The 57,671-nt window shown below is 41.4% G+C and carries 30 protein-coding genes; 26 read left to right on the forward strand and 4 right to left on the reverse strand.

Annotated features, from left to right (window positions below; genetic code table 11):
* From J1N10_RS06510 to J1N10_RS06585, 16 genes are all read left to right on the forward strand, one after another.
* A partial coding sequence (locus J1N10_RS06510) for a TIM-barrel domain-containing protein (RefSeq protein WP_262325879.1) occupies positions 1 to 2,235 on the forward strand: 2,235 nt, incomplete at its 5' end.
* Between the two features lie 76 nt (positions 2,236 to 2,311).
* Positions 2,312 to 4,711, forward strand: coding sequence for a glycoside hydrolase family 95 protein (locus J1N10_RS06515; RefSeq protein ID WP_262325880.1), 2,400 nt, complete (start codon positions 2,312 to 2,314; stop codon positions 4,709 to 4,711).
* 5 nt (positions 4,712 to 4,716) lie between these two features.
* Positions 4,717 to 6,891 (forward strand): beta-glucosidase family protein, encoded by a 2,175-nt coding sequence (locus J1N10_RS06520; protein ID WP_262325881.1) that lies wholly within the window; start codon positions 4,717 to 4,719, stop codon positions 6,889 to 6,891.
* A 163-nt stretch (positions 6,892 to 7,054) separates the two neighbouring features.
* Positions 7,055 to 11,143 (forward strand): two-component regulator propeller domain-containing protein, encoded by a 4,089-nt coding sequence (locus J1N10_RS06525; protein ID WP_262325882.1) that lies wholly within the window; start codon positions 7,055 to 7,057, stop codon positions 11,141 to 11,143.
* A gap of 15 nt (positions 11,144 to 11,158) precedes the next feature.
* Entirely contained in the window at positions 11,159 to 11,893 is a 735-nt protein-coding gene (locus J1N10_RS06530; protein WP_262325883.1) for a family 43 glycosylhydrolase, read from the forward strand.
* Positions 11,808 to 12,662, forward strand: a complete 855-nt coding sequence (locus J1N10_RS06535; protein WP_262325884.1) for a family 43 glycosylhydrolase — start codon at positions 11,808 to 11,810, stop codon at positions 12,660 to 12,662. Before J1N10_RS06530 ends, J1N10_RS06535 begins: the two co-directional genes overlap by 86 nt.
* Positions 12,663 to 12,792: 130 nt before the next feature.
* Positions 12,793 to 14,211 (forward strand): sialate O-acetylesterase, encoded by a 1,419-nt coding sequence (locus J1N10_RS06540; protein WP_262325885.1) that lies wholly within the window; start codon positions 12,793 to 12,795, stop codon positions 14,209 to 14,211.
* 122 nt (positions 14,212 to 14,333) lie between these two features.
* Positions 14,334 to 17,147, forward strand: a complete 2,814-nt coding sequence (gene galA / locus J1N10_RS06545) for a beta-galactosidase GalA (protein WP_262325886.1) — start codon at positions 14,334 to 14,336, stop codon at positions 17,145 to 17,147.
* A 51-nt stretch (positions 17,148 to 17,198) separates the two neighbouring features.
* Positions 17,199 to 18,518: a BNR repeat-containing protein gene (locus J1N10_RS06550; RefSeq protein ID WP_262325887.1), complete on the forward strand. Its 1,320-nt coding sequence runs from the start codon at positions 17,199 to 17,201 to the stop codon at positions 18,516 to 18,518.
* Complete coding sequence (locus J1N10_RS06555) at positions 18,511 to 19,716, forward strand: glycoside hydrolase family 88 protein (RefSeq protein WP_262325888.1); 1,206 nt, start codon at positions 18,511 to 18,513, stop codon at positions 19,714 to 19,716. The genes J1N10_RS06550 and J1N10_RS06555 overlap by 8 nt, the downstream gene beginning before the upstream one ends.
* Positions 19,713 to 20,792 carry an SGNH/GDSL hydrolase family protein gene (locus J1N10_RS06560; RefSeq protein ID WP_262325889.1) on the forward strand — a complete coding sequence of 360 codons (1,080 nt, stop codon included), beginning with the start codon at positions 19,713 to 19,715 and terminating at the stop codon, positions 20,790 to 20,792. Before J1N10_RS06555 ends, J1N10_RS06560 begins: the two co-directional genes overlap by 4 nt.
* Positions 20,793 to 20,953: 161 nt before the next feature.
* Positions 20,954 to 21,550 carry a hypothetical protein gene (locus J1N10_RS06565; RefSeq protein ID WP_262325890.1) on the forward strand — a complete coding sequence of 199 codons (597 nt, stop codon included), beginning with the start codon at positions 20,954 to 20,956 and terminating at the stop codon, positions 21,548 to 21,550.
* 30 nt (positions 21,551 to 21,580) lie between these two features.
* The gene (locus tag J1N10_RS06570; RefSeq protein ID WP_262325891.1) at positions 21,581 to 23,947 is read left to right on the forward strand and encodes a glycoside hydrolase family 31 protein; all 2,367 of its coding nucleotides are present in this window, start codon (positions 21,581 to 21,583) and stop codon (positions 23,945 to 23,947) included.
* Positions 23,948 to 23,955: 8 nt separating this feature from the next.
* Positions 23,956 to 26,088, forward strand: a complete 2,133-nt coding sequence (locus J1N10_RS06575; protein WP_262325892.1) for a glycoside hydrolase family 3 C-terminal domain-containing protein — start codon at positions 23,956 to 23,958, stop codon at positions 26,086 to 26,088.
* 6 nt (positions 26,089 to 26,094) lie between these two features.
* A complete protein-coding gene (locus J1N10_RS06580; RefSeq protein ID WP_262325893.1) occupies positions 26,095 to 28,170 on the forward strand; it encodes a beta-galactosidase in 2,076 nt (691 codons plus the stop codon).
* Positions 28,171 to 28,299: 129 nt separating this feature from the next.
* Entirely contained in the window at positions 28,300 to 29,511 is a 1,212-nt protein-coding gene (locus J1N10_RS06585) for a glycoside hydrolase family 27 protein (protein WP_262325894.1), read from the forward strand.
* A 92-nt stretch (positions 29,512 to 29,603) separates the two neighbouring features.
* Here J1N10_RS06585 and J1N10_RS06590 read toward each other — a convergent pair whose 3' ends face one another.
* Positions 29,604 to 33,638, reverse strand: a complete 4,035-nt coding sequence (locus tag J1N10_RS06590; RefSeq protein ID WP_262325895.1) for a two-component regulator propeller domain-containing protein — start codon at positions 33,636 to 33,638, stop codon at positions 29,604 to 29,606.
* 268 nt (positions 33,639 to 33,906) lie between these two features.
* Between J1N10_RS06590 and J1N10_RS06595 the strand changes: the two genes are divergently transcribed.
* The 8 genes from J1N10_RS06595 to J1N10_RS06630 all read left to right on the forward strand — a co-directional run bounded on the left by J1N10_RS06595 (position 33,907) and on the right by J1N10_RS06630 (position 47,455).
* Entirely contained in the window at positions 33,907 to 36,897 is a 2,991-nt protein-coding gene (locus J1N10_RS06595) for a SusC/RagA family TonB-linked outer membrane protein (protein WP_262325896.1), read from the forward strand.
* A 39-nt stretch (positions 36,898 to 36,936) separates the two neighbouring features.
* Positions 36,937 to 38,502 (forward strand): RagB/SusD family nutrient uptake outer membrane protein, encoded by a 1,566-nt coding sequence (locus tag J1N10_RS06600; protein ID WP_262325897.1) that lies wholly within the window; start codon positions 36,937 to 36,939, stop codon positions 38,500 to 38,502.
* A 69-nt stretch (positions 38,503 to 38,571) separates the two neighbouring features.
* A complete protein-coding gene (locus J1N10_RS06605; RefSeq protein ID WP_262325898.1) occupies positions 38,572 to 39,549 on the forward strand; it encodes a glycoside hydrolase family 43 protein in 978 nt (325 codons plus the stop codon).
* 1 nt (position 39,550) lies between these two features.
* Positions 39,551 to 41,296 carry a sialidase family protein gene (locus tag J1N10_RS06610; RefSeq protein WP_262325899.1) on the forward strand — a complete coding sequence of 582 codons (1,746 nt, stop codon included), beginning with the start codon at positions 39,551 to 39,553 and terminating at the stop codon, positions 41,294 to 41,296.
* A gap of 41 nt (positions 41,297 to 41,337) precedes the next feature.
* Positions 41,338 to 43,380, forward strand: a complete 2,043-nt coding sequence (locus J1N10_RS06615; protein WP_262325900.1) for a hypothetical protein — start codon at positions 41,338 to 41,340, stop codon at positions 43,378 to 43,380.
* Between the two features lie 34 nt (positions 43,381 to 43,414).
* Positions 43,415 to 44,452 carry a family 43 glycosylhydrolase gene (locus J1N10_RS06620; RefSeq protein WP_262325901.1) on the forward strand — a complete coding sequence of 346 codons (1,038 nt, stop codon included), beginning with the start codon at positions 43,415 to 43,417 and terminating at the stop codon, positions 44,450 to 44,452.
* A gap of 30 nt (positions 44,453 to 44,482) precedes the next feature.
* Complete coding sequence (locus J1N10_RS06625; RefSeq protein ID WP_262325902.1) at positions 44,483 to 45,631, forward strand: aldose epimerase family protein; 1,149 nt, start codon at positions 44,483 to 44,485, stop codon at positions 45,629 to 45,631.
* 9 nt (positions 45,632 to 45,640) lie between these two features.
* Positions 45,641 to 47,455: a glycoside hydrolase family 2 protein gene (locus tag J1N10_RS06630; protein WP_262325903.1), complete on the forward strand. Its 1,815-nt coding sequence runs from the start codon at positions 45,641 to 45,643 to the stop codon at positions 47,453 to 47,455.
* A gap of 151 nt (positions 47,456 to 47,606) precedes the next feature.
* Here the strand turns inward: J1N10_RS06630 and J1N10_RS06635 are convergent, their stop codons facing one another.
* The 3 genes from J1N10_RS06635 to J1N10_RS06645 form a co-directional block, all read right to left on the reverse strand.
* Positions 47,607 to 48,752 carry a PepSY-associated TM helix domain-containing protein gene (locus J1N10_RS06635; protein ID WP_262325904.1) on the reverse strand — a complete coding sequence of 382 codons (1,146 nt, stop codon included), beginning with the start codon at positions 48,750 to 48,752 and terminating at the stop codon, positions 47,607 to 47,609.
* 92 nt (positions 48,753 to 48,844) lie between these two features.
* Complete coding sequence (locus J1N10_RS06640; RefSeq protein ID WP_262325905.1) at positions 48,845 to 50,065, reverse strand: DUF4374 domain-containing protein; 1,221 nt, start codon at positions 50,063 to 50,065, stop codon at positions 48,845 to 48,847.
* Positions 50,066 to 50,095: 30 nt separating this feature from the next.
* Positions 50,096 to 52,486 (reverse strand): TonB-dependent receptor, encoded by a 2,391-nt coding sequence (locus J1N10_RS06645; protein ID WP_262325906.1) that lies wholly within the window; start codon positions 52,484 to 52,486, stop codon positions 50,096 to 50,098.
* A gap of 367 nt (positions 52,487 to 52,853) precedes the next feature.
* Between J1N10_RS06645 and J1N10_RS06650 the strand changes: the two genes are divergently transcribed.
* Together J1N10_RS06650 and J1N10_RS06655 are read left to right on the forward strand one after the other, a co-directional pair.
* Positions 52,854 to 54,437, forward strand: coding sequence for a DUF6377 domain-containing protein (locus tag J1N10_RS06650; protein ID WP_262325907.1), 1,584 nt, complete (start codon positions 52,854 to 52,856; stop codon positions 54,435 to 54,437).
* Between the two features lie 230 nt (positions 54,438 to 54,667).
* Positions 54,668 to 57,667: a SusC/RagA family TonB-linked outer membrane protein gene (locus J1N10_RS06655; RefSeq protein ID WP_262325908.1), complete on the forward strand. Its 3,000-nt coding sequence runs from the start codon at positions 54,668 to 54,670 to the stop codon at positions 57,665 to 57,667.
* Positions 57,668 to 57,671 lie beyond the last annotated feature (4 nt).

The following is a 57,671-nucleotide window of genomic DNA, read 5'->3' on the forward strand; positions in this document are numbered from 1 at the left end:
AGTCGCTTTGGAAATTCAAACGACTATGGACAAATGTCACAATTTAAGCTATTCAATAAAGAAGGTAAAGAAGGCGGCCTGACTGCAACCTATACAACTGGAGAAGGTAAAGTTTTTGTGCAGCAGGATGAATCAGAAATTGACTATGAACACCTTGAAGCTGTGAAGAAGTTTCCGGCTGATTTCCCTTTTTATAATTCCGATATCATCTGGGAAGGTGAGATTGAGGCTCCTGAATCAGGAACTTATCATTTTAAACTGTACTATGCCGGTTATACCCGCGTGGAAATTGATGGCAAGGAAGTGGTGGAAGAGCGTTGGCGTACGGCGTGGAATCCCAATACGTATAAGTTTACTGTTCACCTGGAAAAGGGTAAGCGTGTGCCAATTAAATTAGATTGGAAGCCAGATGGAGGAATTTCATACATTGGATTAAAAGCTTTGAGTCCTAAAACGACTGAGGAGCAAGGAAAACTGGCTTTGTGGTCTGAAATGGGACAGGAGTTGGATTATTACTTCATCCACGGCGATAATATGGATAAAATCATCAGCGGTTATCGTCAGTTAACTGGTAAGGCAACCATTTTACCGCGTTGGGCTTACGGATTCTGGCAGAGTCGTGAGCGTTATAAAACGCAGGATGAAATTGTTGGTACACTAGCCGAATTTCGTAAACGACATATTCCAATCGACAACATTGTTCAAGACTGGTCGTATTGGGAAGAAGATCAATGGGGAAGCCACGAGTTTGATCCTGCACGTTTTCCAAATGTGCAGAAAATGATGGATGATATTCATGAGATGAATGCCCGCTGTATGATTTCTGTATGGCCTAAATTCTACAAAAATACCGACAACTACAAAGAACTGGATGCTAAAGGATATATCTACCAGAAAGCAATACAGGACAGTATTCGCGACTGGATTGGTCAAGGGTACATTGGTTCGTTTTACGACCCATACAGCCAGGGAGCCAAAGAATTATTCTGGGATCAGATGAAGGAAAACATCTACAAATATGGCATGGATGCTTGGTGGATGGATGCTTCGGAACCGGATATTTTATCGAATGCCAGTATTGAGTATCGTAAAGAGCTTTGCGGTCCAACAGCCGTTGGTTCTTCAACGGAGTTTTTTAATACCTACTCGTTGGCCAATGCCGATGCAATTTATAACGGACAAAGAAGTGTTGACCCTAATAAACGCGTGTTCTTATTAACACGATCGGGTTTTGCTGGATTACAGCGTTATGCAACAGCTACCTGGAGTGGTGATATTGGGACGCGCTGGGAAGATATGAAAGCACAGATTACCGCAGGTATGAACTTTGCGTTGTCGGGTATTCCATATTGGACCATGGATATCGGAGGTTTTTGTGTAGAGAAACGTTACGAAACAGCTAAAGAGGGCAGCGAAGATATGGAAGAGTGGCGCGAATTGAATACGCGCTGGTACCAGTTTGGAACATTTGTACCATTGTACCGTGCGCACGGTCAGTATCCTTATCGCGAGGTATTCCATATTGCACCTGAAAATCACAAAGCTTACAAAAGCATTGTGGCCTATAATAAACTGCGCTATCGACTAATGCCATATATCTATTCGTTGGCCGGTCATGTGTATTTCGATGACTACACCATGATGCGCGCCTTAGTCATGGATTTTGCCAATGATAAAAAGGTTGAAAATATTGACGATCAGTATTTGTTTGGCCCATCATTAATGGTTTGTCCGGTGTATGAATATAAGGCTCGTTCGCGAGAAGTGTATTTACCTAAAGGAAGCACCTGGTACAATGTTTATAATGGAGCGATGATTGAAGGCGGACAAACTATAAAAGCAGATGCACCCTATGAGCAAATGCCACTGTTTGTGAAAGCCGGTTCGATACTACCTGTAGGACCAGAGATTGAGCATACTGCGCAAAAACTGGATGCTCCTATCAAGCTGATTGTTTATACAGGAGCTGATGGCGAGTTCAAACTATATGAAGACGAAGGTTTGAACTATAATTATGAAAAAGGTCAGTATAGTACGATTCAATTGAGCTGGAGCGAGGCTAATAAAGTATTAACCATTGGTAATCGCGAAGGTGAATATGAAGGTATGGCAAAGGAAAGAGAGTTTGAAGTAGTATTTGCCTCAAAAGCTAACAAGGTAACATTCGATTTTGATAAATTCTCAGGAAAGAAAGTGACTTATAAAGGTGAAGCTATCCAGATTGACTTGAAGTAATGAATTGAAGGGGAACGAGGTAATCCCGGCAGGCTCTTGTTTGTCGGGATTTTTCATAAAACAGAAAAATAATACAATGCGACAATTTTATACATTATTGCTCCTTTTGTTGGCTTTTAACCTTGCGCTTAAGGCCAATGAGCCGCAAAAAGGCTTTGTGAGCTGGTTACCTGCCGCTAAATGGGAAGATGCGCTTTTAACCGGAAACGGAACCATGGGAGCTATGGTGATGGGTAACCCCTTCGAAGAAACGATTATTCTGAACCATGCCTTATTATACTTGCCTAACGAGAAGCCTGTCATTCCGCCCGATATGATACCTCATCTGGACGAAATTAAGCAGTTATCTTTAGAAGGGAAGTATCAGGAAGTAGCAGAATTGGGTTTTAAACTGTGGCAGGATGCTTATGGAGCCAAACGATGGACCGACCCGTTTGTGCCGGCAGCTAATCTGACGATTGATATGCCTGCCAGTAATGTGGATAGCTATCGACGATTGGTTAATTATGAAACAGCCGAAGCCATTGTTGAATGGACCGACCAAAATGGAAGCTATTCACGTAAAACTTTTGCATCAAGAGCTGATGGCGTGGTTGTAACCTATATTAAAGGAACAGCACCGGTTACGGCTGAAATTTCATTACACAAGCAACCGCATTCATGGGAGCAAAATGCTATGATGAATGAGTTGATCACCAGTTCTTCGACCAACATTGAAGAGGGGTTTATGCATTATCATTGCGAATATGGCAAAGCACACCAGTATTCGCCCGATGGATACGATGGCTTGCTTAAAGTGATTATAAAGGGTGGAAAGCTGACTGAATCAGGAAATCGTTACAAGGTGCAGAATGCAAGCGAAGTAATAATTCTCACTGCCATTGACCCTTACAAAGGAAGTAATAAAGGCGTAATTTCCAACCTGCGGAAGAAGCTCAATAATATTGATGTTGATTACTCGAAATTGCTAAAGAGGCAAAAAGACAGTCATGGCAAATTATATAATCGTGTTTCGTTATCTCTGGGAGCCTCTGATGAAGTAAATAATATGACGTCTGAAACATTGGTTTCAAATGTAAGAAGAGAATCATCAGCAGGGATGATTCAGCGTCAGTTTGAAGCCGCGCGCTATCATATTTTATGCTCTACAGGAATCAATCCGCCTAACCTTCAGGGGATATGGAGTGGTACATGGACGCCGCCATGGTGTTCTGATTTTACACACGATGGAAATGTGCAAGTGGCTATTTCGAACTTGTTAAACGGGAATATGCCGGAGCTGATGATGGCTTATTTCGATTACCATGAGCGCATGATGGACGATTACCGCACTAATGCTAAGCAGTTTTATGGCGCAAGAGGTATTCATGTTCCGTCTCACACCAGTTCTCATGGCTTGAATAACCATTACGATGAAACCTGGTGCATGGAATACTGGAACGGCGGTGCCGGATGGGCTGCATCGTATTTTTACGATTATTATTTGTACACGCAGGATAAAGCATTTTTAAAAGAACGGGCTTTCCTTTTTATGACAGAGGCATTACTCTTTTGGGAAGATTTTCTGACCATGGGAGAGGATGGCAAATACATAGTGGTACCTTCTTATTCACCTGAGAACAATCCATTGGAACATCGCTGGCAGAATTGCATCAATGCCACCATGGATGTGATGATTATAAAAGAGTTAACCCGCAATTGGATAAGTGCGGCAAAAGTTCTGGGAATAAGCAATAAAGAGATAAAAGCGAAACAGTTGTTCTTGAGTCAACTGCCCGATTATCAGATAAGTGAAGATGGTGTGTTAAGAGAATGGCTTTGGGATGGATTAACAGATAATCAGGGACATCGCCATGCATCGCACCTTTATGGAGTTTACGAAGTGCCAGATAAGGAAATATTAGAATCTAAAGAATTACAGGAAGCTGTAAAGCTTACCATCAATGAACGCATGAAAATACGTAAACTGCAGCAAGGTGGAGAAATGGCTTTTGGAATGTGTCATCTTGGGTTTGCGGCTGTTAATATGCAGGATGAGGCTACTGCCAGTGAAATATTAGAGTATTTGTCGAAATATTACTGGACCAATAGTATGGCCACAACTCATAATCCGGGAAACCTGTTTAACATGGACATTAGTGGTGGTATTCCATCCTTGGTAACCCGAATGATTGTTAACAGCCGTCCTGGTTATGTCAATGTATTTCCAACATTGCCAGCTGATTGGGAAAAAGGAGAGATAAATGGTGTTCTGGCAAGAGGTAATATTACTTTTGAAAGTATCAAGTGGGATGTTAACAGTGCTCATTTGAAGTTAGTTTCGGCGCTCAGTCAAAAAGTACAAATCGATTTTGGTGCTGACTATGCTTTGGGTGATTTAGCAGTAAGTGGCTGCAGGTATTCAGAAAAAAGTGGTGTATTATCTGTCTGGTTAAAAGCCGGGCAGAGAGTTGAAATTGAGGTTAATAAAAAATAATGGATATGAAGAGATTGGTGGTTTGCCTTATGTTAGGGATAGGAACTATGATATCGGTGTATGCACAGTCAAGTACAGATATGGAAAAGAAAATTACTGAGTTAATGAACCAAATGACCTTGGAAGAGAAAGTTGCCATGTGTCATGCTCAATCAAAGTTTAGCTCCCCCGGAGTGCCACGTTTAGGTATCCCGGAAATTTGGATGTCGGATGGTCCACATGGAGTAAGGGGAGAAATCAATTGGGATAACTGGGGTTATGCCGACTGGACGAATGATTACATAACCGCTTTTCCGGCACTAACCTGTTTAGCGGCTACGTTTAATCCAGAATTATCCTATGATTATGGTGTCGCTCTTGGTGAAGAAGCACGTTATCGGAAAAAGGATATACTATTGGGACCGGGAGTAAATATCTATCGAACGCCACTAAATGGGCGTAATTTCGAGTATATGGGCGAAGACCCTTATCTGGCATCTGTTATGGTGGTGCCTTACATAAAAGGTGTGCAAACCAATGGGGTAGCCGCTTGTGTGAAGCACTACGTATTAAACAATCAGGAGCAATGGCGTGGGCATATCAGCGTAAATGTTAGCGACAGAGCTTTGCACGAAATTTATCTGCCGGCCTTTAAATCTGCTGTTCAGGAAGCTGGGGTTTGGTCAATAATGGGGGCCTATAACAAATTTAGAGGTCAACACACCACGCATCATGAGTTACTTAATAAAATTTTGAAAGAAGACTGGGAATTTGATGGTGTTGTGGTGAGTGATTGGGGTAGCGCTCATGATACAAAAGAAGCGGCGATCTATGGACTGGATATTGAAATGGGTTCGTGGACCAATGGTTTGACATCGTCTATTGACCTGGCTTACGATAACTACTATTTGGCTACACCATTTTTGAAGATGTTAAAAGAGGGCGAAATTAGTGAAGATGTATTGGATGATAAAGTCAGACGTATTCTTCGCTTAATGCTTCGCACAAATATGAGTGAGAATCGTGCAATGGGACGAATGAATAATAGTAAGCATTCTGATGTAGCCAGAAGCGTAGCAGCAGATGGTATTGTATTGTTAAAGAATGAAAATGACTTTTTCCCGATTAAGCCCGATGCAGAATTAACGATTGCAGTGATTGGAGAGAATGCGACACGTTCAATGACCGTAGGAGGTGGTTCTTCCGAATTAAAAGCCAAATACGAAATATCGCCTTTGGAAGGCATTCAGAAAAGATATGCCAAAGCCAACATTCTTCACTCATTGGGTTATGCTTCAGGGCCGTCGGCTTATGGACGCGAAATACCATCTGAGTTAGATGCCGATTCGTTGGTTAATGAAGCTCTTGAACTCGCCGCGAAAGCTGATATCGTGTTATTTGTAGGAGGCCTAAATAAGAACCATTATCAGGATTGTGAAGGTGGTGATAGAAAACACTATAAATTACCTTTTGGACAGGATGAGTTAATCGAAAAGCTTGTGAAAGTGAATAGTAATCTTGGGGTTGTTCTGGTAAGTGGAAATGCCGTAGAAATGCCATGGCTCAGCCAGGTTGAAGGCCTTATTCAATCGTGGTACAACGGTAGTGAAGCCGGTAATGCCTTAGCCGATATCTTGTCGGGCGATGTTACGCCATCGGGCAAATTGCCTTACTCATACCCGGTTAAATTGAAAGATAACGGAGCGCATTACTATGGTGAACTATCGTATCCTGGCGATAGTATTGAGCAGTATTATAAGGAAGATTTGCTAGTGGGATATCGTTGGCACGACACAAAGAAATTTAAACCGCAATTTGCCTTTGGTTATGGCCTTTCATACACATCGTTTAAAATGAGTGATTTCAAACTCAATAACAAGCAATATAATCAGGATGAAATCATTAAGGTCACTTGTAAGGTTACAAACACAGGCGATGTTGCAGGTGCCGAAGTGGTACAGGTATATGTGGGTAAACCAAAATCAAAAATTAAACGATCTGTCAAAGAGTTAAAAGGCTTTAATAAAATATATCTCGAAGCCGGAGAAAGTAAAACTGTAACTATTGAAATTCCCGTTGAAAAGTTGAAGTTCTACGATGAAACAGTGTCAGACTGGTCGTTGGAGCAAGGAAACTATGTTATATATATTGGAAATGCATCAGATAATATCCTGAATAAGCAAAAAATCAATATAAAATAGTATTTTAAAGAGGGTGAAAACGAAGTTTGTTCATCAAGTGGAGTCGAGATGAAATGTAAAAGAAGTTGATTGTCAGTGTATAATCGCTTCTGTTCTGCTCGATGAACAGCTTCATTTGATGTTTTGTACACCCTCTTTTTTAGTTTCAATAACCAAGTTTCAAATGATAAAACAGCTTCTATTCTTTTTTGCATTCGTGTTAGTGACACAAGTTGTTGGTGCTCAAAAGCAATATTCTTTTCTTCAGGTTAATAATGCCAATGGTTTAGTCAATAATCAAATAACATGTATTCATAAAGATTCCAGGGGATTTATCTGGGTGGGTACAGTGGCTGGATTAAGCCGTTATGATGGTAGCTCTTTTGTCAATTACAAGCACATTCCAACAGATTCAACTACGCTGATTGATAATTATATCCTCACTATTCAGGAGGATTTTTCTGGTAGTTTGTGGATAAAAACGACCTGGGGATATACTGTATTTGACAATAAAAAAGAAACGTTTTATCGCAATATAAATGACTACCTGGGAGACATTGGACAAGAATTAAATATTGCTGAAGTATACTGTGATAAAGATAAACAACTTTGGTTGAAGCAATACAATCAGTTACACTTCCAGAAATGGGATGCTGAAAATAAGCGATTGTTATCAGTTTTTCCGGATAAGCAGAAGTCCGATGAGATTTTAATTGACTTCAAATATGCTAATAGTGAATATTACTGCCTGTTTAATGACGGTACTATTGAGTGTTATAACGATTCAACCTTTGAACTGACCCTTCAGAATCGCTTTTTGCATCATAAACTTGGGGCTGATAGTCTGAATGCAAAGATTTTTATTGACTATGAAAGTGATATCTGGTTTTATGGAAACAATAAAGGGGTTTACCACTTCGATACATCTGTCGGTGCGTGGAACCATTACTCGGTTGATAGCAAAAAAATAGAGTTAACAAGTAATATCATTCGCAAAATCATACAGGATGACAAAGGCTTAATTTGGGTGGGTACTGACCATGGAGGCGTCGATATTGTTAACAAATTCACGCAGGAGGTCACGCATATTTACCACCAGGAAGACAACGAGAAGAGCATTGCGCAAAATACCATAACTGATTTATATCTTGATAATAATAACATTGTATGGGTTGGAACCTACAAAAACGGTTTAAGTTATTATCACGAGAGTATTCATAAATTTCCTCATTTCAGGCATGTGTTAAGCGATGATACGAGCCTGCCTTTTAGTGATGTTAATTGCTTTGTAGAAGATAAGAAGGGAAACTTGTGGATAGGAACCAATGGTGGTGGATTGATTTATTTCGACAGGCACAATAATACGTTTAAAAGCTATCGCTACGAAAAGGGTAATCCGCAGTCCATAAGTAGCAATGTGGTTGTTAGCTTATATATCGATGCCTATAACGAATTGTGGATAGGAACCTACGCAGGAGGCTTAAACCGGTTTAATGGTAGAAGTTTTAAACGATATCAGGCAGGTACAAATTCAGCAAACGGACTACGTAATAATAATATTTGGTCGATATTGGAGGACGACGATCAACAGATATGGATAGGAACTTTGGGTGGTGGAATTGATGTTTATGATCGTATAAATGATACCTTTCTTCCGCTTCCTAACAATGGTGACAAACCCTTATTATCTGTTTTTATTAACCAGATTATTAGGCTTAAGAATGGCAATATGTTTATTGCAACAGCCGATGGAGTTACCTTCTATGATGTTAAAGAGAAACGTTATAAGAACCATCCGGTTAGTTATCAGGTTAAGGCGTTACCAATAGGGCACAAGACGGTTTATGATTTATTTGAGGACTCCAGAGGCCTTCTGTGGATTGCAACCAGAGAAGGTTTATACGTTTTCAACCCTAATACAGAATTCTTTAAGTATTTTACCGATAATGATGGCGTGCCACATGATATTATAAATTGTATTGAAGAGGATGCATCAGGTAAAATATGGATTAGTAAATCAACCGGTTTAAGTCAGATAATTGTCAATGAGCTAGCTCCCCAAAGTGTTTATTCATTTTCAGTTTATGACTATACTGAAGAAGATGGTCTGCAAGGAAAAGAGTTTAATCCCAATGCCAGTTATCGGACCTTCAACAACGAACTCATATTTGGCGGGCCAAATGGGTTTAATCTTTTCGATCCCCGCAATATTAAGTACAACTCGGTTTTACCAAAAGTTACCTTTACCGATTTTCAGATATATAACCAGAGTATCTCACCAGGTTCAGCAAGCAGAGATAATAAGCTTTTGGATACATCTATTGAATCAACTGAGAAAATAGTTATCAAACATTCAATGAATGTGTTCTCCATTGATTTTGCAGCCCTTGACTTTTTTATTCCCGAGAAAACAAGGTATCAATATAAACTTGAGGGGTTTAATGATGAATGGCTGCTTCTTGAAAATAATCAGCATAAAGTAACCTATACCAACCTAAATGCTGGCGATTATTACTTTAAAGTGAAGGCGGCCAATAATGATGGTGTGTGGAATGATGAATATGCACAGTTGCATATTAAAATATTGCCACCGTTTTATGCTACACCACTGGCATATATTCTTTATCTACTGACGATTATTATCATTATTGTATACTTCCGTTACTCCATGTTGCGAAAAGAGCGTATCAAGTTTGCCATCAAACAAGAGCGTCTTCAGGCTAAGCGTAATCACGAAATGGATGAAATGAAACTGCGCTTCCTGACCAATATCAGTCATGAGTTCCGAACGCCTTTAACATTGATATTGACACCACTTCATAGGTTATTGGAGAAGGAGAAAGAACAAGATGACCGAAAACTGTTAAAAGTGATAGACCGTAATGCCAAGCAACTGCTCGGTTTGGTTAATCAGCTGCTCGATTTTCGTAAGTTGGAGTTGCATGGGCTGAAATACAACCCCTCCTATGGAAATATTGTATTATTTCTAAATGAAGTAAACGAGGGCTTTGAAGAAGCTTTTACCAAAAAGAACATTGACTTTGGCTTTGAACATAAGGTTGATAAACTCATGCTCAATTTTGATAAGGATAAGCTTCAGAAGGTAGTCATGAACCTGCTTTCAAATGCCCTTAAATTTACACCTGAAAATGGTAAAGTGAGGATATCACTGAAGGTTGATGAGGATAAGCAAATTGTTCAAATCATAGTGGAAGATTCAGGTGTTGGTATCCGTGCCACTGAAAAAGACAAAGTCTTCACACGTTTTTATCAATCAGATAACAATAAAAAGTTGGGGCTTTCAGGTAGTGGTATTGGTTTGAACCTGGCGCGTGAAATGGTACAGCTACATAACGGGCGAATAAATTTTGAAAGTGAAGAAGGTAAAGGTGCTAAGTTTTTTGTTGAACTACCAATGAGTACAGAGGTAGATGAAAGTATAGCAGTTGCAGCAACTGAAACAATTGACGATGATATTATACGGGTCGAAAATCAGGCGGAAAAGAATAAACCTTCCATTATGCTGGTGGAGGACAACCTCGATTTCAGAACCTTTATGAAAGAGACGCTGGAAGACAAATTTAAAATCTACGAAGCTGCAGATGGGGAAATTGCCAGCAAGCTTGTTTTCAAAGCTATGCCCGACCTGATTATTAGTGATGTAATGATGCCAAATATTGATGGATTAGAACTTTGTAAATTATTACGGAACGATATCCGAACATCACATATTCCACTCATATTATTGACCGCCCGAACAGCCGATGAAGACAAAATTAAAGGGTTGGAGATAGGGGCAGATGACTACATCACCAAGCCTTTTAACATGGAGTTGTTGATGCTTCGTGTCAATAAATTACTTGAGAAACGTAGTAAACAGCACCAGCATTTTCAAAAAACAATTGAAGTGGAGCCCGGTGAAGTTAAAATCACTTCAATGGATGAAAAACTAATAAAAAAGGCAATTGACCTAGTTGAAAAGAACATTGCAGAAGCCAATTATTCCGTGGAAGATTTTAGTAGGGACCTGGGCATGAGTCGGGTGTATCTCTATAAAAAAATGACTTCATTAACCGGCAAGTCACCTATTGAGTTTATTCGCATTATCCGTCTGAAGAGAGCTGCTCAATTACTCGAAAAAAGTCAGAAAAACATTTCACAAGTCGCCTATGATGTTGGATTCAACAGTCCACGTTTGTTTAGCAAGTATTTCAAGAATGAATACGGCATGTTGCCGACTGAGTTTGTAAAAGCTAAGAATAAAAATAATTAAATAAATAGTTTGAAAATGAGATTATTAATTACACTGTTGTTAGCGGTGGTATGTTATACTCTATCCGCTCAGAAACAATCTATACCAAACAATAAAGAGTACACGAATCCGATATTTGCCGGAGATTATCCCGATCCAAGCATCTTACGCGATGGGGATGATTTTTATCTGGTTCACTCTTCATTTGAGTATTATCCCGGACTTTTAATATGGCACTCTAGCGATTTAATTAACTGGCAACCTGTTACCAATGCTTTAAACAAATACGTGGGGTCGGTGTGGGCGCCTGATTTGATTAAGCACGAAGGAAAGTATTATATCTATTTTCCGGCCAGTAACAAAAATTACGTTGTAACTGCCGATAACATTAATGGCCCCTGGAGCGACCCTGTTTTACTTGATATTAGCCTGATTGACCCAGGACATGTAAGTGACGAAGATGGCAATCGTTATCTCTATTTCAATAACGGTAGTTATGTGCCTTTGTCAAAAGATGGTTTGTCCATTGCCGGAGAGGTTACAAACAGTTACGAAGGTTGGGATATTCCACGTGACTGGTCTATTGAGTGTTTTTGCATGGAAGGACCAAAGCTATTTAAACGAGGCGAGTACTATTATCTAACAGTGGCTCAGGGGGGGTACCGCCGGACCGCCGACGGGACATATGGTGATTTCCGCACGTTCCAAATCGCCTTTGGGGCCATGGGAAAACTCGCCTTACAACCCAATTTTACGCACCCAATCGGTTGATGAACAATGGTGGTCAGTTGGGCATGCCACTATCTTCGATGATTGCAACGATGAGTGGTACATGCTGTTTCATGGCTACGAAAATGGTTTTTATCATATGGGACGACAAACCATGCTCACTCCGCTTGAATGGACTAAAGATGGATGGTATAGAATACCAGATGCCATTAAGATTGACCAACCTATCGCTTTACCAGATCTAGAGAACAAGCTTTCTGAAAAGTTTGATTTATCTGATCCGTTTAATACAACAGTATTAAGAAGTCATTGGAGGTTTTATAAAGAAAATGATGATGCCAGATATGCCTGTAATTCAAATGGTCTTGTTATAAATGGTAAAGGCAATGATGTGTCCAACTGTGCTCCTTTATTAACAATACCAGCAGATCATAGTTATACAATAGATGTTGAAATAGAAATAGAGGGTGATGCCATTGGGGGACTGATACTGTTTTATAACGAGCGTGCCTACTCTGGTATTCTGGCCGATAAGCATAATGTTTTAGCTAATTTGCGCGGATGGCAGTTCACTACCGAAAAGGAAGTCATTAAAAGACATGTTCATCTGCGATTAAAGAACACCAATAATATCGTAGACATGTATTACAGTCTTGATGGGAAAGAATGGATGAAGATTGAAAACTCCTTTGATTGTTCAGCCTACCATCATAATGTGCTAAGTGGTTTTATGAGCTTGCGCATAGGCTTGTGCTCTATTGGCAACGGAAAGGTAAGGTTTAAGAATTTTAGTTATCAATCAGGTAACTAGCTGTTTGTGTTTTAGTCCTTAGGGGATGACAATGAGTATTACTTATCATTTTAATACCTGATTGGCAACAAAATTACACCAGACATCTTAAAGGTCTGTATACCTTGCACTCATTATAAAATATAGAATAATGAGCGCAAGGTATTTTTATTTGAAAGCCGGGCTATTTTTTGCAGCCCTATTAATAACAATGAGTGTTGATGCCAATGTTTCGCTGCCAGCCATTTTTGGCAACCACATGGTGATGCAACAGAATTCAGAAGTGAAATTGTGGGGCTGGGGAAAACCCCTGGAAGATGTTTATGTGACCACAAGCTGGACTACTGATACACTTCACACCGTTGTTGATCAAAACGGAAACTGGGCAGTGTTTTTATATACACCTGCAGCTGGTCAAACGCATGAAGTCAGCATTCAAGGTTATAATAAGCTAACCCTTTCTGATATTTTAATGGGCGAAGTGTGGCTTTGTTCTGGTCAGTCTAACATGGAGTGGTCGGCCAATCATGGTTTTATCGACAGCGAAAAGTATGTTAAAGATGCTAAAAATGATGAAATCAGACTTTTTCACGTGGTTTGGAAAAGTTCACCATATCCTTGTATCGATTTAGATGGCGAATGGGTCAAATGTACTCCAGAAACCATGCGTCCGTTTAGCGCCATAGCTTACTTTTTTGGTAAAGAGCTGAATGAAAAAACGGGTTATCCGGTTGGTTTAATAAGTTCTAACTGGGGAGGTACGCCAGTCGAATCGTGGATTCCGGAATATGAAATTAAGTCGCGTAAAGAGTTGGATGCTGCAGCTAATAAACTCCCTCACTTTGCCTGGGCTCCCAACGACATAGCCTACACATACAATGCGATGATTGCTCCTCTGTTACCTTTTACCATCAAAGGAGCACTGTGGTACCAGGGAGAAGCCAACGTGGACAATGCCTGGGCATACACCGATATGCTGGCTTTGATGGTTAAGACCTGGCGCGAAAAATTTAATACTGATTTTGCATTTTACTACGCGCAAATTGCTCCTTATATGCATTACCAAAATGATGATGGCGTGAAAGTGCGGGATGCACAACGCAGGGCCCTGGAGGTAATTCCAAACTCAGGGATGGCACTGATGAGTGATATTGGCGACACGGCTGATATTCATCCGCGCAGGAAATTTGAAGCCGGGCATCGTTTTGCACAGCTGGCTTTAAACAAAACTTATGGATATACCGAATATCCGGCCTCTGGTCCTCTTTATCAGAGCCACAAAATAAAAGGCAACAAAGTAACGGTGTCGTTAAGTTCTGCTAAAGGCCTGCATAGTACTGATGCAACAGTAAGTGGATTCGAAGTAGCCGGAGAGGATTTACTGTGGCATCCTGCTACGGCCAACATTAAAAAAGACCAGGTAATTGTTCAATCGTGTGAAGTACAACAGCCCGTTTATGTCCGTTTCGAATGGAAAAACTCGGTGATTCCTACTTTGTTTAATGAGGCTGGCCTGCCGGCATCGAGTTTTACAACTTATGAATGGTGGCATGTAAAGCATTCATTGTAAGGGTTATTATCTGAACAAAGAAATTTGTATTTTTTTAGCAAAGTATTAGTTAAGCTATCTATAGCTCCTGATACTTTGTCCTTTTTTAGTCAGGTCATTATTAGTAGATAAAATAGAAACAGATGAAACATACAGGACTTTTATTAATCGCTTGTTTTCTTGTATCGTTGGTGCAAGCGCAAACGGTGCGAGAACGCATCAACTTTGACGATGACTGGTATTTTGCCTTTGGGCATCCCACAGATAAATCAAAGGATTTTAATACCGGCACCAGTTATTTTACCTATTTAGCCAAAGCGCGTTACGGGGGCGATGGAGCCACCACATTAGGGTTTGACCACCGACCCTGGCGCAAATTAAATGTGCCCCACGATTGGGCTGTTGAAATGCCGTTTGACGCCAAAGGAAGTCACAGTCACGGATACAAAGCTGTTGGTCCGGGTTTTCCTGATGTGTCAGTGGGCTGGTACCGCAAGGTTTTCCTTATTGACAGCCTCGATTTAGGCAAGCAAATTTTTCTTGATTTTGATGGGGTTTCGCGCGATTCAAAAGTGTGGGTTAATGGTCATTATTTGGGTAACGAGCCAAGTGGTTACCAAAGCTTCAGCTATAACATTAGCGATATTTTAAACTATGGCTCCGAAAATATTGTGGCTGTTCGGGCCGATGTCAGCATGGAAGAAGGCTGGTACTACGAAGGTGCCGGGATTTATCGTCATGTGTGGTTGCGCAAAACACCCAATGTACATATTCCTAAAGATGGTACGTTTGTTCATAGCCAGATAAGTGAAAACTCTGCTAATATTACTGTTGAGGCCGATATAGCCAATAACGACACTCAGGCCTTTGACATCGAAGTAAGACATCTGTTAAAAGATGCCAATGGAAATACTATTTCGACATCGGAAGGGAGTCATGTACAGCTAGAGCCGATGGGGCAAACTACCGTAAAAGCAAACCTTTCTGTAGAAAAGCCGCAATTGTGGTCGCTCGATAATCCATATATGCATAGCATGGTGACGCAACTGTTGGTGGATGGTAATATGGTAGATGAATACACAACGCCATTCGGAATCAGGAGCGTTCATTTTGATTCTGACAAAGGCTTCTTCTTAAATGGTGAACACATCAAATTAAAAGGGACGAATAATCACCAGGATCATGCCGGCGTAGGCTGTGCCATGCCCGATGATTTGATTCGCTGGCGCATTCAGCAACTCAAAAACTTTGGCAGCAATGCCATCCGTAGTTCTCACAATCCACCAACGCCTGAATTATTGCAGTTGTGCGATGAGATGGGGATGCTCGTTATTGATGAAAACCGCTTAATGGGAACGACCGAAAAGGCGTTGCATGAGCTGGAGCGTTTGATTCGACGCGATCGCAACCATCCTTCTGTTATTGTTTGGTCGATTGGTAACGAAGAGTGGGGTATTGAGTGGAATGATATTGGCGCTCGCATGACGCAGACCATGCAAAATTATGCCAAGCAGATCGATCCAACCCGTCCGATAAATGTGGCTGTTAGCGGTGGCTGGGGCGATGGCTCTTCTACAACGGTCGAAGTGATGGGCTTCAATTACCTGGTGCATGGCGATACTGATGAATACCATAAAAGATTCCCGAATACGCCTTGTATTGGTACTGAAGAAGGTTCAACCTATACCACACGTGGGGTTTACGAAGTGGATGATGAAAAACAGTACAAAACAGCTTATGATGTGATTCCGCTCGACGACTGGTTTACCATTCAGGAGTGCTGGAAACACTATTACGAGCGCGATTACCTGGCAGGTATGTTTATCTGGACAGGTTTTGATTATCGTGGAGAGTCAACACCATATACCTGGCCATCCGTAACTTCTTACTTTGGGATGATGGATTTGTGCGGATTCCCTAAAGACAATGTCTACTATTTAAAATCGTGGTGGCAGAATAAAGAAGATGTTTTGCACTTGTTGCCGCACTGGAACTGGCAAGGGCGCGAAGGCGATATCATTGATGTGTGGGCCTATAGTAATGCCGAAGAAGTGGAGTTGTGGCTCAACGGTCGTTCGTTGGGTAAGAAACAAATGGAGCTTAACGGACATTTGACCTGGGATGTGCCTTATGAAGCTGGAAGCATTAAAGCGGTGTCGTATAAAAACGGGCAGGAAGTAATGGTGGCAGAAAGAGTGACTACAGGAAGCCCAGCCTCTATTCAATTAAGCAATGACAAGTCAAAGCTGAATAATAAAGGAGTATCCATGGTAAGCGTGGAAGTGTTGGATGAAAACGGAAATGCGGTGCCAACAGCTGATAATCTGATTCACCTCGAGATTGAAGGACCCGGTCAGATAATTGGTGTAGGAAATGGTAACCCTACGTCGGTCGAAAAAGAAGTGTTTGTCGATGATTATCAACAGCTCGAATTGCCGGATGCTCAGGTGCTTGAATTAAACGCTGATGAGGCAGAAGCACTACTTGCTACATTGGGAAAGAAAGACCGCAAGCGTATATCTAAACTGTCGGTTGTCAGTGCCATGTCGGCCAGTTTTGAATTGAATCAGCTACCGGATGACAGCCAGACGATAACCTGGTTTTATCATCACGTGGGTGAATCGCAGCAAATCTATATTAATGGTCATCTGCTAAGTGCCGAAACATTGGTGAGTAATGGTTTGGCTTCTTTTGTTATCAATAACGAATGGCTGAGTAAAGGTAAGAATGATGTATTGATTATCACAAAACCATTTGAACCAAAGCACAAATGGGATAACCCCAATAAAAAGCCGGGCGTTATTCAGGTGATTACAAAGGCAGAGAATAATAAACGACGCTTGTTTAACGGTTTGGCACAGGTTATCATTCAGGCTTCGGGCGAAGCGGGTGAGATTACCTTGAAGGCAAAATCAGAAGGACTTGAAGCCGCCAGTTTAAAGATTAATGTAGAGTAATGACCTGCCAGAGTCAAATATGAATACGTAATTTCAAAACAGGTTGCTTGAATGAAGGATAAAAGATTTGTAGCTCCGGTAATGTCGGTACTAATCGTATTGATGTTGCTGGGGTGTGCTAAAAAGACTGAATACAACATTACTGACATAGCAAATGTACCCGGGAGTTTTCCTGTTAATTTTGCATTATACACCACTAAAACCTATCAGTTTGTAGCTTATTATGATACCAGTCACTGCATGACATTAGCTTCAAAAGGACTTGGAGAAGAGGATTGGAAGCATGTCAGGCTGGAATCAAAAGTTGGGTGGGACAGTCATAATTATTTAAGCCTGGCTGTTGATGAAAACAATATCATCCACCTGGTAGGTAACATGCATTCCAGTCCCCTGGTATATTTCAGAAGTACCAGGCCCTTGGACATCCATTCGATGCAGCCAATCCATTCGATGCTTGGTAAAGATGAGGATGTAACGACCTATCCCGAGTTTTTGCAAGGGGATGATGGCCAGTTACTTTTTCATTATCGCTACGGACGTAGTGGCGATGGATATGAAGTTTATAACCTTTGGGATGCGCAAAAGCAAACATGGTCGCGTTTGCTCGATAAGCCATTGATTGATGGGGAAGGAAAAATGAACGCCTATATGCAAGGGCCATTGCTCGGTCCCGATGGACGATATCATTTATTGTGGGTGTGGCGTGATACGCCCGATTGTGCGACCAATCATACCCTATCATATGCCCGAAGTCAAAACCTGCAGGATTGGGAGAGTATTCGTGGAGAAAAGATACAATTACCTATTACAATTAGTGATTCTGTTTTACAGGTTGATGCCATTCCAATACATGGAGGACTCTTAAATATTGGTATTAAAATCGGTTTTGATTGTAATAACAAGGTGATGGCTGGCTACCATAAATACGACAAAAAAGGGAATACACAATTGTATGTGGCAGGCTTTGATAGTGGAGTGTGGAACAGAACGCAGCTGACTAACTGGGACTACCGTTGGGATTTTAAAGGCTGGGGTACCATTCAAAACGATCTGTTGATTGGAGCACCCCGGTGTAAAAATGGGGTCATGTCCATGGATTATCATCATGTTAAATATGGCGATGGCAGTGTGCAATTTGATCCAGCCTTTAAGGTAATTGACATAGTGCCATATCTACCTGATTATCCTTTGTTTGTCGATTCGGTGGCAAGTGATAGTCCTGGTTATATAGCCAACAAGGTTTTTGATAATGGACATCCCACAGGTGGAAAGAAGTACCTGTTGAGATGGGAAACCAAACAGGCCAATGGAGATATGAAGCCAGATAAGAATGTGGAGTCATCTGTACTACAAATAGTGGAATATGAATAGAGTATTTTTATATGGAGTAATCAGTCTATTACTTGTATTGTCAGCTTGCAGTCATAAACAGCATGATTCGTTTGAAGATGTGGTTGACGAGGCGCTCAACTTTGCATGTGAGCAATCCTTATTAATGGCCGGGAGTCTAAAAGACAGTCATCAAAAACTACCTCAAACGAGCGATCGTTTCGGCCAATTAATAACCTGTTATCCGGCCTGGTGGGTGAGTGGTTTTTTTCCTGGACAGTTGTGGTATTTGTATGAATATTCTAATCGCGAAGAGCTAAAAGAAATGGCTCAGCTTTACTCCGAAAGAGTCAGAGATCAGCAATTTACTACCGATAATCACGATGTCGGCTTCATGATATTTTGTAGTTACGGAAATGCCTATCGTATCACCAAAGATACGAGTTACCTTTCAGTCATTAATAATGCTGCTAAATCGTTGGCAACCCGTTACCGGCCATCCACTGCAACAATACGTTCGTGGGATGCAGCCCCGTGGAATAAACAATGGCAATATCCTGTTATCATCGATAATATGATGAACCTGGAGCTGTTGATGTGGAATGCGCGGCAACAAAATGATATAACCCTGATGGACATCGCTATTCATCATGCCAATGCCACCATGAAGAATCATTACCGCAGCGACTATAGTTGTTATCATGTTGTGAGCTACGATACCATTAGTGGTCAGCCACATCTGTTTCAGACATCGCAAGGCTATAGTCATGAATCGGCGTGGGCCAGGGGACAAGCCTGGGGTCTATACGGTTTTGTCACCATGTATCGATTTACAAAAGACGCCAGGTATCTGGAGCAGGCAGAGAAGATCGCGTCCTATTTGTTAACGCATCCGCATATGCCGGAGGATAAAATTCCCTATTGGGATTTTGATGCGCCCAATATTCCTGATTGTTATCGCGATGCATCGGCAGCAGCTATTATGTGTTCTGCCTTAATAGAATTAAGTACTTATGCAGATGCCCGGAAATCGCAAGCATACCTGGAGGTGGCGAAGCAACAGATTGTTCAGTTGAGCTCAAGGGAATACCGCAATGCCTTGGGAAATAATGCTAATTTTATACTGAAACATTCAGTGGGGCATATGCCCAATAATTGGGAAATTGATGTGCCCTTAAGCTATGCCGATTATTATTATATTGAAGCTTTAATGCGCTATAAAAATTTAATTAACGAATGATGAATAAATATTTAGTACTTTCTGTTTTATTATATGCCGTTTATAGTTGTCAGCCGGTGGAAACCGACATCAATTTTGATCATAAGCAACTAACATACGAAGGACGAATTCTTTATGCAGATACTGCCGCTGTCTTGTCATGGCCAGGTACATCTGTAAGTATGCAGTTCGAAGGAACCGGAGTGTCGGCCATGTTACAGGATTTAGATACGGCCAACTACTATAACGTGATTCTGGATGGTGAAGTCATATCGAAAATTCACACCGACACGCTCAAACAAGCCTATGTACTTGCGTCAGGATTAGAAAAAGGCAAACACACGATTCAGGTATTTAAGCGTACTGAGTGGGACAAGGGTAAAACCTTGTTTTATGGATTTGAAATTGAAGAAGGAGGTCAATTATTACCTGCTCCGAAACCTAAAAAAAGAAAGATAGAGTTTTATGGCAATTCCATCACCTGCGGTTATGGTAATGAAGATTACAGTGAACAAGATCGTTGGTTTGGCTATTTCCAGAATAATTATCAAACATACGGTGCAATCACGGCTCGCCATTTCAATGCGCAATACCATTGTATTGGTAAAAGCGGTATAGGTGTCACGGTCAGTTGGTTTCCCATGATTATGTCGGAAATGTATAATCGACTGGATGCCACGGATTCAACTTCGGTATGGGATTTTAACCAGTACACGCCCGATGTGGTGGTGGTGAACCTGTTTCAGAACGACTCATGGATTGTAACCCGACCGGATAATGAACAATTCATCAACCGTTTTGGTGATACAGCACCTGATGAGGCGGCTATTGTAAGCGCTTACAAGGAATTCATTTCAGCATTAAGAAGTCAATATCCTAAAGCAGCTATTATATGTGCACTCGGTAATATGGATGCCACACGGGAGGGTTCTGCCTGGCCGGGATACGTAACTTCAGCTGCCGAGCAGATGAACGACTCCAATGTATTCACCTATTTCTTCCCGTTTAAAAACACGGGCGGACATCCTAAGGTGGAAGAGCAACAGGCCATGGCCGATGCATTAATTGCTTTTATAGAAGAGCATATTAACTGGTAAAATAATTGATTTTAATATAAATTTGATTCGAGCAGTGGTGTAATAGCATCGCTGCTCTTTTTGTTTACATATTGACATATCTGGTTATCATTTTTGCACCGATTACTCTGAAGATTCACATACTTTTACCAGTAGTTATCACTTAATAAAATCAGATGTTTATGAAGAAAACCGCAATGTTTTTTTGTCTTTTTACAATTGCAATGCTGGCCTATTGTCAGGATTCAGGCAATGTAAAAGAGCTGGGAGTTATATTTAAAAATTTGGACTCGTATGGTCTTAATTATAAATGGGGCCGCTCAACTTCATTGTGGCGTTTAGATGCATTAGTAGGCGATGGTTATCGTATGCAAGAAGAGAATAATGACAGTGATATACAGAATACCGAGGATGGTTTAAGTTTAAGCCTTCGTTTTGGTAAAGAATTTCGTAAAGTAATTACTGAACGTTTTCAACTTCGAACAGGAGTATTGACACAAGCCAGTTACGATAGCTATAATCGAGAACAGCTAGGTACAGGAACAGGAGATTTTAATTACGTTAGGAAAACCACAACCCTTGGTGCTCATTTTATTTTAGGAGTAGTTTATACAAACACCAGTAATTTTGTTTTTGGCGTTGAAGTATTACCAGGCATAACTTATTCGTTCGGTCATAGAGGGAATGATGATGATATGGTAGACCCCAATGATATTTCAATCTGGAATTACGGTTTTGATAATTCAATAGCACAACTATCTATTGCCTATCAGTTTTAATTCAAACAAGCTTAACTAAATACCAAAACGATGAAAATATCAAAATTCACCCTAATAGCCTGTTTAACTTTAGTTTGTTTAGCAGCTAATGCTCAACTACAAAACCATGGATTGGTTAATGAACCACTGGATATAGCACCAGACTTCTATAGTTTTAAAAACACGTATTATTTTGCTGATAGTATTGTAGCCTTTGATGCAGCTTCTGCCAAAGGTAAAATCGCCTATAATCGTTATGAATATAAAACGCGTTATGCATTTAATAACATGTTAGGCGTCTTAAAACCAGTAAGCGAAAATGAGTTTCCGGAAGGAGAGTATGAAGCGGCACCTCAACAAACTTTTTGTATTGAGTTTATATCTGATAAAACGGTTCGTTTACGCTTTTATAGCGGAGCAGATTTTGTAGCAGATGAGTCCTCGCTGATGCTCGTTGACGGAAAGGTTAAAGCTGGTAAAACCTGGAAATACTCTACCGAAGAAAGATGTCATATTTACACAAGTGAATATGGAAAGGTTGTTATAAGTGAATTTCCGTGGCGCATTGCATTCTACGATGCAAAGGGTAAGCTTCTTACTTCGACCAATCACCACCTTGATAATGCCGAAACAACCTATACACCAATAATGCCATTTTCCTATGTGCGCAGGGCATCGGATTATTCGCGCAGTTTTAATGCGGCTTTTTCCTTATCGCCTAATGAGATGATTTTTGGCTGTGGCGAATCGTATACGTCTTTCAATAAAAGAGGGCAAAAGGTGGTGTTGTGTGCCGATGATGGTAATGGCACGCAAAATGAAACCTTGTACAAGCCCATTCCTTTTTTTATGAGTAACCGAGGCTATGGCATGTTTATGCATACATCATCGCCCATCACCTGCGATTTTGGTAAGTACTTTAATGGCATTAACTCTTTAATGGTGGGTGATGAAACCTTAGATTTATTTGTGTTTTTGGGCGAACCAAAGACTATTTTAGACGAGTACACCACCCTGACTGGTAAAGCGCAGATGCCGCCACTTTGGTCCTTTGGTTTCTGGATGAGTCGCATTACCTATTTCAGTGAGGAAGATGGACGCCGCGTGGCAAAAGAATTGAGGGATAACGAAATTCCTTGTGATGTCATCCATTTCGATACAGGATGGTTCGAAACGGATTGGCGTTGTGATTATCAGTTCTCCGAATCGCGCTTTGATGATGCTGGAAAGATGATTAAGGACTTAAAAAAGCAGGGCTTTGAGACATGCCTGTGGCAGTTGCCGTATTTCGTTCCTAAAAATGAGTTGTTTAATGAGATTATCGACAAGCAACTGTTTGTAAAAAACAGCAAGGGTAATTTGCCCTATGAAGATGCGGTGCTTGATTTTTCTAATCCGGCTACCGTTGAATGGTATCAGGATAAGATTGCCGGTTTATTAAAACTAGGGGTAGGCGCCATTAAAGTTGATTTTGGCGAAGCAGCACCTTACAATGGTATTTATGCCTCGGGCAAAACCGGATTTTATGAGCACAACCTTTACCCATTACGCTACAATAAAGCAGTGGCCGATATTACTCAACAGGTAAAAGGAGAACAGATTATGTGGGCACGAAGCACCTGGGCTGGCAGTCAGCGCTATCCGATTCATTGGGGTGGCGACCCGGCCAATACCAATACGGCCATGGCTGCCTCATTACGTGGAGGTTTGTCCATCGGTCTAAGTGGTTTTTCATTCTGGAGTCATGATATCGGCGGTTTTGTGCTCAAATCACCTGAAGAGCTGTATCGAAGATGGACGCCCTTTGGGATGCTCACCTCGCACACACGCAGTCATGGTGCGCCACCTAAAGAGCCATGGGAATACAGCGAAAAATTCCTGAATGACTTTAGAAAGGCCGCGAACATGCGATACCAATTGATGCCATACATCTATGCTCAGGCTAAAAAATGCAGCGAGACAGGTTTGCCCATGTTGCGTGCTTTATTTGTGGAGTATCCTGATGATGCGGGAGCCTGGTTAGTCGACGATCAGTATTTATTTGGCGATGACCTATTGGTGGCTCCTTTAATGGAAAATGTGAGCGAACGCAACGTATATTTGCCTAAAGGTAAATGGATTGATTATCAGACAGGTAAAAAGTATGAAGGAGGATGGCATAAAATTGCTGCAGGAGACATACCAGTTGTTATGTTGGTGCGTAGTGGTGCTGCGATACCTCACATCAAACTGGCGCAATCAACCAAAGATATGAAATGGGATGAGCTGGAACTTCGCGTATTCAGTGATAGTAATAAAGCCAGTGGATTGATTTACCTGCCGGGCAGCACTAAAGTCAATGAGTTGAAACTGAATAAAGTTAATGAACAGTGGCAGGTAGCAAATGCGCCGTCAAAAGTAAAGCTTCTGATAAAATAGTTAGACTGATGATGAAACCTTTTATTATATGCTTGTTGTGCTTTGTCGTTTCGCCGTTTGTTACTGCTCAAACCTATATTTTTCAAGACAAAAATATTGACCCCGAAACACGCATTGAAAATTTACTTTCGTTAATGACCATCGACGAAAAGATTCAATGCCTCGGTACCAACCCTTCTGTTAAGCGGCTTGGCCTGAAAGCAACTGGCCATGTGGAAGGCTTGCATGGATTGGCGATGGGGGAGCCTGGTAATTGGGGAGGTGATAAGCCTGTTCCAACAACAACTTTTCCGCAGGCATACGGTATGGGCCATACCTGGGATGTGACGGCCTTAAAACAAATGGGTGAAATTGAAGGCTATGATGTGCGTTATTTATACCAATCGCCTGAATATAAGCGAGGTGGTTTGGTTGTTCGTGCACCAAATGCCGATTTAAGTCATGATCCGAGATGGGGCCGGACAGAAGAATGCTATGGTGAAGATCCGTTTTTGGTAGCTTCGCTATCTACCGCTTTTATCAAGGGCCTGCAAGGTGATGATCCTGAATATTGGATGGCCGCTTCGCTGATGAAACATTTTTTGGCCAACAGTAATGAAGATACAAGGACAACATCGTCATCAGATTTTGATGAGAGCTTAATGCATGAGTATTATGCCTATCCGTTTATGAAAGGAGTGACAGAAGGAGGTTCCCGTGCTTATATGGCTGCATATAATAAGGTGAATCAAGTGCCGATGATGGTTAGCCCTTTATTGAATGAGCTAACGGTGAAGCAATGGGGGCAGAATGGAATTATTTGCACCGATGGCGGGGCATTGAAGCTGTTAATTGACCATCATCAATATTACGAAACACTTGAGATGGGAGCGGCCATGGCCATTAAAAGCGGTATCAATCAATTTCTTGATGTTCACTATAAAGCAGTGAAAAAAGCTGTCAGTAAAGGTATTGTTACAGAAGCAGAGATTGATAGTGTTTTAGAAGGTGTTTTTAGAGTCATGCTAAAATTAGGCTGTCTTGACTCTGATGATCCCTATTCATCCATCGGATTAAAAGGAGAAAGTGAACCATGGTTATCTGCACGTAATAAAGAAGCAGTGAGAAAAGCGACTCAAAAGTCAATTGTTCTCCTAAAAAATGAAAACGAAACACTTCCGATAGATACCAAAAGCGTAAAAAAGATTGCCATTGTGGGATGGCTTGCCAACGATGTGTTGTGCGACTGGTATTCAGGAACGCCGCCATACAAAGTGACACCTCTTCAGGGTATTAAAGAGAAGTTTGGCGATGATGTGGAAATTGTTTATGCATCCGACTCAACTCTAGATAAGGCTTTAACGATTGCAGAAGAAGCAGACCTCGTTTTGGCATTTGGTGGCAATCACCCAACCGGAAATGCAGGTTGGGCAAAAGTAACCCGCGATAGTTATGGTAAGGAATCGGTTGATCGGCAATCGATTAATCTGGAAGATGAAGCGTGGATTAAAAAGCTATATGAAGTGAATCAGAATACCGTGATGGTGTTGGTTAGTAGCTTTCCTTATGCCATCAATTGGTCGCAGCGTAACTTGCCAGCCATTGTTCACATGACTCATAACAGTCAGGAAATGGGGCATGCCTTAGCTGATGTAATAACTGGCGATTATAATCCTGCCGGAAGGTTGACGCAAGACTGGCCAATGTCAGAGGCGAACCTGCCTCCGCTTTTAGATTACAATATCCGAAACGGCCATACCTATTTATATGGTAAATATCCGGTTTTATATCCCTTTGGTTATGGTTTGAGTTACACACAATTTGAGTATTCAAATGCAGATATTAGTGTTGATAATGAATTTATTACCTTTAGAGTTCAGGTCGAAAATACTGGCAGAATGGACGGTGATGAGGTGGTGCAGGTGTATGTGAGTTTTCCTGATTCAAAGGTGGAACGACCAGCAAAAGCGTTAAAGGGCTTTACCAGAGTATATATCAAGAAAAATGAATCTAAAGAAGTGATTATTCCCTTGAAATTATCGGATTTGAGTTATTGGAGTATCAATGAAAAGAAATGGGTTCTGGAGAAAGGCGTAGTGAGGATAATGGCTGGCTCATCATCTTCGGCCATTCGTTTGGAGAAAGAAATAGAAATTGAATAATATAGTATGAAAAGACAGGTTATCATCACATTATTATGTGTTGTTGTATTTAAAGTAGTGGCACAGGGACAAAATTTTTTCCCAAAGGAGGACTTAATGTCGATAGGAGTCTATTATTACCCCGAACACTGGTCGCCCAATCAGTGGGAGCGTGACATCAAGAATATAGCCGGGCATGGCTTTGAATTTATTCATATGGCCGAGTTTGCTTGGGCACAATTGGAGCCCAGTGAAGGAAAGTATGATTTTACCTGGTTGGATAAGGTGATTAAGCTCGCCGAAGCAAATGGTTTAAAAGTTATTTTAGGGACTCCAACGCCCTGCCCGCCCGTTTGGTTAGGTATTAAGCATCCTGATATTTATGTGAAAGATGTCCTTTATCAGCGCAAAGAACATGGCACGCGTGCCAATATGTCCTTGTCAAACCCAAAGGTTTTAGACTATACGCAAAAGATTGTTGAAGCGATGGCCAAACATTATGCTCGCAACAAAACGATAATGGGCTGGCAAATAGATAATGAGCCAGAAGCTAAAGAGGATTACAGTGAAGCATCGCAGGCGGCTTTCAGGCAATGGCTTATGGCAAAATATGCAACTGTTGATGCGTTGAATAAAGCCTGGGGTACGGCTTTTTGGAGTCAGTTATACAGCAGCTTTGATGAGGTAAATATCCATAACGCCACTAATGTAGGGTGGTGGGGAGCTAACCCGATAGCACTGCTCGATTTTAAGCGTTATACGGCCGATACACAGGCAGCTTTTCTTGATTTTCAGGCCGAAGAATTAAGAAAGTACATTGATAAATCGCAGTTTATCACCACCAATTATGTGGCCAAAGGCAATGGCGCCGACCCGCGTCGCAGCACTCAAATGGATTTTGCTTCATTCACCGCCTATCCCAATTACGGAAGTGCCAATTTAGGTGACTTAGGCTTCCGCCTGGGCGATTACTCGGTATTGATGTATGCCAACGACTATTACAAATCAGTGGATGGTGTTACAGGTGTCATGGAAATTCAGCCTGGACAAGTCAATTGGGCCAATCACAACTCATTGTTACAACCCGGCACAGTGCGCATGTGGTTATGGCATTGTTTTGCCGGTGGTAGTTCATTCGCTTGTTCATACCGTTATCGCCAGGTGTTGTATGGTGCCGAGCAATATCATCATGGCATTGTAAGCACCGATGGTGTATCGTTAAGTCAAGGTGGACAAGAGTATGTGCAAGTGATGAAAGAAATAAAGCTGCTGAAAGAAGCTTATTCGTCAAAAGCTAAGATGCCGAAGGCCATTCAAAAACGTAAAGCAGCCATCATGTGGTCGTTCGATAACCTTTGGAATTTGGAGCGTCAGAAACAAACTTACCAATGGGATAGCTGGATGCATATGCAACGCTACCAATCTATTTTACATGCTTTGGGTGCTCCGGTTGATTTTATTTCAGAGGAGGACGATTTTAATGACTATCCGTTTATAATCGTACCAGCTTATGAAATGGTGGATGAAGACCTGGTGCAGAAATGGAAAAGCTATGTTGCGCAAGGCGGTAATCTGATCATCAGCACCCGCACAGGTGCTAAAGATAAAAATGCCCATTTATGGGAGAGCAATCTGTCGGGAATCATGAATGAGCTGATTGGTGGCAAGGTGACAAGCTTTGATATGCTGCCGGCAGGAAAAAGCGGTGAGGTAGTCATGGATAGCCAAACCTACCAATGGAGCTCATGGGGCGATCGAATTAGTGCCAGTACTAACTCCGAAATTTTAGCCAGTTATAGCGATCAGTTTTACAAAGGTGATGCTTGTGTTATTTCTAAGAGCATTGGTAAAGGTAAGGTGTGGTATATCGGCATCGAATCGCTGTATGGCCAATTAGAAAAAGATGTGCTGAAAAGGGCATTCGATGATAATAAAGTATCTGTCGAAAACTACCCCGAAGGCGTTTTTGTTATGTATCGCGATGGCTTTATGGTAGCTGTCAATTACTCATCAGAGGCTTATGAGCTGGATTATGACGGTAACTATCTATTGGGCGAAAAAACGTTAAAGCCCGCTGCCGTTTCCGTTTGGAAAAGTAAATAGCACTGGCTGGCTCATTAAGAATAGTATTAACATTTGAGAGAATTGTACATAAAAACTACGCTTAAGCCAAATAATTTTGAGACCTGAATCGATTTGCTAAATATATGAATTAAGAAAAACAGGATGAAGATGAAAACAACACTTAGTATTGTGGTCTTTTGTTTGATGACAATGGGACTTACTGCTCAAAAAGCCGAACAACTGGCCATGACTCCTCCAATGGGTTGGAATAGCTGGAATACATTCGGTACTGATATAAATGAACAACTGGTGAAAGATATTGCAGATGCTTTTGTTGAATTGGGTTTACGCGATGCAGGATATAAATATCTGGTGCTGGACGACGGATGGATGGCCATGGAACGCGATGAAAACTATAACCTGGTAGCCGACCCTAAGAAGTTTCCTAATGGCATGAAGCAAGTGGTTGACTATGTGCATTCCAAAGGCTTAAAGTTTGGTATCTATAATTGTGCCGGAGCTACCACCTGTGCCGGATATCCGGGTAGTCGTGGTTTTGAATACCAGGATGCTAAATTATATGCAGAATGGGGTGTTGATTTTTTAAAATACGACTGGTGTGATACCGAAAATCTGAATGCCAAAGGTGCGTATCAAACCATGCGCGATGCCTTGCATGCAACAGGCCGCCCGATTTTATTCAGCATTTGCGAATGGGGTGATAACGAACCATGGAAATGGGGAGAAGAAATGGGGCACATGTGGCGCGTAACTGGTGATATCATTAATTGCTGGGATTGTAAAGTTGGCCATGGAACTTGGTCGTCGTTGGGCGTGTGGCCAATCATTAAATTACGTAAAGACATCCGAAAATACAGTGGCCCGGGACATTGGAACGATTTTGACATGATGGAAGTAGGTAATGGTATGAGTGTTGCTGAGGATCGCGTTCATTTTACCATGTGGGCCATGCTGGCTTCTCCGCTGATTATGGGTAATGATCTGCGATCGGCCACAAAAGAAACCATCGAAACGTTGACAAATAAGGAAGTGATTGCCGTGAACCAGGATGAACTGGGAGTTCAGGCGTATTGCCATTCCGATGAAGGAGATATGGAGATTTGGGCGAAGCCATTAGCTAATGGTGAGTGGGCCTTTGCGTTTGTTAATATGAGCGAAGAAGCTATTACAATTAATCACGACTGGGCATGGCACCCTGTTAAAGATGATATGAGCGGCCGAGCTTTAGAAGTACATAACAAGAATTATAAAATTCGTGATTTATACAATCATAAGAACTTGGGTACATCAAAACAAAAGTTGAAAGCAACGATTGGCGTGCATGATGTGTTAATGATACGATTGACACCGGTAAAATGATCCATATTTAATCAAAAATCATTAAGAAAAAGCTCCATGTTTTGGAGCTTTTTTTTGTTTATAAATAAGGTGGTTGTCTGAAAATATGTGTGTTAGCTCGTTTTTTGATTCTTTGTAAAGTCTTTAGGAAGTGCTCCAAATTGTTTTTTGAAACATTTGGCGAAATAGGATGGACTGTTAAAGCCAACAAGGTAGCATACTTCATTAATCCGGTATTCGCCACTGGTAATGAGCTTAGCTGCTTTTTTTAGGCGATAGATTCTGATGTAATCATTGGGAGTCATGTCCGATAAGCCTTTGATTTTTCGCTGCAAATTTGAACGACTCATGGAGAGAGCAGAAGCAATGCTTTCAACATTGTATTCTGTATCAGTCAAATGTTGCTCTAGTTCATGATTTAATTTTTCAATAAACTCTTCGTCTTTTTTAGTGGTGGCAATGCTACCAAATGATATAAATGGTGATTGTGCAAATTTTTCAATTAAACGGGCGCGATTAGCCAACAGACTTTTAATCTGAGCTTTTAAATAATCAATGGAGAATGGTTTTTCAATATAGCTTTCGGCACCAATATCCAGACCGCCAACTTTTGATTCAACGCTGGTTCGAGCCGATAAAATGACAATGGGGATATGACTGAACTGCTGGTTCGAACGAATTGTTTCTACCAGCTCCATCCCTCCAACCTCTGGCATCACTATGTCGCTAACAATTAAATCAACAGTGTTACTATCAATTATCTCCAGTGCCACCCGACCGTTTATGGCTGTTAATACGTTGTATTCTTTCTTGAGGTTATTCTGAAGAAAACTCAGTAAATCTTCATTATCTTCCACAACAAGGATGGTTTGTTTTGAATTGTTTGCTGTGAAAATGTCGACTGATTTCGGAGCTTGCTCGCTTTCTTCCTGATGGCTTGTAGGTTCGTTTGATTGTGTTTCAGGGGCATCAAGATGGGTGTTCAGTTCCACCACAAAGGTGCAGCCTGTGTTTGCATGGCTTTCAACAAAAATATGTCCTTTGTGCCGATCAATCAGTTGCTTTGAGAGAGCCAGGCCAATGCCGGTCCCATATTTTTGGTCGTCGTTTATATCTTTTTCAATCTGGAAGAAAGGTTCAAACACTTTTGTTCGGTATTGCTCTTCAATTCCCGGACCATCGTCTGATACTTTAATGCGCACTTTATTCTGTCCCCAGTTCCTTTCCACTTCAATTGTAATCATCGATTGAGTAAACTTAAGGGCGTTGGTTATCAGGTTGCTAATCACCTTAGTGATGCCGTCTTTATCGGCCTCAATAAAAATGGTATCGTCAGGTACATTACACCTTAGCTGAATGGCTCGTTTTTTTGCAGCTGGTCTGAATCGGTAGCAGGTATCTGAAATCAACTGGTTGAGATTAACTTTTGATATATCAATGGTATAGCTGTCTTTCTCTATTTTTCGGAAGTCTAGCAATTGATTGACCAGGTTGATAAGCCGCTCGGTATTTTTATTTATAACCGATAGATTTTCGCGTGTTTCTTCATTGCCATCGTTGGTGGCCAGAATACTATCCAGCGGGGCCCGTATCAGGCTTACCGGTGTGCGTATCTCATGAGCTATATTGGTGAAAAAGTTGATTTTGGACGTATAAATCTCCTTCTCTTTCTCATTCTGGAACTCTTCGAGCTTTATGCGTTGCCGCAAACGCACGATATTCAGATAGTATTTAAAAATGGCGTAGGAGGCCAGAATAATCAATATAAAATACAATAGGTAAGCCGTGTTGGTTTTCCACCAGGGCGGAAGAATAACAATGCTCAGATAGTCTTCCTGAGGATTCCACTTCTCGTTGTTGTTCGATCCTTTAACCCTGAAGGTGTATTCACCCGGAGCCAGGTTGATATACGATACCTGGCGTTGATTGCCATTTTCTATCCACCGTGAGTTCAGGCTTTCCATAAAATACGCATATTGGTTCTTGCTTTGTGCCTGAAAGCTCAAACTCACAAAACTGATTCGAAATGATGCCTGGTTGTGATTGAGTACAATTTTCTTTCTAATGTTCAAATCGGCATTAAATGACGAATCTGCTTCTAGTGGCTGATCCACTTCCAGTAACTCAAAGTCGGTAATATGGACAGGAGGGACGTAGCTGTTGTTTTGTATCTGATCGGGGTAAAAAGCATTAAAACCGTTAATGCCCCCAAAATAGAGTTTGCCATCGGCAGCCTTAAAGCTGGAACGATAGTTAAACTGGTTGCTCTGTAAACCGTCTTCTTGTGTCAGTGTGTTTATTTCAAGTGTGTTAGGATCTATGCGGGAGATGCCTTTATTGGTGCTGACCCAAATGTGACCATATTTATCGTCGAGGATGCCATACACCACATCATTGGGCAGTCCATTATTTGTATTAATGGTCGAAAAGTCTTGCGAGTCGTAGTTGTATTTACTTAATCCACCACCTTCGCTGCCAAACCACAACCGGTGTTTCTCGTCTTCATAAATAGTAATGATTTTATTGTGGCAAATGGAATGAGGGTTGTTTTGTTCATGCACAAAATGCGTCCATTGTTGATTGTGAGGGTTATAGCGGTAAACGCCATCGCCGTAGCAGCCAACCCATAAGTGACCTTGATAATCTTCAATGATATCATAAACAAAGTTTCGTATTTCATTAATTCTTTCAAAGCTGTTTGTTTGAGGATTGTACTTGCTTAAGCCAAAGGGAGTTCCTACATATAGTTCGTTTTCAGAGCTTTTTAATAGTGCAAATACGCAATTGTCATCAATTGTATTGGAGTCGGTGGGGCTGAATTGATAGTTTTCAACGGTTTGCTTATTGATGTTAAGCACATCCAGCCCGCGCGAGAAGGTGCCAATCCAAAGCTTATCGCGAAAAAATGTGAGGGCATGTAAATTGTGGTAGCTTAAAAAATCATTCTCGCCGCGCGACAGATAGGTTTTAAAGCTTTTCTTTCTGGTGTTGAAGTGGTTTAGGCCGCCGTCTTCAGTAGCTATCCACAGATTACCGTTTTTATCTTCGCAAAACTGGCTAACGGCCTTACCCGACATGGATGTACTTTTGTAGCTGGGGTAATAATATTCAATAATAGAACTGTTGGCCGATAGGTAATTGACCCCGCCAAAATAGGTACCAATCCAAATACCCGATTCCTTATCCTGGTAGATGGCATAAACGTTTTGATCGCTGAGGCTGTTCGGATCCTGTTGATCATCGAGCCGTTGATATTTTTGGCTGATTTTATTGAATAAATATAAGCCATCATCGGAGCCCACCAATAATTCATTTTTCCGGTATTCGTGCACAGCGCGTATATGCGTAATGTACGTTTCGGCTGTTTTGCCGAAGTAATGAGAAAAGGTATTTGTTGTTTTGTTGTACTTGATTAATCCACCTGACCAAGTGCCCAGCCAGATGTCGCCATCCGAATCTTCGGAGATGGACAGAATCTCCGGGTCGTCAATATATTCCTTGGTTGTTCGCGATCCATAGGTGATAAAGCTGTTAGTTTCTTTGTAGTAACGGCTAAGTCCGTTGCGTGTTCCTATCCATATGGTATTGGAAGCATCTTTATAAATGCGCCACACCAGGTTCGAATGTAACGATTGCTTGTTGTTGCCTTTTACATACTGCTTGAGTTGACCGTTTTCAAGGTTATATACAAAAGCGCCCTGAGTCATTGTACCTATCCATATGGTTGTATTATCTTCTGCAATAATGGATGTAACGGCACTGGTAATGCTCACCCCGTTTTCTGTGGTGGGATTAAAATGGCTAAATGTTTCAGTAAGGGTATCAAAAATAAATATTGATTGATCAGTACCTACCCAAATATTGCCATCTTTATCTTGAAATAATGAACGAATAAAGTTATTACCAATAGAATGCGGAATATCAGGCGTGTTTCTGAAGGTTTTAAATTCATATCCATTAAATTTATTAAGCCCGTCTTTTGTGCCAAACCACATAAACCCTTGTTCATCTTGTAAAATACATTGAACGGAATTTTCAGAGAGACCATTATTTACCTGGTATTTTCTGAACGTCATATTGGTGTTAGCTGTTACACTAACACAGATGTGTATAAACAGGATAATAAATAGAGATTTGCTTCTTGCCATAAAACTAACTTATGAATTACAAATTTGAGAATCATATTTTTCAATTACAATAAGGTATTATTTGACGATATAAAATGAAACATACTAGTCGTAAAATAGAATAAATTGAGCAGAAGATACTTAAATGCAGGGTTTTATTTGATTTGACCGGTTAATTGTATTGTTTGCCTAATGTGTTTCATCCTGTTCGGAATGTAAGGTTTTAATTTGAACCTTGGGAAATCAGAAGTCCCGGCAACCTATTTTTTTAAAACTAAATTCACAGATTATGAAAAACATCGTTGCGGTACTATTGCTGCTTGTTCCGCTTGGTTTATTAGCTCAAACAGTCAACCTTTCAGGAAAGGTTATTGATGAAACGGGCGAGCCTATACCAGGTGTGAATGTATTTGTAAAAGAAACCAAACAAGGAGGTATTACTAATTTTGATGGCGTTTATACTATTAATGTAGAGGCCAATCAAACTATCGTATTCTCTTTTATTGGTATGAAAGAAGAGACTGTTATTTATAATGGTCAGCGTGAGGTAAATATAACTATGGTCGGCGAAGATGAATCGCTTGATGAAGTTGTTGTGATTGGTTATCAAACCATCAAAAAAGCCGATTTAACCGGGGCTGTCGGTATTTATAAACCGGAAGAATTAAAGAGTAGCGTTGTAACCGGTTCGGTTGGCGAAATGCTTGGCACCATGAGTGGTGTATTCACCCGAACCGAAGGAAAACCAGGTGCAGAAGGCTGGGTAGAAATTCGTGGAACTAAATCTTTTGGTTCGAGTCAGCCACTGTATGTGATTGATGGTATTGCTGTTGAAGGTGGTGCGAACCGCGATTTTAACTTTAACGACATTGAGTCGATTCAGGTATTGAAAGATGCCTCAGCGGCTGCTATTTATGGTTCGAGAGCGGCCAATGGTGTTATCATCATTACCACCAAGAGCGGAAGCGAAGGACCTATGAAAATTGAAGTATCGGCCAAGAATAGTTTTCAATGGCTGCCCCGTTACGATTTAACCAACCGGGAGGAATGGATTGAATTGAATGACATGGCGTTTGAAAACAATGGTTTTGCACCGGCCAACCATTTTGATGCGGATACCGATTGGCAGGATGAAACCTTTAAAACTGGTGTTGTAGAAGATTACAATGTTTCTTTTTCGGGAGGAAGTAAGAGTAGTAATTACTTTTTATCAGCCAACTACCAGTCTAATTCAGGTACCACTATTGGTACCGAAAGTGATCGTATAACTTTACGTGCCAACACATCGGCCATGCGCGATTTTGGTGATAACGTGACCTTTAAGATTGGGGAAAATATTATTGTTAGTAATTATTCAATAGACGAATTGGATACCAATCCGATTATTGATGTATACCGTATGCTTCCAACTATCCCTGTTTATAATGAAAACAACCCGGGTGGTTACGGTTATGGCGACGGTAGTCGTGATGTGACCTTTGGAACAAATCCGGTGGCGAAAGAAGATTTAACAGATACGCATAATCAGAACATGCGCATACGAGGAAATGTCTTCACTGAGTTGGAATTCTTTTCAAAGTTGAAGTATAAGCTAAACATTGGTTTTGAAACTAGTTTTGATGAGCACAGGTATTTAAGAAAAGAGGGCAACTGGACGTATAATCAACCCTGGGATCCTTCAACCATTACCAAAAACAAGGCTCGTTTTAATTCCTTGGTCTACGATAATACACTAGAGTATAATGATGTCATTGGCAAGCATAGCATCAATGCTGTGGTCGGAACTAGTTTCATGGATATTAACTATGAACAGTTATGGGGTTCAAAAAATGAACTGTTAAGCACAAGCGATGGCAGTTATTTCGAACAACTGAATGCCGCCACAAAAGACCCTAGAACAGGTGGATTTAGAGATATTTCAAAACTATTTTCTGTTTTCGGGCGACTCAACTATTCCTATGACGATCGCTATTTGTTTAGTGCTACAGTACGACGTGATGAATCATCGAAATTTGGTTCAAGTTACAGAAATGGCGTCTTCCCATCTGTTTCGGCTGGTTGGAAAATAAGTAGCGAAGAATTCTTTAATGTACCATGGATTAATACTTTGAAGGTTAGAGCAAACTACGGTGTGTTGGGTAGTTCAAACATTGGCTATTGGGATTATGTGGCTTTTATTAACTCTTTCCCGCAAGCTGTGTTCGGAACCGATCAGAGCGTTGTGAATGGACAAACACAAGTGAAATTGGTGAATGATGACCTTAAATGGGAAGAATTGCACCAGATGAACTTTGGTGTGGACATGGCCTTTTTAGACAATCGCCTGGATGTGTCGGCCGAATACTTCAAGTCGGAAACAAGAGATGTGTTAACCGCCATGCAGATTTTGATGACAACCGGAAATAACGGAGGTAATCCTAATGTTAATGCTGCCTCATTGCAAAATACCGGTGTTGAATTGTCATTGACCTGGCGTGAAGTGAAAGGTGATTTTAAATACAGTGTTAACGCCAACGTTTCAACCATCAAAAATAAAATCTTAGAGTTGGGATATGACCGTGAGTATTTCACCCAGTGGAATACAAAATCATATGTAGGTAGCCCAATTGGTGAGTGGTACCTGATTAAAACAGATGGTTTATTCCGCAGCCAGGAAGAAGTGCTTGCTCATACCAATTCAAATGGAGCAGTTATTCAGCCTAATGCCCGTCCGGGCGACATTCGTTATGTTGACTACAATGACGATGGAATCATAACTGATGCAGACCGTCAGCATGTGGGCAGCCCATGGCCTGATTTGCAATTGGGCTTAAACGCCACTTTCGAGTGGAAAGGGCTCGATCTTCAGGTGCAGATGGCAGGTGCATTTGGACAGAAGGTATTCAATGGCCCAAGAAGTGGTTTCGATCGTTTTGATGACAACTCTAACTACAGAGCTGATTACGATGCGTGGTCAGAAAGTAACCCGAATGCTAAGGATCCGCGTCCTTTGTATCAGGATAGCCGAAATACCCGAGGCGATCAGGATCGATGGATCGAAGATGGTTCCTATCTGCGCGTCCGACAAATGGCCCTGGGATATTCGTTGCCTAAGAGCATCTTAGGAAATGTATTGGATCAGGCACGCATTTTTGTCAATGCTCAAAATCTTATCACGTTTACCAAGTACACCGGTTTAGATCCCGAATTTAGAAATTCCAACATTTGGGAAAGAGGTCAGGATTACGGAGCATTCCCTAACCCTAAGGCTGTTACAATCGGAGCTCAACTAACTTTTTAAAGAATGAATTTAAGCGTAATTCTTTTAAATTATTTCTCAATGAAAAAGATTCTATTTACAATAATAATATCAAGCCTCATCTTTAGTTCCTGCGATGTGGAAGTAACCAATCCAAATGATTTGGAGGTGAAAATATTCTGGAAAACGGAGGCCGACGCGCAAAGTGGTTTGAATGCTGTTTACAACATGTTTTACAAACCCGGGCTGTATACACGATGGATTTGGTTTCGAACTGATTTAACTTCTGATGAAGCCTTTAGTTCAAGCCCATGGCTGGAGCTGGCCGATTGGACACGCTTTATCTACAACAACTATAACTTTTGGGAAGGTAACGCTTGGACTTATCGTGATGCCTATGAAACCATTTACAGAGCCAACCAGGTTTTGAATAAAGTACCTGATATTGAATTTGCTAATGCCGAGGATAAAAACTACGTACTGGGACAAGCATATTTCTTAAGAGCACTTCAATATTATAACCTGGCTTTGCTTTGGGGAAGTGACAATCCGAGTGTTGCCATTGTTTTGGAGCCATCTAGTCCCGGTGATACGCCGGTAGGAAATACTGAGTCTGCCATTTGGAACCAAGTGGAGAGTGACTTGCAAATGGCCATTGATATGTTACCAGCTTCATGGGATGACACCAACAAAGGTCGTGCTACAATTGGTGCTGCCAAAGCTTTGTTGGCCAAAAGCCTTATGCAGCAGCAACGATGGGATGCTGCTAAAACTCAGCTGGAATGGTTGGTGAAAGGCGAAGGAAAACAGTATTATGGTTTAGCACCTAGTTTTAAGGATAACTTCACTCATTTTGCAGAAAACAACATTGAATCGGTATTCGAATTACAATATTCGGATGTACATAAAGCTCCGGCTGGTGATGGCGATTTCGATATCGACCCTAACCTGGGGCAGAACCGTGCCCAGTTTTTTGGCCCTCCGGGGGTTGGCTGGACTGACGGTGAATCAAGAAGTTGGTTGGTTGATGCTTTTAAAGCAGAGTTAAATCAGGATGGAGAATACGATGCTCGCCTGAAGGAAAGTCTATTCTACGAAGGCATGGATACTGATTTTGAAGGTAACGACAAAATCTACCGATTTAACATGGATGTGTGGCAGCAGGATAACTACAGAGGAAGAGTGTTTATCCGCAAGTATGCCTCGGATTATTACCGTGATTTTGAAGACTATCATAATCCAATCAATATTCGCCTCATTCGTTTTGCCGATGTGATGATGATGTATGCAGAATGTTTGGCCAATATGCCTTCTGGCGATTTAGGCGAGGCAGTAGCCTTGGTTAACCTTATTCGTAACCGTTCAAATATGCCAGACTTGGCAGTCAATCACTTGGCAGCCACACAGGACAAAGCAGCATTTTTGAAGCGCTTACAGGTAGAGCGTTCGTTAGAGCTGTGTCACGAAGGTCACCGTTGGGCTGATATTAAACGTTGGGGCTTACTCAATTCCACTGAAGGACTTGATGAGCTGAGAGGAAGAGACAGTGATTTCAACAATTTTGTGATGGGTAAGCACGATTGTTTGCCAATTCCATCCAGTGAGGTGGATAATAACCCGGGATTGCAACAGAATCCGAATTATTAATGGATTACTGATATTCAAAACTATATCCAGGTTCCAGTTATTGGAGCCTGGATTTAATAAAACAAGGATATGAATACTTCTTATCTCACATTGTTCTTGATGTATTTGTCCTGTTTTTTATCGTTAAATGCCTGCGAGGGAAGCGATGCAAAAGAACAGGAAGTAACTGATAAAGTAACCCCTGTGGCACTTGGCGACCCCTTTATACTTTACCATGAAGGGCTGTATTACGCGTATGGCACGCAATCACCTGATGGCATCGTGGTGTTCACATCTGAAGATATGATTCACTGGAGCGTTCCAGCTCTGGAACATGGACAATTAGCTCTTCATAAAAATGATGTTTGGGGCGAACGTTGGTTTTGGGCTCCGGAAGTCTATGCTGTTAATGGAAAGTTCTATATGTATTTTTCGGCTGATGAGCATATTTGTGTAGCAACTTCAGACTCCCCGCTAGGGCCATTTGTACAAGAGAATAAGGTACCAATCAGGGAAGAAAAAAGCATCGATAACAGCTTGTTTATTGATGACGATGGAAAAGCCTATATGTATTTTGTGCGCTTCAATGATGGCAATAATGTGTGGGTAGCCGAGATGACGGATGACCTGCTGGGTATTAAAAGTGAAACCCTGGCTCATTGTTTCAGTGTGTCGCAAAGATGGGAAGAAGTACAAGCGCGTGTTAATGAAGGACCATTTGTGATTAAGCATAAAGGCCTGTATTACATGACCTACTCGGCCAATCATTTCGAAAGTCAGAGGTATGGCGTTGGCTATGCCACAGCGGAAAGTCCGATGGGACCATGGACCAAATATGAGCATAATCCAATTTTACAAAGTCCGGGCGAGTTAGTGGGAGCTGGTCATAGCGCCTTGTTTTACAATGAAAATGGACAGCTTTTTAAGGTTTTTCATGCCCATCGGGATATCCAAAATATACATCCGCGTAAAATGTACATTTCTAATGTGAGTTTCAAGGCTAACAACGCTGGCGCTGATATTATGGAGATTGATACTGATTATCTGATTCCTGTCCTAAAAAAGTAACATGAAGACACCCATTTTTATATATCTCGTTTTATTGGTTCAGACACTAGCCATAATTGGATGTGCCTCCTGTTCGCAAAACGAAGAAGTAGCTGTTAATGAAGATATCAAAACAAAGGAGCCAGTTGAAGGCATGCGTATTGCCTGGGACTATCGGTCCATGCAGAAGATAGTGCCGCAGGATGGTCGCGTGTTGTCGTGGTCTGGTTATCCAAGGCTTAAACGACTGAAAGACCAATCACTCTTTGTCACTTACGAAGCACAAGGGAATGTTGAATGTGTGGTAAGCACCGATGAAGGACAAACCTGGACAATGCCGACCATATTGTTTGAAAAACAGACACAAACCAATGACCAGGGACAATCAACAACGGTTAATATGTCTAATGGAGAGTTGATTGAACTGTCGGACGGTACCTTGTTGAGTGCATGCAATTACCGGCCTGTTGAAGGAGGAATAGTGCCATTTGCGATTGCTGTAAAACGAAGCACCGATAAAGGCCAAACCTGGTCAGAGGCGCAGGTTATTTACGAAGCAGAAACCTATTTCCACGATGGTTGTTGGGAGCCTTCTTTCTTGGAATTACCCAATGGTGAGGTGCAGGTCTATTTTGCCAATGAAAAGCCCTTTACCAGCAGTGATGAGCAAAATATTTCAATGTTGCGCTCTCACGATAAGGGCATCACTTGGGATGAGCAGGTTGTTACCGTTTGTTTCAGAGCCCATCATCGCGATGGCATGCCTGTGCCGGTGTTATTGAATGACGAGATTGTTGTAGCCATTGAAGATAACGTGTCAGGACAGTTTAAGCCTTATACCGTGCGCACTACTATTCAGGACAACTGGAGTTCGCCTGTTCTGGCTCAATCGTCACAACGAGATCGAGCACTGACTGAAGCCTATCCCAATCAGGTGTATGCAGGAGCTCCTTACCTGGTGCCAATACCAGGAGGAACTGTTTTGTCGTACCAAACAACCTATCAGAGAGGGAATAACTGGGAACTATCTACCATGGAAGTGGCCATTGGTGATGCCGAAGGTCGTAATTTCTCCAAACAAAGTCGACCTTTTAGTGTGCCTTTGGATAGAGAAGCTAAATGGAATTCGGTAGCCATGTGGGATGAACAGACCGTGGTGGCAGCTACAAGCACCAGTTTTAACAGTCCGTCGTGTGAGGTGTGGATTATCAAAGGCCATATTATTCCGTCTTTATCGTTGCAATCAGCAAACATACAGGTTGATGGTTCGATTGATGATGATGAATGGGCTGCACTTCCAATATTTGTTGGGCATACCAGTGCCAATCAAATTTCATCAGGACTCAAGAGGGTTGGAGAGCACCTGGTTATAGCTGCTAAACTCGACCTGGATGAGAATGCGAATAATCAACAGGCTGAAGTTAATTTCTTAGTAGATGCCGGAAATTATTGCACTGAGCAGGCGGAAAAGGGACTATTTAAATGGGTGATTCAAACAGATGGAAGTGCTCATTCATTTAAGGGAAGTAAAGGCAGCTGGATAAAGCAAGACTTTATTGGTGAACTAAAAGTGAGCGAAAAGCAACCAAATATTTTTGAGATTGAGCTTAAGATTCCTTTTCAAATATTGAATTGGGAAGAAGTTTCTGAATTTAGGTTTAACACAGGAATTGGTTACCTCAATACAGAAGGAGAGAAAGTAACAGAGTGGATGGCCAATTCTAATGGAGATGCATCTTTTTCGTGGTGCAGTGTGACACTTGAATAAAAGAATCAATTCCGCTTAAAAACAACTAAAACTGAAAACATATGACCATTAATATAAGAAAGAACTTTGCAACGATAATGATGGCTGCGCTTATGATGGCTTCATTAGCAACGACAGCGAAAGGGCAGGAGGTGCAATCGTGGCTCCAACTAAAAACACCTGGAAACAAGGCGGTTTGTTATCCCCTTGAGGTGGTTAAAAATGGCCAGAACCTAAAGCTGACGGCAACTGAAAATATTCCTGCTGAAGTTAGCGCTACGGTAGAAGATAAACAGGGCGAGCAGGTTTATACCATTACAATAAAAGCGCTTAATACTATCTATTTTAACTATAAGCAAAGTGTGAAAGCAGGCAGCTTTGCACATAACGATTGCCAGTTTCTGATGCCTGGTTTTTGGTACCGACGAAATTTACGATCGCCTAAAGAGGCACCTTCTTTTCACACCAGTGATAGTTGGTTGGTGCGCGAAGATCGTTTAAGTACGCCATTAACAGGTGTTTTTAATGAAAAAACCGGTGAGTATTACACCGTAATAAGAACAGATGATATTCAAAAGGCGGCCTACAGTGCCATTCAAAAAGGTGAAGTCATTCTGTCGCAGGCAAGCGATCTTGGGTTTACCGGTTTTGAAAATATGGAAGGGCATACATGGTTGTCATTTGGTTTTCCTTACCAGGAAAATCCAAAGACTTATATTCGTAAACTAACCCTGGCACCTCCGGTTACTGCTTTCGAAAAACTGGAAAAGGGCGAAACAAAAACGCTTACATGGACTGTCAATAAAGGCCATGCTAACGATTTTTCAGAGTTTGTTGGGCAAGTGTGGAATTATTCATTCGATACGTTTCAACCTGAGCCTGTTAAGCTTAGCTATGATTATGATTTTGTCAAAAAAACCTTGTCCAACTTTTATGATGAAGGTTATACAGAAACGGATGATTTAAACTACTACTCAGGTATTCACTTGCTTACTTATGATTGTCAAAACAACGGTGGAGCAGAAATTGGCTTTATCGGACGTGTACTACTCAATGCCTATTTTGCCCTGGAGTATGCCGAAGAGAATGGCAATGAAAAACTAAAGAATGAGGCCATCAAAATATACGATAGCTACCTGAAAAATGGTTTTACGAAATCAGGCTATTTCAGGGAATTTGTGCACTTCGATCATAACGAGGAACCTGATGTATACAGTATTCGTCGTCAATCGGAAGGCATATACGCTGTTATGCATTTTTTGAATTACGAACGCACCCAAAAGCGTCAGCATCCGGAATGGGAACAGCGCATCAAGACTTTATTAGATAATTTCCTGGCTATTCAAAATGCAGATGGAAGCTTTCCTCGTAAGTTTGATAAAAACAGTAACGTGATTGATGCCAGTGGAGGAAGTACGCCATCGGCCACATTGCCATTGGTAATGGCTTCTAAATATTTCAAAAACAAAAGCTATTTGGCCAGTGCCAAAAAAACCGGAGTCTATTTAGAAAAGGAGATTATTAGTAAATCTGATTACTTTTCATCGACTCTTGATGCTAATTGTGAAGATAAAGAAGCCTCATTGTATGCATCAACAGCGATGTATTACCTGGCTTTGGCTACAAAAGGAAAAGAAAGCGCACACTACACACAATTGTCCAAGCAGGCAACCTACTTTGCCCTGTCGTGGTATTACATTTGGGATGTGCCATTTGCTCAGGGACAGATGTTGGGCGATATAGGCCTTAAATCCAGAGGCTGGGGTAATGTGTCGGTTGAAAACAACCATATCGACGTGTTTATCTTTGAATTGGTGGATGTTCTCAACTGGTTGGATAAAACGACTAACGAGCCCCGCTTTAAAGCATTTGGCGAAGTTATTAAAAGTAGTATGATGCAATTACTTCCATACGAAGGACATATGTGCGGAGTAGAGCGTGTTGGTTATTATCCTGAGGTGGTGCAACACACCAACTGGGATTATGGCAAAAATGGTAAAGGGTTTTATAATAACTACTTTGCCCCGGGTTGGACAGTGGCTTCGTTATGGGAATTGTTACAGGCCGGTAGTGCCGAAAAATTTATGGACACTAAAAAGCACTAGGCTACTTAATGTTGTAATTTAAAAACAAGAGGATATGATAAAGCTAGATAAAGCATTCAGATTATTGGCATTATTGCTTGTTTTAATTGGCTATTCGTGCTGTTCGAAACCCAAAGATGAGGGCAAAATCGATGAACAGATAGTTGATGCAAACAGTTATGTGAATCCGGTAGTTAATCAAAGTCTGCCGGACCCGACAGTGATTAAGTCAAGCGATGGTTTTTTCTATCTATATGCAACAGAAGACATTCGAAATGTACCCATCTATAAATCCACTGACTTAACCAACTGGCAATTTGTAGCCACGGCATTCACTGATGAGACACGTCCTGATTTTGAACCACGCGGCGGTCTGTGGGCACCCGACATCAACTACATCAATGGACAGTATGTACTTTACTATTCCATGTCGGTGTGGGGTGGCGAATGGACGTGTGGCATTGGTGTGGCGACAGCCGATAATCCTGAAGGGCCTTTTACCGATCGGGGTAAACTGTTTAGAAGTAACGAGATTGATGTGCAAAACTCCATCGATCCATTTTACATCGAAGATAATGGTAAAAAATACATGTTCTGGGGAAGCTTCAGAGGGATATATGCTATTGAGCTGAGCGATGATGGATTGAACGTGAAAGAAGGAGCCCAAAAGGTTCAGGTGGCAGGCACTGCCTACGAAGGAACCTACATTTTCAAGCGCGATGATAACTATTACTTTTTTGCCTCCATCGGCTCTTGTTGTAATGGTGTCGAAAGCACTTATACAACCGTTGTGGGTAAGTCGTCAGAGCTGCTTGGACCATATCTTGACAAAGACGGTTATGCCATGATGGATAATCAGCATGAAATTGTAATATCAGCGAATCAGCGATTTGTTGGCACTGGTCATAATTCTGAAATTACGACCGATGAGCAGGGAAATGACTGGATTCTTTATCATGCAGTGGACAAGCAAAATCCACAAGGACGAGTACTAATGCTTAGTCGTCTCACCTGGTCAGATGGCTGGCCAGAGGTTGAGAAACAGTCGATGTCGGACACGACACCTATATCAAGGCCCGTATTGAGCAAATAACATTTCATCCATTTTTAAAAACTAAACTCAATGAAATATTTATTTATTGGATTGTCTCTGTCACTTCTGATGGCCTGTGCTTCAAAAAAAGAAAGTAAAGAGAAGATCAAGAATCCACTAAGTCAACTGGTGCCATCCAACTTTCAAACCAATGTTGATGGAAAAGCCACTCAACTGTATTTTTTACGAAATAAGAAGGGGGCCGAAGTAGCGATAACTAATTATGGAGGACGTATAGTTGGGTTAACCGTTCCAAATCAATCAGGAGAACTTATTGACGTGGTTATTGGAATGAAAAGTATTGAGGCTTATCAGCAATCAACAGAACCCTACTTTGGTGCTTTGATTGGTCGGGTTGGAAATAGAATTGCAAAAGGTAGTTTTACGCTTGATGGCCAAGCCTATCAGATATATCTGAATAATGGCCCTAACTCGTTGCATGGCGGTAAAAAAGGCTTTCAGTATGTTGTGTGGGATGGGGTGCAAACTGATGATTCGACTTTAAAACTAAGCTATTTATCTCAAGATGGAGAAGAGAATTATCCAGGAAACCTTCAAGTTGAGGTCGTCTATCACCTTAACGAAAATAATGGACTGGAAATAGGGTATTCCTGGCAAGCAGATGAACGTACTGTAGCAAATTTAACTAATCATGCCTTTTTCAACCTAAATGGCGAAGGAAGCGGTAGCATTCTTGACCATAACTTAACCATTAACGCCGATTATTATACCCCTGTTGATGCGACTTTAATTCCTACTGGCGAATTGGCGTCGGTAGAAGGAACACCATTTGATTTCAGAAAGGCCACGACTATTGGTGAGCGATTGGATACGACTATCAATGAACAATTGAAATTTGGCCAGGGCTATGATCATAACTATGTGCTAAACAAAGCAGGTGAAGAACTGGAGTGGGTTGCTAAAATTGTTGGCGATAAATCGGGTATTGCAATGGATATTTTTACCACTGAACCTGGATTGCAATTTTATAGTGGCAACTTTATGCAATCGAAAAATACGCTTAAAAATGGCGTAAAAGATAAGTTCCGAACTGCATTTTGTCTCGAAACGCAGCACTTTCCAGATGCACCCAATCAGCCTGATTTTCCAAGCATTGTTGTTGAACCAGAAATGGTCTACTCGTCGAAAACTATTTATCAATTCTCTGTAAATAAATAACCTACTGAAATGAAGCATATTTTTTTTATAACATTATTCGTATCCTCTCTATTGGTTCAAACCACGTTTGCGCAATGGAAGCCAGCCGGCAATAAAATTAAAACGCAATGGGCTGATGAGTTGGATCCTACCAATGTTTTGCCAGAGTATCCGCGTCCTATAATGGAGCGTTCCGAATGGTTAAACCTAAATGGCTTATGGGATTACGCCATTACGGCCAAAAATAATCGAGAACCACGTTCTTATGATGGCGAAATATTGGTTCCTTTTGCTGTGGAGTCGAGTTTGAGTGGTGTTCAAAAAACGGTTGGTGAGAAAAATGCCTTGTGGTATCACCGAAAGTTTGATATACCTCAAAGTTGGAGCAATCAAAAGGTATTGTTGCATTTTGGAGCGGTTGATTGGAAAACTGAAGTTTGGATTAACGACATTAAGATAGGCGAGCATGTGGGTGGTTATAGTCCGTTTCATTTTGATATCAGCCCATATTTAAACGCTACTGGAGAGCAAAATATGGTGGTGCGGGTTTATGATCCTACCGATAAAGGCCCACAGGCGAGGGGAAAACAGGTGGAGAATCCAGAAGGTATCTGGTACACGCCGGTAACGGGTATTTGGCAAACAGTATGGCTGGAACCAGTTCCAGAAAGCCACATTACTGCAGTAAAATCAGTGCCAAACATTGATGAAAACCAAGTCAATATAAAAGCTTTGGTGGCAAATAGCCAGTTTGGGGATGTTATTCAGGTGGATGTTTATGATGAAGGACAACTGGTGGCCTCGTCAAAAGCGTCTGCTAAAGAACAATTAAATATTTCTATTCCTGGGGCTAAACTTTGGGCACCAGAGCATCCGTTTTTATACTCCACCGATATTAAACTGCTCAGAAAAGGCCAGGTTATCGATGCTGCCAAAAGCTATTTTGCCATGCGTAAAATTTCGATGGGCAGAGATGAAAATGGAATAATGCGTATGGAACTAAATAATCATGCTTATTTCCAGTTTGGACCTTTGGATCAAGGCTGGTGGCCTGATGGTTTATACACAGCTCCCACGGATGAGGCCTTGAAATATGACATACAAAAGACCAAGGATTTTGGCTTTAATATGATTCGGAAGCATGTTAAAGTGGAGCCGGCTCGTTGGTATACACACTGCGACAAGTTGGGAATACTGGTATGGCAGGATATGCCCAATGGTGATGCTAGTCCACAGTGGCAGAATCGTCAATATTTTAATGGTATTGAGAAACAACGGTCCTCATATTCGGAGCAACTTTACCGGGATGAGTGGAAAGCAATCATCGATAATCTGAATTCTCATCCGTGTATTGCTGTTTGGGTGCCATTTAACGAAGCCTGGGGGCAATTTAAAACACAGGAAATTGCTGAGTGGACCAAAGCATATGACCCATCGCGATTAGTGAATCCGGCCAGTGGTGGTAACCATTATACCGTTGGGGATATTCTTGATTTGCATAACTATCCTGGGCCGGAGATGTACTTGTTTGATGCCCAAAGAGCTACTGTTCTTGGTGAATATGGAGGTATTGGATTGGCCTTAGAAGGTCATTTATGGGCGCCAGACAGAAACTGGGGCTATGTGCAGTTCAAATCATCTAAGGAGACCACCGATGAATATTTCAAATATGCCAGAGGATTAGTTAAACTGGCCAAGGCAGGATTTGCAGCCGCTGTTTATACCCAAACGACAGACGTGGAAGTTGAGGTCAACGGCTTGATGACCTACGACCGTAAAGTCATTAAATTGGATGAAAAGAAAGTGAGAAAGATTAATCAGGAAGTGATTAATTCTATCCATTAAGAAAAAAGAGGTTGCTCAAAATAGGATTACTGATAAGCGTAATTAATATGTGTTTCGAATTATATAAGCTAGTAATCGATAAATATCACTCTCAGGTACAAAATTGAGCAACCTCTTTAATAGTATTAGAATACCGTTTTTTTAAGCCCATTTAAAGAACTCTTTGTTTATTCCACCAAAGCAAAAAGCCGGTGATGGGTAGACTGGCGATAATTAGACTCACAATAAAGGCCAGTATTTTTCCAGGTAGTCCTAATATGGCGCCTGTATGAATATCATAGTTCATTTTATCCAGTTTATCGGCAAAACTGGCTTCCTCAAATCGATCCCCTTTCATACGCAATGGGGCCAATGTATAGCGGTCGTAAAAGTACTCGTTGTGCTTGTAGTACTTGCCTTTGATTAAACTTACCACTATCTCAATGGGTTCATCCTCTTCATGTATGGATGGGTTTATAAATATCCGCTGAGGATTGTGTTCCTGCGACATGGTGAGAAAAAAGGCCTGGTCGATAGCCGCTATACTATCTCTGTTGGTGCGGCTGGCCTGGCTGATATCGGAGTGCGGGTGTTCGTGTAAGGGTTTTGTTTCGCCACCTGAACTGAGATAGTAAAACGCATTGCCAAACCAATCAAAACTCCAGACTAAGCCGGTGATGGCAAGCACACATCCAAATAACAGGATATAAAAGCCTAGCACATTATGCAGATCGAGTAACAGGCGTTTACTATTGCTGGTGCGTTTGATGCTTAACGAGCGTTTCAGATGCTGTTTATTCCACTTTCGGGGCCACCACAATATTAATCCGCTCAATGAAATAAGCAGAAACAGCAACACACCAATGCCCACCACTTTTCCACCAATTTTTTCGGGTAGCCAAAGGTGCCGGTGCCCATCTTCAATAAAATGAAAAAAGTCAAACTGGCCTTCTCCTAGTACGTTTTGTCGTTTAATAAAGGTACCCGTATACGGATTCATAAATACCACCTCAAATGCTATTTTTCCGACTTGTTGCGATATAAAACCAACGGCTGCTGCGCCTTCCTTGTCTTCATAGGTTAAACCAGTAGGCTCCAGGTGAGGCACATATTTTCTGGCGGTATCAATCAAACAGCTGGGTGGCACAAAAGCACTGTCTTGCGCCTCAACAAAGCGCCAGGGTTCCAGGGTGTCTTTAATTTCCTGGTGGAACACATAAACAGCACCGGTAAGCGCTACAATAAACACAACGAGGCCGGATAGAAGTCCCAGCCATAAATGCAGCCAGTGGTTTATTCGTTTGAAGATAGAAGGCATATAGTAGTTTAAATGTAATTAATAAGGAGGTAAGAACGATGCAGGCTCCTCCCAGCTTGCCAGGTGAGCCTGCATATGGTATTTACTGTTCGTTATAGCTGATAAATTCCGGCCACAAAGTTGGCTTCAATCTCAGCTCCTTTTACAGCTGTGTATGAGTTGGTGTTTATCTGATAAATAAAAATACCGTCTTCTTCAGGTACCGACAAGTAGATGTTTTTGCCATCGATAATGGAAACAGCTGCCAGTTTACGGCCAATACCCGAATGCACAGGGATACCATCAATGTATTGGATCGATTCGTCATGTAAATCCATAATGGCTGTTTTCAAGGGGCTGTCAGACCAGGCAGCTTGTTCGCTGCGGGCGGCTGTGTTTATCTCTGTTAGCACTTTTCCATCGCCAAGGTATACCAGGTGAGCGGTATTTTGGCCACCAGTGATGTCCTCGATATCGAAAAAGAAATCAGCATCAAATTCAGTTTCACCACTGTTGATTCGGAGTATACCAGATGGTTTGGTCGACTGGCTAAAACCATTGGCCGGGTTGGAGTGCGATAGGGCATACACATCGCCGCTTTCATCTTTTATTAAACCAGCCATGGTTCCAAAACCACCAATAGGTCCTACCCGCGTATCTTCAATCACTTTTACAAAATCCAGTTCGGGATAGTTAAAAACAGCTATTTCTGCTTTGTCGGTCGATGGTGTGCCAAAGGTATTTGGGTCGCTAATGTAGAAGCTGACAAACAAATAGTTGCCACTTACCACCATGCCCGAATAAGCAGGTGCTACCTCACTGCTAATACTGGCAATGGGGGTGTCGGCTGTTTTGCTAACGCTTAATGACGCGCTATTGATAAGGTGAAGACGCACAATGTCAGATGAAGATGACATTTCGATGGCCACCACATTGCTGTTATCACCTTTCACAACATCTTGTATGCTATTGTTGAAGGTGGTAAAGCTACCAGTTTCAGTCAGGTTACCTTCCGAATCTTTCTCAATAACATATAGGCTAGTGGCTCCTAAACCACCGGCACAGTATATTTTGTCATCAATTTTATTGTAGGAGAAATAGCCCATCTGCAACATGTCATCGCCAATAAACGATAAGGATTCATTCATTAAATCTTCAAAAGCCACCGTATAATAGGAGTTGTTAAAGTTTTCACCGTTGATGCCGCCGGTAATAATAAAATCGCCTTTTGATTTAGCGGGGCTATCATCGTCGCTACAGGCCGATACAAGTGCTACAATGCTTAAAGCCATCAGAAGCTGAAGCATTTTTGTTTTAATATTAAAAAGTTTCATGTGTAATTATTTATAGTTAATTAATTGCTGTTACAAATTGTACCTCAGTTTGATAGCAAATGAACGTCCGGGCTTTTGCAGGTAATACTTGTCGTAAAGCCGCGCATCCATCAGGTTACGGCATTCGGCCGATATGTTGTAACGCCCATCGCCAAAAGCATAAGCCAGCATAATGTCGTGTGAGGTTTGCCGGGGTATGATATACTTTGGATTTTTGGACCACGACAGGTAATAGTTCTCCACGAAGTTGAAGTAGTAATTCAGACTTAGGGTACTGCCGGGCTGACCCACGTTTTTAAGGTTGAATCCGGCGTTGGCGCTGCCAAACAAATACGGGATGTTGGGAACCCGGTACTGGTAATGAAAATTCTTTTTCCACCCACCACCGGTATAGGAGTTGTCGTAAACAAATTCAGCCTGATCGGTAATGTCCTGAAACGTGAGGTTAGCGCCCAGGTTAAAAATATCCTTAAACTGGTATTGAATATTGGTTTCCATTCCCAGGGTGCGGGTCTGGTTCAGGTTATCGTAATAGGTAACCGGACTGGCGATTTGTACAACGGTATAAATTAAATCTTTGGCTTCGCGATAAACAAATGTGCCACCTAGGTTGATGAAGTGTTGTGCGCCTGCCTTAAAGCGATAGTCGGCACCCAGGTTGAGGTTGTCGCTTTGTTCAGGTCCTAAATCAGGGTTGGGTTCAATAAACAGGCCATCACCAAATAGCTCAAGCGGTGTAGGCATGCGATAGGTATGTTCGTACGATAGTTTTACTTGTAATTTGGGCAACACAAAGTACGATGACGCGATGCCATAGCCCATATTGGTGCGGCTGGTGGTAACGGCTTCGGTTCGTTGCGTATCTAAACCAAAATCGAAGAGTTTCGATGTTTCGGCATGTAAACTAAAGAGTTTGGCAAAAACAGTGGTGCTCCACTGGTCGTTAGCATCTAATTTGTATGCCAGGCCCGTCACATGCTTATTCATTGAGCGCTGAAATTGATTGGGCAGATAATCGGGGTTCTCCTTATCAAAAGAGGCCCTATCGAAATAATTAAAGGCATAATTAAGCGCCAGGGTGTGTTTAGTACCAATGGCGTAATTGGTGTTAAACTGGCTCAGAAATTCGTGGTCATCAAGGGTGGTGTTGGTTCGGGCATTTTCACCATCGTTACTGCCTTCGGTTTTAAAGGCCTCGCCCAGCCAGTTGTAGCGTATGCCCCTTAAAGTGTCAATCACCTGCGACTGGTTTATATTGACAGCGCTATAAAGGCTTATATCCAATCCATCAGTGAACAAATCTTTTTTGCTATACCTAAATATTGGGATAAGCGATTGACTGTTTTGAACGATGCCTCCGTAAACGGTGGCCATGGTGGCTCCATGTTGCACCTGATTATCATTGGCCGTTGCAATTAATCCAACAAACAGATTGTCGGCGTATTTTTTATTGCTTATACCGGCTTCAAGCTTAAGGGTGGCCGATTGGTACCGGTCGTGGAAGCGCTCTACATTAGCAGTGTCAACAATCACATTGTTGCTGTTGGTAATTGGCACCCAAACTTTATAGTTATTGTCGGAGTAGTTTAGAAAAGCATTGCCCCTTAGGGTGAAACCATTCTTTGGGTTGGTTCGTGAAAAATTGAGCGATGCTTTATGCGTGTTAAAAGAACCATATGAATAGGATAGATCCAGAAAATCCTTTTGTTTATTGGTGATGATATTGACCGCTCCGCCTAAGGCATCGGTGCCCAGCCAAACCGGCACAACACCTTTGTAAACATCAATCCGCTCAATCATATTAACCGGTATATCGCCCATATTCAGTGAAGAACCGAAGTTATCCATGGGTAAGCCGTCCATGAAAAATTTGATTTGGTCGCCCGAGAATCCATTGATGGTAAAGTTCAGGTTTGAGCCAAGTCCACCTTCTTCGGTGATGCGCACGCCCGGCACCTTATTTAAAACCTGCTGTGCTGTAGCTGTGCTGTTAAACAGGTCTTTAGTGGAAACGGATGTTACCGAATAGGCCTGCTCATTGACTTGCGAAGCCACCGATTTGCCAACAACTTCAATGTCATCGATGGCATAACTTTTCTCGGTTAACGAAATATTATATTGTTTGGGGCTGTCGGCATTAACTTCTATGGGTAAGGTATAGGTTTGAAATCCTAAGGCGCTAATCATTAATGTGTAACGGCCGGCGGGGATATCTTTAAGCTGGTAATAACCATTGGCATTAGAGATGGTGCCCTGTTGAGTTTGTTCAATAACAACGTTAACACCAGGAATACTGAATTCTTCCGATGATTGTACTATGCCACTAATTGTATATAGCTGTTGGCAAACGGCTGAAGTTGAAAGCATAACAAATACAGCTAATGCAATGCTTAGTTTCCAATCACTTTTCTTACTGTTCAATTGTTTCTTTTTTTGAGGTTGTTTTGCGGTTGGTCATATTGTAGCAATAACACCAACAGTGCAAAACTATACCTGGCATCAAAACCTAACAATCCCTATTAATGGTGAAAATGATTTCAACTTTTTGCTTTAACCTTTTATAGATAGTACAGAGTGTTAAAACCACAATTTTGTTGCTCAATTGAATTTTGGTTAGAAGATTGGAATGATGTGTATCTCTAAAAGATATTTATCTTTAGCCACTAATTACGGTTTTATTATTTCGAGCGATCAAATGAAAAGTATTCGGGTTAAAAGGTTATTGGTGGTTACTTGTTTTGTTATATTAAAACTCTTAATTGTTGATAATGGCGGCTTTGCTAATAATTTGACACAACTTGACTCTTTACTGGTTGAAATAGATGAAGCCATTAATAGTCAGGCTAAAATCATTAAGCAAAAAGAAGACTTTATTCGTAAAATAAAAGCTCAACTGGGCTATACTAACCTTCCGCAAGAAACAAGGTACATATTATACAAACAATTAACCGATGAATATATTACGTATCAGGCTGATTCATCACTTAAATATGCCCGATTGCGAACGGAAGCCGCTGCCACAACCGGAAACGAGGAATGGATAACAGATAGTCGTATTCATATGGCGTTGGTACAGGCTAAATCAGGCTTTTTTCAGGCAGCCATTGATACCCTTAAAAAGATGGATATCTCGGAATTGAATGAAAATCAGCGGATGGATTATTACATTGCTTACTCCGATACTTATGTTTATTGGATGGAGTTTAGTGAAGGAATGGATATTTCTGATTTGGTTGTTCGAAGAAGTCAGGTACAAGACTCACTTATCAATATACTCCAGCCAGGTTCATATGAATATGCTGTTCATAAAGGAACCAAAAACATAGAAGCAGGTAATTATGAGGAAGCAAAAAACTTGCTTTTGTCAGCATACCCTAAGCTAACGCATGATACCCGTCAATATGCCGTTCTGACTTCATTGTTGGCTTATTTGTTTGAGCAACAGGGAAATGTTCAAGAGCGTAAAGTGTACCTGGCACTCTCGGCTTTGGCCGATATAGAAAGTGGTATTATGGAAAATACTTCGCTTCGAACTTTAGCACTGCTGTTGTATAAAGATGGTGATTTACAGCGCGCCAATAGTTATATCAAGAAGTGTTTGGATGATGCAAACTTTTTTAATGCGCGGCTCAGAAACCTGCAAACATCACGGATTCTACCGATTATCGATAAAGCCTATCAGGAATATAAGGTGGCACAAGAAAAGAAGTTATCGAATTTATTGCATATTATCAGCATGTTGCTCGTGTTGTTGGTGTTGGTAGTTGTGTTTGTGATTCGGCAAATGTTTAAGCTCTCCAAAGCTCAAAAAAGCATTCTGCTCATCAATAATCAGTTGAGTGAGTTAAATGTCAACTTAAAGCAGGCTAATATTCAGCAGATTGAAACGAATAAATCATTGGCCGATGCCAATTATATTAAAGAACAGTTCATTAGTAACTTCCTGGAAATATGCACCGAGTATATTGATAAGCTGGAAAAATTGAAGTCGTCGATTCGGATGAAGATAAAAGCGGGGCAGGTGCATGATGTATTGCGTATGACCGACTCACCTTCAGATACGGCTGAAGAGCTTAAGGAGTTGTATGAAAACTTCGATCGTGCGTTTCTAAATATCTATCCCAACTTTATTGAAGAGTTCAATAAACTCCTTAAGAACGATAAACGATATAAAGAACCTGAAGATGGTTCCTTAAACCAGGAGCTGCGTATTTTTGCCCTCATTCGATTAGGAATTACTGACAATAACCAGATGGCGACGTTTTTGCATTATACACTCCGAACCATTTATAATTATCGTAGCAAGGTTAAATCAAAAGCGACACATCCCGATGATAATTTTGAAGAACAGGTGAAACAACTTTGCTCATAAATTAACCTCATTTTTACCTCATTTTCATTTGATTCTTCTCCTTTTAGCAATTACATTATTTACCTAAGTGTAATCGCCTATAATCTTTAATCACTTAATATACAGTAATATAGGTAGTTGTGTCCCTTGCAAAAAGTTACTTCGTACTTACTTTTTCTAGTTCTTGGTCGGTGCTTTCATTTTTTTTGTTCTCGCTTTTTGAAGCATATGAATAATCTAAAATTCAAGACATGAAAAATCGGATGAAAATGAATGGGAAGAGTATATTCCTTCTGTTGGGATTATTGTTCTTTCTGGTAGCTAATGTCTGGGCTCAACCACACTCTGTTATTGGTTCTGTTCACGACAACTTTGGGGAGCCCATTATTGGGGCTAATATTACAGTTAAAGATACCTATAATGGTGCAGTAACTGATGTTAATGGTAATTTTCATATTTCTAATGTGACTGAAGGTGCCACTTTGGTCTTTTCGTTTATCGGCTTTGTTGCTCAAGAGATTGTATACACAGGTCAGCAGCAACTGGATGTAGTTCTTGTTGAGGACGTTGAGAAATTAAATGAGGTGGTGGTGATTGGCTATGGTTCGGTTAAAAAGGATGACCTGACCGGTTCTGTAGCTGTTGTAAAACCTGATTTGGGCGGACGAGGCATGGCGCCTAACCCACAGGATGTGCTGGCTGGTAAAATCCCTGGTGTACAGGTAGTAACAAGCGGTGGTTCGCCAAGTGGAGGTGCTACTATCCGCATTCGCGGAGGCTCATCGCTTTCTGCCAATAATGATCCATTAATTGTGGTCGATGGTATTCCTTTAAATGGTGGCCCCGGAGGTGTGGGTAACATGCTAAGTTCCATTAATCCTTCTGATATCGAATCGTTCACTGTATTGAAAGATGCTTCAGCCACTGCTATTTATGGTTCGCGGGCTTCGAACGGTGTCATCATGATTACCACCCGTAAAGGAACAGGTAATGATTTACAGATAAGCTATGATGGTAATGTATCAATCAGTGAGCGTAAAAAAGGAATTGATGTGCTAAGTGGCGATGAGTTTCGCTCATTTATAACGGAAACATTTGCTGGTTTATCAAATGAAGCAGAAGTAGTTGGTAAACTGGGAACGTATAATACCGATTGGCAGGATGAAATATTTCGTACTGGCATCAACACTGAGCATAACCTGAGTTTTATGGGAAAGGTGCGTGAGGCTGTTCCTTACCGCGCTTCTTTGGGTTACACCAATATCAATGGCATTTTGAAAACGTCGAACATGGAGCGCTTCACCGGTAGTTTTGCATTGAATCCAAAGCTGTTGGATGATCACCTCACAATTAACCTGAACGGACGTGGTATGTACATCAGCAACCGATTTGCCAATCAGGGTGCTATTGGTGCAGCTGTGAGCATGGATCCAACACAACCCGTATATGATGAAAATAGTCCGTATGGCGGCTACTGGTCGTGGGTGGGTAATGATGGCAAGGTGTTGAATGTGGCTACTAAAAACCCACTGTCGTTATTAGAAATGCGATATGATACGTCGGATGGCTATCAGCTGTTAGGAAATGCGCAGTTCGATTATCAACTGCATTTTTTACCATCTGTCAATTTAAACCTGAATCTGGGGATGGATTACTCCAATACATCTGGTGAAAACCTGACACCACATACCGCACCTGCCGAAGCCAATTCGGGTGGATATAAAAATAACTGGGACAACGAAAGAAGAAATTCTTTGCTCGATTTCTATGCCCAGTACAAAACCAAAATGAATTTTCTAGAGAGTGATCTCAATGTGATGGGTGGTTATTCGTGGCAACACTTCTGGTGGGAAAATACCAATCTAGCTGTTCGCACATCACCGGATTTAGTTGATGTCGATGGTAATCCGGAAATTATTGAGGACAATGCACCATATGCTGAAGAGTATTACCTGGTGTCGTTCTTTGGAAGGATCAACTGGAATATGTACAGCAAGTACTTGCTGACGTTTACCTTGCGTCAGGATGGTTCATCGCGCTTTAATACCGATAATCGTTGGGGAATTTTTCCATCTGTGGCATTTGCCTGGCGTATGAATCAGGAATCTTTTTTGAGTGATATAGATGTTCTTTCTAATTTAAAGCTGCGCTTAGGTTGGGGTGTTACCGGTCAACAGGATGTTGGCGGTGTTTATCCGGCCATCCGGGTGTATCAGAACAGCGTAGGAGAGGCAGCCAACTACTATCGCGGTGGACAGTGGACCGGCTTTATGAAACCCTTGTCATACAATGCCGATCTTAAGTGGGAATCAACAACCACCTGGAATGCCGGCATCGATTATGGCTTTTTCAATAATCGTGTTAATGGTACGGTTGATGTGTATTACCGCGAGACGGAAGATTTGTTTAATGCCGAGGTGAAAGTGGCAGCCGGTAGTAACTTTAGTGAATATGTGGTCGCCAATGTTGGTACGCTCGAAAACGTGGGAACAGAGTTCTCTATCAACGTGGTGCCTGTAGTGACGGACGATTGGAACTGGGAAGCCGGTTTTAACTTTGCATATAATAAGAATAAAATTACGGCGCTTACCCATAACGAAGGTTCGGCTCTGAATCGCTTTGGTAATACCGGTGGTGATGGTGGTTTTAACCTTTTGGCACATTCTGTCGGAAATCCGCATTCGATGTATTACGTCTATGAGCAGATATACGACGAAAACAACAAACCTATTGAAGGCATGTATGTCGACCGCAATAACGATGGACAGATTAACGAGGAGGATTTGTATTTGTATCACAAATTTACACCCGATTGGACCATTGGTTTTAATACCAAGGTAGAGTGGAAAGAATGGGATTTGTCAATTGCTTCACATGGTAATTTTGGCAACTACAATTACAATGCAGTGGCAGCTAATAATGCCGAACTGGCGCCAGCCCGTGTGTATGCCAATGAATTCCTGAGTAACCGTCATAATTCGGCTTTCGATACTAATTTTCAATACAAGCGCGTGCTGTCCGATTACTATGTTCAGGATGCGTCGTTTTTCAGAATTGATAATATCACACTGGGGTATTCTTTTGACAAGCTGATGGGTAAGAACCTGAAAGGACGTGTGTATACTTCGGTGCAAAATCCATTTGTTTTCACTGGGTATGAAGGGCTCGACCCTGAAGTGTTTGGCGGAGTGGATAACGATTTTTATCCGCGTCCTGTCACAACTATGCTTGGTTTAAGTCTTAACTTTTAAATCT

The sequence above is a fragment of the Carboxylicivirga litoralis genome (assembly GCF_025499605.1).
GTDB lineage: Bacteria > Bacteroidota > Bacteroidia > Bacteroidales > Marinilabiliaceae > Carboxylicivirga > Carboxylicivirga litoralis.

Bases quoted from the DNA above. Each gene is read 5' to 3' on its own strand.
- J1N10_RS06515 (WP_262325880.1), top strand. From the start codon at position 2,312: ATGCGACAATTTTATACATTATTGCTCCTTTTGTTGGCTTTTAACCTT.
- J1N10_RS06520 (WP_262325881.1), top strand. From the start codon at position 4,717: ATGAAGAGATTGGTGGTTTGCCTTATGTTAGGGATAGGAACTATGATA.
- J1N10_RS06525 (WP_262325882.1), top strand. From the start codon at position 7,055: ATGATAAAACAGCTTCTATTCTTTTTTGCATTCGTGTTAGTGACACAA.
- J1N10_RS06530 (WP_262325883.1), top strand. From the start codon at position 11,159: ATGAGATTATTAATTACACTGTTGTTAGCGGTGGTATGTTATACTCTA.
- J1N10_RS06535 (WP_262325884.1), top strand. From the start codon at position 11,808: ATGGTGATTTCCGCACGTTCCAAATCGCCTTTGGGGCCATGGGAAAAC.
- J1N10_RS06540 (WP_262325885.1), top strand. From the start codon at position 12,793: ATGAGCGCAAGGTATTTTTATTTGAAAGCCGGGCTATTTTTTGCAGCC.
- galA (WP_262325886.1), top strand. From the start codon at position 14,334: ATGAAACATACAGGACTTTTATTAATCGCTTGTTTTCTTGTATCGTTG.
- J1N10_RS06550 (WP_262325887.1), top strand. From the start codon at position 17,199: ATGAAGGATAAAAGATTTGTAGCTCCGGTAATGTCGGTACTAATCGTA.
- J1N10_RS06555 (WP_262325888.1), top strand. From the start codon at position 18,511: ATGAATAGAGTATTTTTATATGGAGTAATCAGTCTATTACTTGTATTG.
- J1N10_RS06560 (WP_262325889.1), top strand. From the start codon at position 19,713: ATGATGAATAAATATTTAGTACTTTCTGTTTTATTATATGCCGTTTAT.
- J1N10_RS06565 (WP_262325890.1), top strand. From the start codon at position 20,954: ATGAAGAAAACCGCAATGTTTTTTTGTCTTTTTACAATTGCAATGCTG.
- J1N10_RS06570 (WP_262325891.1), top strand. From the start codon at position 21,581: ATGAAAATATCAAAATTCACCCTAATAGCCTGTTTAACTTTAGTTTGT.
- J1N10_RS06575 (WP_262325892.1), top strand. From the start codon at position 23,956: ATGATGAAACCTTTTATTATATGCTTGTTGTGCTTTGTCGTTTCGCCG.
- J1N10_RS06580 (WP_262325893.1), top strand. From the start codon at position 26,095: ATGAAAAGACAGGTTATCATCACATTATTATGTGTTGTTGTATTTAAA.
- J1N10_RS06585 (WP_262325894.1), top strand. From the start codon at position 28,300: ATGAAAACAACACTTAGTATTGTGGTCTTTTGTTTGATGACAATGGGA.
- J1N10_RS06590 (WP_262325895.1), bottom strand. From the start codon at position 33,638: ATGGCAAGAAGCAAATCTCTATTTATTATCCTGTTTATACACATCTGT.
- J1N10_RS06595 (WP_262325896.1), top strand. From the start codon at position 33,907: ATGAAAAACATCGTTGCGGTACTATTGCTGCTTGTTCCGCTTGGTTTA.
- J1N10_RS06600 (WP_262325897.1), top strand. From the start codon at position 36,937: ATGAAAAAGATTCTATTTACAATAATAATATCAAGCCTCATCTTTAGT.
- J1N10_RS06605 (WP_262325898.1), top strand. From the start codon at position 38,572: ATGAATACTTCTTATCTCACATTGTTCTTGATGTATTTGTCCTGTTTT.
- J1N10_RS06610 (WP_262325899.1), top strand. From the start codon at position 39,551: ATGAAGACACCCATTTTTATATATCTCGTTTTATTGGTTCAGACACTA.
- J1N10_RS06615 (WP_262325900.1), top strand. From the start codon at position 41,338: ATGACCATTAATATAAGAAAGAACTTTGCAACGATAATGATGGCTGCG.
- J1N10_RS06620 (WP_262325901.1), top strand. From the start codon at position 43,415: ATGATAAAGCTAGATAAAGCATTCAGATTATTGGCATTATTGCTTGTT.
- J1N10_RS06625 (WP_262325902.1), top strand. From the start codon at position 44,483: ATGAAATATTTATTTATTGGATTGTCTCTGTCACTTCTGATGGCCTGT.
- J1N10_RS06630 (WP_262325903.1), top strand. From the start codon at position 45,641: ATGAAGCATATTTTTTTTATAACATTATTCGTATCCTCTCTATTGGTT.
- J1N10_RS06635 (WP_262325904.1), bottom strand. From the start codon at position 48,752: ATGCCTTCTATCTTCAAACGAATAAACCACTGGCTGCATTTATGGCTG.
- J1N10_RS06640 (WP_262325905.1), bottom strand. From the start codon at position 50,065: ATGAAACTTTTTAATATTAAAACAAAAATGCTTCAGCTTCTGATGGCT.
- J1N10_RS06655 (WP_262325908.1), top strand. From the start codon at position 54,668: ATGAAAAATCGGATGAAAATGAATGGGAAGAGTATATTCCTTCTGTTG.